The 57671-nt window shown below is 37.3% G+C and carries 57 protein-coding genes and 7 pseudogenes; 37 read left to right on the top strand and 27 right to left on the bottom strand.

Annotated elements, in window-relative coordinates; translation table 11 throughout:
- The 4 genes from ccsA to JOD17_RS15915 form a co-directional block, all read left to right on the top strand.
- Positions 1 to 221: cytochrome c biogenesis protein CcsA (gene ccsA, locus JOD17_RS15900; RefSeq protein WP_204698958.1), on the top strand; the 221-nt coding region annotated here is incomplete at its 5' end.
- A gap of 70 nt (positions 222 to 291) precedes the next feature.
- On the top strand, positions 292 to 846 hold the full coding sequence (gene resA / locus JOD17_RS15905; RefSeq protein WP_204698959.1) for a thiol-disulfide oxidoreductase ResA: 555 nt from the start codon (positions 292 to 294) through the stop codon (positions 844 to 846).
- Positions 847 to 1003: 157 nt separating this feature from the next.
- Positions 1004 to 1702, top strand: a complete 699-nt coding sequence (locus tag JOD17_RS15910) for a response regulator transcription factor (protein ID WP_169967328.1) — start codon at positions 1004 to 1006, stop codon at positions 1700 to 1702.
- A gap of 2 nt (positions 1703 to 1704) precedes the next feature.
- Positions 1705 to 3078, top strand: a complete 1374-nt coding sequence (locus JOD17_RS15915; RefSeq protein ID WP_169967327.1) for a sensor histidine kinase — start codon at positions 1705 to 1707, stop codon at positions 3076 to 3078.
- A 775-nt stretch (positions 3079 to 3853) separates the two neighbouring features.
- On the opposite strand, the pseudogene JOD17_RS15920 reads toward JOD17_RS15915, so the two are convergent.
- Positions 3854 to 4261 (bottom strand): annotated as a pseudogene (locus JOD17_RS15920) (transposase); the annotation flags it as partial.
- A 273-nt stretch (positions 4262 to 4534) separates the two neighbouring features.
- Here JOD17_RS15920 and JOD17_RS15925 point away from each other — a divergent pair.
- The 8 genes from JOD17_RS15925 to JOD17_RS15960 all read left to right on the top strand — a co-directional run bounded on the left by JOD17_RS15925 (position 4535) and on the right by JOD17_RS15960 (position 10898).
- Positions 4535 to 4684 (top strand): hypothetical protein, encoded by a 150-nt coding sequence (locus JOD17_RS15925; RefSeq protein WP_169967326.1) that lies wholly within the window; start codon positions 4535 to 4537, stop codon positions 4682 to 4684.
- Positions 4685 to 4835: 151 nt separating this feature from the next.
- Positions 4836 to 5228: a hypothetical protein gene (locus JOD17_RS15930; protein ID WP_204698960.1), complete on the top strand. Its 393-nt coding sequence runs from the start codon at positions 4836 to 4838 to the stop codon at positions 5226 to 5228.
- Between the two features lie 305 nt (positions 5229 to 5533).
- Positions 5534 to 5950 (top strand): type VII toxin-antitoxin system MntA family adenylyltransferase antitoxin, encoded by a 417-nt coding sequence (gene mntA, locus JOD17_RS15935; RefSeq protein WP_204698961.1) that lies wholly within the window; start codon positions 5534 to 5536, stop codon positions 5948 to 5950.
- Positions 5940 to 6344: a type VII toxin-antitoxin system HepT family RNase toxin gene (hepT, locus tag JOD17_RS15940; protein ID WP_204698962.1), complete on the top strand. Its 405-nt coding sequence runs from the start codon at positions 5940 to 5942 to the stop codon at positions 6342 to 6344. Before mntA ends, hepT begins: the two co-directional genes overlap by 11 nt.
- Positions 6345 to 6432: 88 nt before the next feature.
- Positions 6433 to 6810, top strand: coding sequence for an rRNA methyltransferase (locus JOD17_RS15945; protein ID WP_204698964.1), 378 nt, complete (start codon positions 6433 to 6435; stop codon positions 6808 to 6810).
- Between the two features lie 435 nt (positions 6811 to 7245).
- Positions 7246 to 8739: a spore germination protein gene (locus JOD17_RS15950; protein WP_204698966.1), complete on the top strand. Its 1494-nt coding sequence runs from the start codon at positions 7246 to 7248 to the stop codon at positions 8737 to 8739.
- Positions 8740 to 8751: 12 nt separating this feature from the next.
- The gene (locus JOD17_RS15955) at positions 8752 to 9810 is read left to right on the top strand and encodes a GerAB/ArcD/ProY family transporter (RefSeq protein ID WP_169967321.1); all 1059 of its coding nucleotides are present in this window, start codon (positions 8752 to 8754) and stop codon (positions 9808 to 9810) included.
- 20 nt (positions 9811 to 9830) lie between these two features.
- Positions 9831 to 10898 carry a Ger(x)C family spore germination protein gene (locus JOD17_RS15960; protein ID WP_338028817.1) on the top strand — a complete coding sequence of 356 codons (1068 nt, stop codon included), beginning with the start codon at positions 9831 to 9833 and terminating at the stop codon, positions 10896 to 10898.
- Positions 10899 to 11890: 992 nt separating this feature from the next.
- Here the strand turns inward: JOD17_RS15960 and bioB are convergent.
- Together bioB and JOD17_RS15970 are read right to left on the bottom strand one after the other, a co-directional pair.
- Positions 11891 to 12895 (bottom strand): biotin synthase BioB, encoded by a 1005-nt coding sequence (gene bioB / locus JOD17_RS15965; RefSeq protein WP_169967319.1) that lies wholly within the window; start codon positions 12893 to 12895, stop codon positions 11891 to 11893.
- Positions 12896 to 13172: 277 nt separating this feature from the next.
- Positions 13173 to 13757: a biotin transporter BioY gene (locus tag JOD17_RS15970; RefSeq protein WP_420827947.1), complete on the bottom strand. Its 585-nt coding sequence runs from the start codon at positions 13755 to 13757 to the stop codon at positions 13173 to 13175.
- A 526-nt stretch (positions 13758 to 14283) separates the two neighbouring features.
- Here JOD17_RS15970 and JOD17_RS15975 point away from each other — a divergent pair.
- A pseudogene (locus JOD17_RS15975) lies at positions 14284 to 14848 on the top strand (spore germination protein); the annotation flags it as partial.
- 13 nt (positions 14849 to 14861) lie between these two features.
- Positions 14862 to 15382: pseudogene (locus tag JOD17_RS21855) on the top strand (GerAB/ArcD/ProY family transporter).
- Positions 15383 to 15670: 288 nt separating this feature from the next.
- Here the strand turns inward: JOD17_RS21855 and JOD17_RS15990 are convergent.
- Positions 15671 to 16114, bottom strand: coding sequence for an STAS domain-containing protein (locus JOD17_RS15990; protein ID WP_204698972.1), 444 nt, complete (start codon positions 16112 to 16114; stop codon positions 15671 to 15673).
- Positions 16111 to 16497 (bottom strand): hypothetical protein, encoded by a 387-nt coding sequence (locus JOD17_RS15995; RefSeq protein ID WP_204698973.1) that lies wholly within the window; start codon positions 16495 to 16497, stop codon positions 16111 to 16113. Before JOD17_RS15995 ends, JOD17_RS15990 begins: the two co-directional genes overlap by 4 nt.
- A gap of 554 nt (positions 16498 to 17051) precedes the next feature.
- Between JOD17_RS15995 and JOD17_RS16000 the strand changes: the two genes are divergently transcribed.
- The 4 genes from JOD17_RS16000 (at position 17052) to JOD17_RS16015 (ending at position 19699) form a co-directional block, all read left to right on the top strand.
- Positions 17052 to 17633, top strand: a complete 582-nt coding sequence (locus JOD17_RS16000) for a MerR family transcriptional regulator (RefSeq protein WP_204698974.1) — start codon at positions 17052 to 17054, stop codon at positions 17631 to 17633.
- Positions 17634 to 17838: 205 nt separating this feature from the next.
- Positions 17839 to 18969: a ParM/StbA family protein gene (locus JOD17_RS16005; protein WP_204698975.1), complete on the top strand. Its 1131-nt coding sequence runs from the start codon at positions 17839 to 17841 to the stop codon at positions 18967 to 18969.
- Entirely contained in the window at positions 18969 to 19250 is a 282-nt protein-coding gene (locus JOD17_RS16010) for a ribbon-helix-helix domain-containing protein (protein ID WP_204698976.1), read from the top strand. Before JOD17_RS16005 ends, JOD17_RS16010 begins: the two co-directional genes overlap by 1 nt.
- A 185-nt stretch (positions 19251 to 19435) precedes the next feature.
- Positions 19436 to 19699: a hypothetical protein gene (locus JOD17_RS16015; RefSeq protein ID WP_204698977.1), complete on the top strand. Its 264-nt coding sequence runs from the start codon at positions 19436 to 19438 to the stop codon at positions 19697 to 19699.
- A gap of 841 nt (positions 19700 to 20540) precedes the next feature.
- Here the strand turns inward: JOD17_RS16015 and JOD17_RS16020 are convergent.
- From JOD17_RS16020 to JOD17_RS16045, 6 genes are all read right to left on the bottom strand, one after another.
- Positions 20541 to 21683 carry an ATP-dependent DNA helicase gene (locus tag JOD17_RS16020; protein WP_204698978.1) on the bottom strand — a complete coding sequence of 381 codons (1143 nt, stop codon included), beginning with the start codon at positions 21681 to 21683 and terminating at the stop codon, positions 20541 to 20543.
- 62 nt (positions 21684 to 21745) lie between these two features.
- Complete coding sequence (locus tag JOD17_RS16025; protein WP_204698979.1) at positions 21746 to 22789, bottom strand: hypothetical protein; 1044 nt, start codon at positions 22787 to 22789, stop codon at positions 21746 to 21748.
- A 334-nt stretch (positions 22790 to 23123) separates the two neighbouring features.
- Positions 23124 to 23801, bottom strand: coding sequence for a hypothetical protein (locus tag JOD17_RS16030; protein ID WP_204698981.1), 678 nt, complete (start codon positions 23799 to 23801; stop codon positions 23124 to 23126).
- Positions 23734 to 24105, bottom strand: a complete 372-nt coding sequence (locus JOD17_RS16035) for a hypothetical protein (RefSeq protein WP_204698983.1) — start codon at positions 24103 to 24105, stop codon at positions 23734 to 23736. Before JOD17_RS16035 ends, JOD17_RS16030 begins: the two co-directional genes overlap by 68 nt.
- On the bottom strand, positions 24105 to 24704 hold the full coding sequence (locus JOD17_RS16040) for a hypothetical protein (protein WP_204698984.1): 600 nt from the start codon (positions 24702 to 24704) through the stop codon (positions 24105 to 24107). The genes JOD17_RS16035 and JOD17_RS16040 overlap by 1 nt, the downstream gene beginning before the upstream one ends.
- A complete protein-coding gene (locus JOD17_RS16045; protein ID WP_204698985.1) occupies positions 24697 to 25050 on the bottom strand; it encodes a hypothetical protein in 354 nt (117 codons plus the stop codon). Before JOD17_RS16045 ends, JOD17_RS16040 begins: the two co-directional genes overlap by 8 nt.
- 1155 nt (positions 25051 to 26205) lie before the next feature.
- Here JOD17_RS16045 and JOD17_RS16050 point away from each other — a divergent pair.
- From JOD17_RS16050 to JOD17_RS16065, 4 genes and pseudogenes are all read left to right on the top strand, one after another.
- Entirely contained in the window at positions 26206 to 26979 is a 774-nt protein-coding gene (locus JOD17_RS16050; RefSeq protein WP_338028815.1) for a gluconate 2-dehydrogenase subunit 3 family protein, read from the top strand.
- A 33-nt stretch (positions 26980 to 27012) separates the two neighbouring features.
- A pseudogene (locus tag JOD17_RS16055) lies at positions 27013 to 28768 on the top strand (GMC family oxidoreductase).
- The gene (gene tatA / locus JOD17_RS16060) at positions 28755 to 28958 is read left to right on the top strand and encodes a twin-arginine translocase TatA/TatE family subunit (protein ID WP_204698986.1); all 204 of its coding nucleotides are present in this window, start codon (positions 28755 to 28757) and stop codon (positions 28956 to 28958) included. The pseudogene JOD17_RS16055 and the gene tatA overlap by 14 nt, the downstream one beginning before the upstream one ends.
- Positions 28959 to 29072: 114 nt before the next feature.
- On the top strand, positions 29073 to 29375 hold the full coding sequence (locus JOD17_RS16065; RefSeq protein WP_204698987.1) for a c-type cytochrome: 303 nt from the start codon (positions 29073 to 29075) through the stop codon (positions 29373 to 29375).
- A 1339-nt stretch (positions 29376 to 30714) separates the two neighbouring features.
- Here JOD17_RS16065 and JOD17_RS16070 read toward each other — a convergent pair.
- The 7 genes from JOD17_RS16070 to tnpA all read right to left on the bottom strand — a co-directional run bounded on the left by JOD17_RS16070 (position 30715) and on the right by tnpA (position 38215).
- Positions 30715 to 31824 (bottom strand): hypothetical protein, encoded by a 1110-nt coding sequence (locus tag JOD17_RS16070; RefSeq protein WP_204698988.1) that lies wholly within the window; start codon positions 31822 to 31824, stop codon positions 30715 to 30717.
- A 935-nt stretch (positions 31825 to 32759) separates the two neighbouring features.
- Positions 32760 to 34181 carry a hypothetical protein gene (locus JOD17_RS16075; RefSeq protein WP_204698989.1) on the bottom strand — a complete coding sequence of 474 codons (1422 nt, stop codon included), beginning with the start codon at positions 34179 to 34181 and terminating at the stop codon, positions 32760 to 32762.
- A 42-nt stretch (positions 34182 to 34223) separates the two neighbouring features.
- Positions 34224 to 34868: a hypothetical protein gene (locus tag JOD17_RS16080; RefSeq protein ID WP_204698990.1), complete on the bottom strand. Its 645-nt coding sequence runs from the start codon at positions 34866 to 34868 to the stop codon at positions 34224 to 34226.
- Between the two features lie 909 nt (positions 34869 to 35777).
- Entirely contained in the window at positions 35778 to 36296 is a 519-nt protein-coding gene (locus JOD17_RS16085) for a helix-turn-helix domain-containing protein (protein ID WP_169967479.1), read from the bottom strand.
- A 96-nt stretch (positions 36297 to 36392) separates the two neighbouring features.
- Positions 36393 to 36551 carry a hypothetical protein gene (locus JOD17_RS16090; RefSeq protein ID WP_169967478.1) on the bottom strand — a complete coding sequence of 53 codons (159 nt, stop codon included), beginning with the start codon at positions 36549 to 36551 and terminating at the stop codon, positions 36393 to 36395.
- A gap of 186 nt (positions 36552 to 36737) precedes the next feature.
- Positions 36738 to 37826 (bottom strand): RNA-guided endonuclease InsQ/TnpB family protein, encoded by a 1089-nt coding sequence (locus JOD17_RS16095; protein WP_204698991.1) that lies wholly within the window; start codon positions 37824 to 37826, stop codon positions 36738 to 36740.
- A 5-nt stretch (positions 37827 to 37831) separates the two neighbouring features.
- A complete protein-coding gene (gene tnpA, locus JOD17_RS16100) occupies positions 37832 to 38215 on the bottom strand; it encodes an IS200/IS605 family transposase (RefSeq protein WP_204698993.1) in 384 nt (127 codons plus the stop codon).
- 704 nt (positions 38216 to 38919) lie between these two features.
- Between tnpA and JOD17_RS16105 the strand changes: the two genes are divergently transcribed.
- From JOD17_RS16105 to JOD17_RS16140, 9 genes are all read left to right on the top strand, one after another.
- Positions 38920 to 39321, top strand: coding sequence for a hypothetical protein (locus tag JOD17_RS16105; RefSeq protein ID WP_169967476.1), 402 nt, complete (start codon positions 38920 to 38922; stop codon positions 39319 to 39321).
- A gap of 128 nt (positions 39322 to 39449) precedes the next feature.
- Positions 39450 to 39581, top strand: coding sequence for a hypothetical protein (locus JOD17_RS21575; protein ID WP_275581886.1), 132 nt, complete (start codon positions 39450 to 39452; stop codon positions 39579 to 39581).
- On the top strand, positions 39574 to 40074 hold the full coding sequence (locus JOD17_RS16110; RefSeq protein ID WP_169967475.1) for a JAB domain-containing protein: 501 nt from the start codon (positions 39574 to 39576) through the stop codon (positions 40072 to 40074). The genes JOD17_RS21575 and JOD17_RS16110 overlap by 8 nt, the downstream gene beginning before the upstream one ends.
- Before the next feature lie 413 nt (positions 40075 to 40487).
- A complete protein-coding gene (locus JOD17_RS16115) occupies positions 40488 to 41120 on the top strand; it encodes an ArdC-like ssDNA-binding domain-containing protein (RefSeq protein ID WP_169967474.1) in 633 nt (210 codons plus the stop codon).
- Positions 41121 to 41263: 143 nt separating this feature from the next.
- The gene (locus JOD17_RS16120) at positions 41264 to 41524 is read left to right on the top strand and encodes a hypothetical protein (protein WP_204698994.1); all 261 of its coding nucleotides are present in this window, start codon (positions 41264 to 41266) and stop codon (positions 41522 to 41524) included.
- Between the two features lie 407 nt (positions 41525 to 41931).
- Positions 41932 to 42171: an AbrB/MazE/SpoVT family DNA-binding domain-containing protein gene (locus tag JOD17_RS16125; protein WP_204698995.1), complete on the top strand. Its 240-nt coding sequence runs from the start codon at positions 41932 to 41934 to the stop codon at positions 42169 to 42171.
- Positions 42168 to 42674, top strand: a complete 507-nt coding sequence (locus tag JOD17_RS16130) for a type II toxin-antitoxin system death-on-curing family toxin (RefSeq protein ID WP_204698996.1) — start codon at positions 42168 to 42170, stop codon at positions 42672 to 42674. Before JOD17_RS16125 ends, JOD17_RS16130 begins: the two co-directional genes overlap by 4 nt.
- Before the next feature lie 208 nt (positions 42675 to 42882).
- Complete coding sequence (locus tag JOD17_RS16135) at positions 42883 to 43077, top strand: hypothetical protein (RefSeq protein ID WP_169967470.1); 195 nt, start codon at positions 42883 to 42885, stop codon at positions 43075 to 43077.
- On the top strand, positions 43070 to 44443 hold the full coding sequence (locus JOD17_RS16140) for an amidase (protein WP_169967469.1): 1374 nt from the start codon (positions 43070 to 43072) through the stop codon (positions 44441 to 44443). The genes JOD17_RS16135 and JOD17_RS16140 overlap by 8 nt, the downstream gene beginning before the upstream one ends.
- 136 nt (positions 44444 to 44579) lie before the next feature.
- On the opposite strand, the gene JOD17_RS16145 is transcribed toward JOD17_RS16140, so the two are convergent.
- Complete coding sequence (locus JOD17_RS16145) at positions 44580 to 45815, bottom strand: MFS transporter (protein WP_204698997.1); 1236 nt, start codon at positions 45813 to 45815, stop codon at positions 44580 to 44582.
- Positions 45816 to 45964: 149 nt separating this feature from the next.
- Here JOD17_RS16145 and JOD17_RS16150 point away from each other — a divergent pair.
- Positions 45965 to 47029 (top strand): annotated as a pseudogene (locus JOD17_RS16150) (transposase).
- 147 nt (positions 47030 to 47176) lie between these two features.
- On the opposite strand, the gene JOD17_RS16155 reads toward JOD17_RS16150, so the two are convergent.
- The 7 genes and pseudogenes from JOD17_RS16155 to JOD17_RS16180 form a co-directional block, all read right to left on the bottom strand.
- Positions 47177 to 47482 carry a hypothetical protein gene (locus JOD17_RS16155; RefSeq protein WP_204698998.1) on the bottom strand — a complete coding sequence of 102 codons (306 nt, stop codon included), beginning with the start codon at positions 47480 to 47482 and terminating at the stop codon, positions 47177 to 47179.
- 34 nt (positions 47483 to 47516) lie between these two features.
- Entirely contained in the window at positions 47517 to 48374 is an 858-nt protein-coding gene (locus JOD17_RS16160; RefSeq protein ID WP_169967509.1) for a manganese catalase, read from the bottom strand.
- Positions 48375 to 48783: 409 nt separating this feature from the next.
- Positions 48784 to 49916: pseudogene (locus tag JOD17_RS16165) on the bottom strand (zinc-dependent alcohol dehydrogenase).
- 115 nt (positions 49917 to 50031) lie between these two features.
- Positions 50032 to 50799, bottom strand: coding sequence for a DUF6944 family repetitive protein (locus tag JOD17_RS16170; protein ID WP_204698999.1), 768 nt, complete (start codon positions 50797 to 50799; stop codon positions 50032 to 50034).
- 14 nt (positions 50800 to 50813) lie between these two features.
- Positions 50814 to 51032 carry a hypothetical protein gene (locus tag JOD17_RS16175; RefSeq protein ID WP_169967464.1) on the bottom strand — a complete coding sequence of 73 codons (219 nt, stop codon included), beginning with the start codon at positions 51030 to 51032 and terminating at the stop codon, positions 50814 to 50816.
- An 18-nt stretch (positions 51033 to 51050) separates the two neighbouring features.
- Positions 51051 to 51176: a hypothetical protein gene (locus tag JOD17_RS21580; RefSeq protein ID WP_275581888.1), complete on the bottom strand. Its 126-nt coding sequence runs from the start codon at positions 51174 to 51176 to the stop codon at positions 51051 to 51053.
- Positions 51177 to 52084: 908 nt separating this feature from the next.
- Positions 52085 to 52369, bottom strand: a pseudogene (locus JOD17_RS16180) (chromate transporter); the annotation flags it as partial.
- Between the two features lie 198 nt (positions 52370 to 52567).
- Here JOD17_RS16180 and JOD17_RS16185 point away from each other — a divergent pair.
- The 5 genes from JOD17_RS16185 (at position 52568) to JOD17_RS16205 (ending at position 56565) form a co-directional block, all read left to right on the top strand.
- The gene (locus JOD17_RS16185; protein ID WP_169967455.1) at positions 52568 to 52987 is read left to right on the top strand and encodes a hypothetical protein; all 420 of its coding nucleotides are present in this window, start codon (positions 52568 to 52570) and stop codon (positions 52985 to 52987) included.
- A gap of 883 nt (positions 52988 to 53870) precedes the next feature.
- Positions 53871 to 54056, top strand: coding sequence for a hypothetical protein (locus tag JOD17_RS16190; RefSeq protein WP_169967454.1), 186 nt, complete (start codon positions 53871 to 53873; stop codon positions 54054 to 54056).
- Between the two features lie 377 nt (positions 54057 to 54433).
- Positions 54434 to 55195 (top strand): ArdC family protein, encoded by a 762-nt coding sequence (locus JOD17_RS21750; RefSeq protein ID WP_338028818.1) that lies wholly within the window; start codon positions 54434 to 54436, stop codon positions 55193 to 55195.
- Positions 55196 to 55513: 318 nt separating this feature from the next.
- Positions 55514 to 55888, top strand: a complete 375-nt coding sequence (locus JOD17_RS16200) for a hypothetical protein (protein ID WP_204699000.1) — start codon at positions 55514 to 55516, stop codon at positions 55886 to 55888.
- Between the two features lie 137 nt (positions 55889 to 56025).
- Positions 56026 to 56565 (top strand): hypothetical protein, encoded by a 540-nt coding sequence (locus JOD17_RS16205; RefSeq protein ID WP_204699002.1) that lies wholly within the window; start codon positions 56026 to 56028, stop codon positions 56563 to 56565.
- Positions 56566 to 56660: 95 nt separating this feature from the next.
- Here the strand turns inward: JOD17_RS16205 and JOD17_RS16210 are convergent, their stop codons facing one another.
- Positions 56661 to 57527 carry an IS30 family transposase gene (locus JOD17_RS16210; protein WP_239575632.1) on the bottom strand — a complete coding sequence of 289 codons (867 nt, stop codon included), beginning with the start codon at positions 57525 to 57527 and terminating at the stop codon, positions 56661 to 56663.
- Positions 57528 to 57671: the final 144 nt, after the last annotated feature.

The following is a 57671-nucleotide window of genomic DNA, read 5'->3' on the forward strand; positions in this document are numbered from 1 at the left end:
TATGGGCTCAAGTTGCATGGACAAGATTTTGGGGATGGGATCCCAAAGAAGTATGGGCACTGATTACATTTCTCTTCTATGCAGCATATTTGCATTTTAGGTTAAATCGCAGTTGGCAAGGTGAGCGATCTGGCTGGCTTGCGGTCATTGGTTTTGCCATTATCATGTTTAATTTGATCTTTGTAAATCTTGTGATTGCCGGGCTTCATTCGTATGCTTAGTAAAAATTACTCATTCTAGATTTCAAGTCATTAAAAACTTAATGCAAGAGCAAGTAGGGGAGCACATTTAATGGATCAACATACAAGGTATGAACGTAAAAAGCGTCGGCTATTCATGCGAATTATAATACTTTCAATTTTAATGATGACCATTGCCTATTTGTTTTATAATAACTTAATTCGTGAAGATGTTGCTTACGTTACAGAAGGAGATCAAGCACCCAATTTTGCATTAACCAATATGCATGGGGAACGTGTTGCACTTGAAGATTATCAGGGGCAAGGGGTATTTTTGAACTTTTGGGGGACTTATTGTCCCCCTTGTGAGGAAGAAATGCCTTATATGGAAGCAGAACATCAGAAATATATGGATAAGGATGTAGAAATTTTAGCCGTTAATGTTGGTGAATCCGAATTAATTATTAATCGCTTTGCTGAACGCCTTCAACTCACATTCCCGATACTTCAGGACCAAAACAGTAATGTGATGGATCGTTACGGGGTTAGGCAACTCCCTGCTACCTATTTGATTGATGAATCAGGGGAAGTGATCCACATACGAGTAGGGGGGATGAGCGAACAAAATGTAAGAGATTTTATGGAGATGATTGACCCAGAGGTATAGATCTTGCTGGAAAGACCTGAAATATGAATCAAGATGAGCCCTATAAGATGTTCCATATTCTTATAGGGTTTGTGTTGTTCTTCATGGAAATTCTTCATGGAAATCACATATTTTTTAAGTAAACTGTACATAAGAAGACATAGGGAGGTTAAGAACTTTGGCAGAACGTATACTCATTGTGGATGACGAACGAAATATGCGGGAATTAGTACGCCTCTATTTAAAAAATGAAGGCTATCGTCTAGATGAAGCAAATTCTGGACTAGAGGCCATTGAAATGATAAAGAATCAAAGCTATGAAACCATAATTTTAGATATTATGCTGCCTGACGCTGATGGGTGGGAAGTTTGTAAATACGTTCGTTCCATTCAAGCAGACACATCCATTCTTATGCTCACTGCAAAAACAGATGTAGAGGATCGAGTAAAAGGTTTGAATATTGGGGCGGATGATTATCTCGTTAAACCTTTTGCACCGGAAGAGCTCGTTGCTCGAGTTAAAGCTTTATTAAGGAGAAAGAGTTATTTCTCAAATGACAATCAGCATGTGGTAATGATTGAGGAGTTAAGGATTAATCGAGATTTACATGAAGTAAAAGTAGCAGGAAAAACCATTGAGCTCACATCAAAGGAATTTAACATCCTGTATTTGATGGCCAATAGAACTGAACGCATCTACACCAGGGAAAATATCATTGATCAAGTTTGGTCTATGAATGAAAGACAAGATCCTCGAACGATTGATACGCATATAAAAAATATTCGAACCAAGCTAAACGGTGCAGGCCTTTCATTCAATCCCATTAAAACCGTTTGGGGGGTTGGATATAAATTTAATTCAACGAAGGAACTATAATTATGAATGCGATATTTTATAAACTATCTGGTTCGATTTTAGTTTTGTTATTGATTGTTTTACTGCCATTAGGTTTCATGATGAATCAGATATTTATTAACTTTAACCATGCTCACTTGCAAGAGGAAACGGGTGAATTGGCTTCAAAGTATGCACAGCTACTAGGAGTATTTGAAGCATCGGATATAAGCTATTTTGTTAATTCCATGTCAAGTGAGACGGCGATGGAACTTGTCGTTTTCAATCAAGAGGGAGAAATTATAGGCAACTCTGGAATTAGTGGTTTTACACAGAGTGAAGAACCATCAACTCAAAGTGAACAGAGGGTTTACACGGATACGGAAACGGGAGTAGATTATTTTTATTCAGGAAGGCGGGTTGAGAATACATCAGCGGATACCGGTGAAGTTTATATTTTTTCTCCAACAAATTTAATGGGAAATTCCGCGGGACAGGTGCAGAACGCCCTAATTCTTTCAGGCATGGGTGCTCTTCTGCTTGCCTTTGGATTCACATTTATTGTCTCAAGACAACTCTCAACCCCACTACAAGAGATGGAAAAAGCTGCCCGTCAGATGGCCAGGGGAAATTTAGATGTTAAAGTGCCAGTGACAACACGAGATGAGTTAGGTTCACTTTCTCAATCTATGAATGAATTAGCACATGACTTAAAAAGGTATCGAATCAATAAACAGGAATTTTTTTCGAACGTTTCCCATGAGTTTCGAACGCCACTTTCTTATATACAGGGTTATAGTGATGCTTTAAAAAAGGGATTTTATAAGGACGATAAAGAACACCAACGTTTTATTGAGATTATTAACGATGAATCTCACCGAATGAACCGATTGATTAATGATTTATTTGAGTTATCTCGCATGGAAGAGGAACGGTTTCCATTGGAACTTGAATTGGTTGAGGTCGAAAATGCTGTCAATAGTGCGGTAGCCAAAATAGAAGCAACAGCAAAAGAGAAAGACATCAGACTAATCGTCAAATGTGATTCGGATATTCCTCATATTGCTGCAGATGCTTTTCGGTTAGAGCAAATATTCACGAACTTATTACAGAATGCAGTAAGATACACAGAAAAGGGACAAATCTTGGTCGAAGTTAACGCCGAGCATGGGAAAGTAAAAGCAATTGTTTCAGATACTGGCAAAGGTATTAATACAGAATATCTCCCTCACATTTTTGATCGTTTTTATCGAGTGGAGAAATCAAGAGCGCGTGATCACGGGGGGACAGGGCTGGGTCTCGCAATCGTTAAACAATTAACTGAACTTCAATATGGATCGATTGAGGTAGAAAGCCAGTTCGGAAAAGGAACAAAATTCATATTGAGTTTCCCAGAGGCGAAGGAGGGAGATGAATGAAAAGAAAGGATTGGCTGGTTCCTTCGATTTTGATCTTGCTTGGTATCCACTGTTTAGTAATGTCTGGAATTGTTTCCTCTACAACAAGTAATTCATATCTCAATCTCCTGATACAAATTTGTATTTGGATGAGTGTCCCGTTATTGATAGGTACACTTATTTATATCATTTTAAAAATAGTAAATAGAAAATCAAAGAGCCGCGATTTTTATTAGTCCGGCTTTTTCTTGAAATGAAGCTTTACCTAACCTTTTCCCCTGATCCATAGCCCCTTTCTATAGCTGATCTCTTTCTTTTTGCAGATGATTTGTTGATGACGGACAATAATTTCACTCAGCGTATGAAATTGTTGAATAGTTGGTGGTTCCCCTGGCGAGACCTATCAGAAGTGCTTTGTTGATTATAGTGCATAAAAATGGTAACCTTACACTATACTACAATAAGCTCATCAAAAGCCTTTTACATTGATGGGATCTTTAAAAAAACCCTAAAGTGCGTCAACACTCTAGGGTCACAGAACAAGTCCTGAAATGGATGAAAGTTCACTATGAAAGTGAAGTAATCACCCGTCTAATTTGCGGTCAGAGGTGGTTGCTTCTTTTTTGTGTTTGTACTTGTCACTGGTAAGCATACCATTTTAGATATAAGTTACAAAAAAGAAACAAGGCTGGGGCATAACTAGCCATTTATAATGAAAAATGTAAAAAAGTTTGACTCATCGATCCATGATGAGCCGAACTTTTTCTTTTTTGATGCGAGCGCCCCTGCTTTTTGTTTACTTGGGGCTCCTCGCTGTGTATTTTCGTATGTTCAAAGCGAGGAAGGCAAACCCCAATTCATTTCGAGCACGTGCATCGCCTCTAACAGACAATCGAGTGAAACCTAAATTAGCTTTCAGATTTCCAAAAACTGGTTCTGCATCAACCTTACGCTGACCGTAGAGTTCCCCAGTTTTTTCATCTGAAAGCAGTTGCCGAATCGTTTTCTTTTGGTCTTCCCAATTCCTATTTATATAGAGTTTACGAGGGCTTCCTGTCTTTGCTTTCGTACATTCTCTTTGGAACGGGCAGCTTGAACAATCTTCACTCTCATACACGTCGACCTTACGTGCAAAGCCATGACGATCTTTTCGGTGTGATTCATACTGAAACGTTAGTTCTTTTTCATTAGGGCACGTGAAGGTGTTGCGATCCGGGTTGTACCAGATGTTGAGAGTTTGTAAAATAAAATTGTTGTGTACACGAATATTTCTTACTTTAAAAATAAAGTTTATTAATGGACTCTCAAAAAACAGGAATATGGTTTAACTGATGAATATGTAAACTTATCTGTAATCTAATATTTATTCTACGATCCTAAAGTTTTTATAATTTTCTAAACAAATATAGGTACTTATTGTTTATACATGTACTATATGTTAAAGTTATGAAAATTTACCTTTAAGGAGTGTGGTGATTTGTTCTATAAGCGGAGAGAAGATCATTATATTATGATTATGCAAGCTTTGAATTATTACACTAAACATACTGGATTAAATACAGATGAAGAATTTCATATCATTCATGAGATGTTCTTAGCAGAAATGACTATGGACGAACGTTATTAAAGTCATATTTAAAGCTTCCTTTATCGTATGCAGGAAGCTTATTTTATATCGAAACTAAATTATAAAGAAAAACTTTTAAAATGTCTTTGAATATAAGCAATATCTAAAGGGGCTTATACAGTTAGTTGATTTTATAGAGGGGTGATTAGCTTTGCTGGAGAATATATTACAATATTTGAATGTAATTACTAATAATATTAATGAAAAAGGATACTCAGAAAAACAACCTGTTTTTGACAGCATGTCAATATGTGAAGAAATACTCTTTGATACGCAAAAATATCCAAATCATAAAATTTCAGGGGAAGTAAAAGCATATACAAATAGCACTTATCGTTTGTTACACGAACTAAAATTTTATATAGTTAATGAAAATTGGGTCAAAGCTTCTGAATTAATTGAAGAAGAACTTTATCTCACTGTAATTAAAAACTCTAAATGCATCGACAAATTAGTTAGTAAATTACCAAAATGGACTTCACTAGTTACATATTGTAGGAGTAAACATTCGTTACTAAATTCACCTCGAAACATTTCATTTTAGTTATGCCACATTATGTTGTCACTAAAACAGTGACTTTAACATCAATAAAAGTCGTTACATTAATTGTATTCCAAGAGGAGACAGCCTTAAGTATTTATTTAACCACATGTATAATTAATAAACAGACATCGTTTAGCTCATCAAACTTATGAAACTCTAGGTTTAATGAGCAAGCAACATATCTGTTTTCCCTCAGAGACTCATTTTTCTGACACCCCTGCGTTTCATAATTCGATGAAATTACTCTTACTTTATTATTGATGAATTGAAAATTTGTTATACTAGAAGTAAGAGGAGGGGTACTAATGGACATAAGGATCCAAGAAGAAGATATAAAAAAACATCTTATTGGGCAGCTTAACCCAGCCTATATAATATTATTTGGATCGTTTGCAAAAAATACTAATCATGAAGAAAGCGACATTGATTTGGCATTTTATCCAAAAGAAGGATCTGTTCCTCCAAAACCTTATGAATTGTTTACGATCGCTCAAGACCTTGCTTATATACTTAAATTTGAAGTAGATTTAGTGAACCTCAAATCAGCATCAACCGTTTTTAAAGCACAGATATATTCTACGGGTTACCTCATATACGCAGAAGACCGTTTTATGTTTGAAAAACATCAGATGACTGCATTAAGCATGTACGCTAAATTAAATGAAGAGCGCAAAAGCATTTTAGAAAGAATTGATGAAAGTGGGACTATTTATGAAAAGTGACGTGGTATTAAATAAAGTGGCCACAATAGAACGTTGCATCCAACGAATAGAAGAGGTATATGATGGGAATCGCGACAATTTAAATGACTACACAAAACAGGATTCTATTATACTGAATATCCAACGTGCGTGCGAAGCCTCTATTGATTTAGCCATGCATATTGTATCTGTTAAAAGGCTTGGTCTTCCACAAACAAGTCGTGATGCCTTTGATTTGTTACAAGAACACAGTTATATTGATGCCGATAATGCGAAGAAGTTAAAGGCTATGGTTGGATTTAGAAATATTGCAGTGCATGATTATCAATCTTTAAATTTAGATATTATGGAGGAAATTGTAACAAACCACCTGAAAGATTTCACCAATTATACTAAACAGATAATAAAAAAGTAATTCTTGTAATATCAATTTGATAATATTAATTAAATAGATTTACAGAACTTATGGACATTCGAAAGTCTACAAGTAAAGGGGCTAAAAAATGTGGATTAAAGGGCATGGAAGACTAATCCATACAACTGATGCATCGCGAGTGAAATTTAGAACAAATATCAGTCAGTCGACTCTTAATCAATTAAATACTCTAGCTACTAGATATGATACATATCAAAATTATCTACTTGAGTCAGGGTTACAAACTGTTTTAGAGCAAGGCGTCATTACCTTCGACAAAGAGTCTCGTCCAAACGATCGAGTTCAATATAAGACGACTTATGATAAAGATTTGTTGCAAAAGGTAATGGATTTTGCAAAAGAACAGAAACTATATGTCAATGATGTATTAGAGTATAGCGTTCAATATATTGACTATAATTCTCTAAAGAATAAAGGCCATAAACACCGAGTAGAAAAATTATAGTCTTCAAAAATCCCATTCTGGCAGTGTTAATAAGAACGCCCCGAACATAATGTATCTTATCGGAAGTTAATATTATTGAGAATAATTTCTCTATTAGCTTTAAATCATTGAAAGTTTGTATTCTATAGAATACAAACTTTCTTATAATTAAAAACTTAAATAACATAATTCCACCAATTTAGACATGTTGTACTGTAATTAAAAAAATTACTAAAATGATTTAATAGCTTATTATGTTTCTTCACTCCACACCAAACCCCTACTTCTAAAATGAACAAGGAGAATTCTCCGGCTGTTCTTCCACTTAGATTATTTAGATTAAATAGTTAAAAGACCTTACCACACCAATCTTTCTAGTTATCCAATCCAATTAAGGTATAAATTCATATGAAATAGTAAAGCGTAAGTGTATTGATGTTAACCACGGGTGATCTAATGTTCAAAAAACATGTATATAAAAAACTCAATTTGAAAAAAGGAAAAACATTGGAAGATCTTATTCAGGCATGCCAAAAATCTTTTGACTTTGTATCTTATCAGGCAACAGAAAAAGCCCCATTTCATCTCCACTATATAAAATCTTTAGTTGATGAAAAACAGATCGACTCTCATATCAGTTCCTATACGAAAAATCCTGAGCTACCAACTCTTATTGATCTTGAGCAATCGATTCCTATAGAGGGAACCAAAATCATTCAAAAAATTGAAGAGATCGAACAAAGCTTGTTGAGTGGGCACGTGATTATCCAAGTCACGAAACATGATAATGAGGTTCTTGCCGTACCCGTCCAACAGAAAGAACAACGATCTGTGGACATACCAGAAAATGAATTTACAGTAATTGGTCCTAAGGAAGCTTTTATCGAATCCCTTGATGTAAACCTTAACTTGATTCGCAAACGTCTTCCAGTTCCTGAGTTAGTGATTAAAGAATTTATCGTTGGTAGCATAAGCAAAAGTAGGGTGGCCGTTCTTCATATGGATGGCATCACGAACACTCAATTGGTCCAAACTTTAACTGAGCGTATTAATGAAGTTGATTATGATGAAATCGTTGATAGCTCCCAGATTACGCAATTGATCTCAGACAATCCGTATTCCTACTTCCCACAATTGCTTGAGACGGAACGCCCAGAGAGAGTAGCATCTGCTTTAGTTGAAGGAAAAGTGGTTTTCACCATGGAAGGATCTCCTCAAGCGATGATTGGACCCACCAACCTGTTAGAGTTCTTCTCTTCTCCAGATGACCATTACATGATGTGGCCTCTCTCTATGTTTTTTCGGATCATCCGGTTATTAGCGGTTTTATTCTCAGTTTTAGCCACTTCTGTATATATTGCAGTGACCACATACCATCATGAGGTGATTCCTGATGTTTTGTTAAACACAATGGTTGCTTCGAGGTTAGAGGTACCCTATCCCCCAATCATAGAAGTGATCCTACTTGAACTTACTGTTGAACTATTAAGAGAAGCAGGAGCTCGACTTCCAAGTCGCATCGGTCAAACCATTGGGATTGTAGGCGGTATTGTCATAGGAACAGCTGTTGTTGAAGCTTCCCTCGCCAGCAGCGTATTGCTTATCTTAATCGGACTTACAGCGCTCTCTTCCTTTACCACACCAATTTACCAAATGGGAAATACGATTCGCATTCTTCGGTTTCCTTTTATTATATTTGCTCAATGGTTCGGCTTTTTTGGTATGGCTATATGTTTGGCTATCCATCTTCTTCACTTAATTAAGCTAACATCCCTAGGATATCCTTACTTGTCTCCGCTTTATCCGTTTAGGGTCAGAGACTTTAGAGACGAAATTTTGAAGTTGCCAATTCAAAAACTAGAGAATCAGCCTGAGGTGTTACGCTCCCAAAAGAAAAAGCGATTTATTTCCAAATATAGGAAACATCCGCCTAAAGATATTGAAGAATAAGGAGGCGAGGAGATGCACCCTGAAGCGAAAGTCACAAAGCAGGTATCACCATTTTTTGCCTTTTTTATCGTGACCGTTATGCAAGTTGGTGTAGGTATTTTCACCCTTCCACGCACAATGATAGTAGATGCTGGTCATGATGGTTGGATAGCAATCGTATTCTCTGCAGTTTTAGTTAGCATAATCATAAGGATCATTTACGCAATGCTGAACAAGGGAGATACTATCATTACTATTCAAAATAAGGTATTTGGAAAAACTCTAGGTTCATTTATCAGCTTGTTTTGGGTTTTTTATTATAGTCTGTTTGTGCTAATTACCCTTGTTGCATATGTCGAAATTCTTAATGTATGGATTTTCCCTGAAGTCTCACTTTGGGTTTTATATCTTATTTGTATGTTGCTAGCGTATAACTACACTACTTCAGGGTTTCGAGCGATTATCGGGGGTAGCTTATTGGCTGTTCTCTTTGTCCTCCCCTTCCTTTTTTTCAGCCACTTACCTCAGGGTCAATTGCACTTTGGAAGTTTATTTCCTATATTCGATCATTCGCTCCACGAAATGTGGTTATCGACGAAAACGATGACTTTTCAGTTTTTAGGATTTGAGATCCTTTTAATGGCTTATCCCTTTATTAAGCAAGCTCCACGCTCACATAAATGGGCACAAATTGGGTTGGTTTTTAGTATGATCATTTATCTAATAGCCTTTATTCTTCCTGTTATTTACTTTCACGAACGTCATCTTTTGACTATTATATGGCCAACTTTAACACTTTGGAAAATGGAATATATCGGAATGTCCATATGGCTTCTCGTGTTATTACCAAACATGGCTTTTGGTTTATGGTCCGCAAGCCGTGTCGTTAAGCAGACATTTAATCTCTCTCAACGTCATTCCTTACGAGGAGTAACCCTTGTTATATTCGGATGTGCTCTTCTATTTACGACTCGAATAGAGATTCAGTCTCTTTCTGCCTTTACAAATCGTTTAGGATTTTACACGATTTTCATTTACATCCCTATTTTATTTCTCTTGCAAGCGTTGATTATTAAAAGGAGGCGTCTATAATTATTAAAAACTTACGTGTCATCGTTTACCTTGCTATCTCCTTATTGGTTACAGGTTGTAGTCCGCAAAGTCATTATATTGAAGATATCCAATATCTTCAGGCAATGGGATTTGATTATATTGATGGGGAGGTCCAGGCAAACGGAACTACCACCATCTTTATGCCTGTTGCAGAATCGCTGCCACAAAGTGAAACCATTAACGTTTCGAGAGAAGACCTAGAAGACCTCTATTCACATATGCAAGCAGAGTCTTCTCGTTACGTGGATACTAGTCGAAGTCGCGTGCATTTGTTTCACCAAGATTTAGCAGCCAATGAAGGAATATTTGGGGTTATAGACACTATTCAAAGGAATCCTATGATCAATCAAAACTTAAAGATTGCGATGACCAGAGGCCCAACTAAGGATATTTTAAATGAGGAATATCCGTTTCACCTAACTGTCCACGAATATTTAGTAGAATTAATTGAACTTAACCAAGCCGAACAACTGCCTATAGTAGATTTCCAAGATTTTTTATATCAATATTATGCTGAGGGTGCAGATCCATTTCTCCCGCTATTGGAAAAAGCCCAAAATCGTGTGGATGTAGTTGGAATAGCTTTATTCAAAGAAGATAAATATATTGAAGAGTTAAGCTTAGACAAAACCCATGTTTTCAGAAAGCTGATAGATGAAACTGAGGAAGGGACTATTAATATCGATATTGATGAAAGTCGCGGATTTGCCCTTCATCACCTTTCTTCCAGCCCAGATTGGACAATTAAACAGGACGCTGATGGAATTTATGTCAAAGTGAATGTAAATATACAAGGACCTCTTCGAGAAGCGAGAAATATTAATGTATCAAAACCTGCAACCATTCAACAATTGGAGGAGCTGGCTGCAAGAGATTTCGAAAAGCAAATGGAAGAGATTGTACATTTTTTTCAAGAGAATGAAATTGATCCCATCGGTATTGGAGAACGGATAGGACAAAAGGTGAGAAATTTCGATATTAAAAGATGGGAAAAAGAAGAGTATCCAAACTTGAACGTAGATATAAACGTTAACTTTACAATTGAAAACACTGGTGCAGTTGTCTAGGAATGTGCAAATATATGCTAACTCAGTCAAACAGCAAGAACAGCTTTTTTAGTAGAACTAAAAGTCTCTAAACTTTTCTATAATTCTTCTTATACATTTTTGTGATTTAAGATCTTATAACGATCCCTATCATAAAGGGTTAATGCCTTTTGATCAGAAACACTATTAGACTCTGATATTGGCTACCTCCTCGAAGACGGTAACGATCGCGTCAGTGATATGGTTCCTGAACAAACGGAATCAGCAAACCTCACCATCGGCTCTACCTTGAACTCATTAGGCGTTTCTTATGAAGTTGGTGTTCTTGTCAGTGGCAAGCACACCATTCCAGAATAATAGACCCGACACAAAAAGCGCATTGTCAAATTAGACGTATGCGCTTTTTTATTTCATTACCCTCATCGTTTTCTACACCATCTTCCACAAGTTAATATAATAACGGAAATAACACCCCCTACCTCCACACGATCAAAGCTCTTATAAAGGCAAAATATTAGGTCGTTATTATGGAACTTCATAAAAATCTGTTATAAGACCAATTAGAATACTGAAAATAGCTCAAATTAAAAAAACTTAACTAATTTCTCCTGTTTCAGTCCATTCAATGATCTTTAAATCTAGACGGCTATTTATTCTTTTCTTGCCACCGGTCATTTATCTCTCTTGTAGTTTCTGCCATAAAAAAACACCTCATCAGAATGTGAAACTAGTGAATATTGTATAATACTGTTTAGGGAGAAGGGATTTTATCCCCTTCAGAAAATGTTAAGATTTTTTGCTTTTTGAGCCAGATTGAGCGTTGAGAGCTCTCCCGGCTCTTCGCATTTTTCACCAAGCCCCCTTAGTGATTAAGCATCGTTAAACAAAGAACAGCTACCGTTTTTTGTTTAACATTTTCCGAAAGAAGTCTCCCTCTTCAAGCGTAGCCGTAGCTCGATGGTAAGGGGGAGATGAATTTCAGAATCTAGGCTAATTGCTAGTTTATTTCATAATCATTTTTGGGATAACAAAGTCTTCATTTCTTCAACCGATTCTATTTCAAATCCTAAGTCGATTAACATTTGATAATCATCCGATGTTTCCTGACCATCTGTGGTCAAGTAATCTCCAATAAAAATCGAATTTGCTGCATAAAGACCAAGGGGTTGTAGCGACCTTAAATTGACTTCTCTTCCACCTGAGATTCGTATTTCTTTCGTAGGGTTTATAAATCTAAGTAGTGCCAATACCTTTAAACAGTATAGTGGGTTTAACTCATTAACACCCTGTAAAGGGGTTCCATCAATAGCGTGTAAAAAGTTCACAGGTATAGAGTCGGCATCGAGTTTGCGCAGACTATTCGCTACATTTATCAATTCTTGTTTTGTTTCTTTCATTCCTACGATTACTCCCGAACATGGTGAGATTCCTGATTCTTTAGCGACGTTAACTGTAGCCACGCGGTCGTTATACGTATGAGATGTTGTAATAGCATCATGATTTGTTTCTGCAGTGTTAAGGTTATGGTTATAACGATCTACACCGGCCTCTTTTAATTGTTGTGCCTGCTCTAGATTAAGAATTCCTAAGCAAGCACAGATTTTCATACCGTATGTATCTTTGATCTCTTTTACAGCTTCGACAACGATATCCATCTCGCGCTTCAAGGGTCCTCTACCACTAGCCACAATGCAATACGTACCAACGTTTAAGTCATAAGCTCTCTTTGCCCCTGCAACGAGCACGTCCTTATTAACCATTTTATAAGAATTAATAGGTGTTTTTGCTATAGATGACTGAGCGCAATAACCACAATTCTCGGGGCAACGGCCAGATTTTGCATTAATAATCATATTCAATTTAACTTTTTTTCCGAAATAATGCTTTCGAATTTTAAATGCTGAATGCGATAGATCTAATATCTCGTCATCGGGACTTTCTAGAATTGCTAATGCCTCTGTATTTGTAAGCTCGTTACCTTCTAATACATAATTTGCAAGTTTCATCCATTTGCTCATATTTATCCTCCTATCATCTTAGTGAACAAAGAAAGATTAAAGTAATAAAATACATATTTATTTAGATGAATTGTTAACTTAAATAAATAAAAGGTTAACAATATATGACATCATGTTATCAAAGCAACAAATAGTGGAGTTGTTAAGGGGATTGAATAAAATATAGAGTTCTAGCGCAATCGAAACCAAAACGATAGTATTTACAATAAAAATAATACCTTTAACCTTCACGTTTTCTGTGATTTATATTGTAAGATCTTCATAAATAGGGGCGTGACTATTTTTGAGAACTTAAAAAGCTGATACCAAATTTATGAATTCGGAATGCTAAAGCTGCTGCACAAATTGATAGAATTATATCTTTTGGTAATGGGACTAACATCCACAACCACACTAACTTATAAGTCAACTCTTCTGGTGCTTCAAACCAGAATATGTAAGCAGCATACATCCAATTTGTTCCTACAATATAATTTATGGACATACCTATGAGTGCAGCAGTAATATACATTGATAAACTCTGATTTCTCTCAACAAGTTTCCCTGCAACGTAAGCCAAAAGAATAAAAGATAGAATAAAACCAAATGTAGGTGACAATATGACAGAGGCTCCTCCTTTGAATTGAGCAAATATTGGGGCACCTACCAACCCAAGCATCATATAGACAGACATGGAGAGTGCCCCGAGTCGACTACCTAGAACAATACCTGACATAACAGCAAAAAAGGTCTGTAAAGTAATTGGTACACCACCAATTACCATAAATGGCGCAATTGAGGTGATGTTAGCACCGATAGCTGTCAATGCAACAAACGCACTAGCAGTGGTGACATTGAGTGCTGACAATTTTGATTTTGTTATAATAACCCCCCTTTTTATTGTAAACCAAAAAATAGTATTGGTTTACAATTAACTCTAGATTATCATAGTTATTAAGCGAAAGCTACATACTGAGCGATTAGATGCAGAGATAAAGTGGCAAGCATACGGTTCTAGAATAATCGTCAAGACAAAAAAGAGACACACGCCATAATTACGACGCGTGCCCTTTTTTGTCTTCAATAGCAACTCTTTAACTTTCTATAACCTAAAATTAAGAGGTCTCTCATATTGAGTTTCTGCCTTCTACAATAAAATCTTCTACATGTTCATTTTGACCGTCGTCTTCCCAGGACACAAACACAGAATATGAGCCTTGAAGTTCTATATCATTGTAGCTAAAAACCGACGGTGTTGCAGAACTCCCTACACTAGAACTTTTTTATTTTTCCTGACACCCCCATAATTAGTAGATTTATAAAAATGGAACTCTAGAATATTCATGTCACTTATTAAACAATCGTGAGTACAATGACAAAAGTATTACGCGAGGAGGATCTATAAAACTTCAATCTATATTTCACTTATCGCTTTTCATTTTGAGATTATTCCTCAGCCTTTGATCATCTCAGTTAAAAGCTCACTACAAAACATTCCATACCCTCCCATTATAGAAGCATTAATTATGGAGTTTACAATTGAGTTAATTAGAGAAGCCGGGATAAGTTACCCGCACCAATCGGTCAAACCATAGGAATTGTTGGGGGGGGCTGGTTATAGGAGAAGCCGTTGTGAACGCTGGGCTTATCTCAAATATTATGATAATTGTAGTGGCAATAACGGCTGTGTCATCATTTGTTATTCCAAATCCTGAGATGAGCAATGTAATACGCCTCTTAAGATTTCCGCTAATGCTTGCAGCAGCAACATTTGGATTAATTGGAGTTGTATTGTGCACTTTTATCATCGTGATGCATCTGATCAAACTAGAATCCTTTGGAACACCTTATTTAAGTCCTGTCGCTCCATTAGATCGCAAAAAATTAAAAGACACATTTATTCGTTTCCCAATGTGGGTGTTAGAAAGAAACACGCTTTTAACCTCAAATAAACACAAATCTAAGAAAAGGTAATAGGAGGATCATAGTGAATAATTCAACTCTTTTGGGCAAGACTCAATTATTCTGGTTTTTTGTACATGCACAAATCGGTGTTGGATTATTCTCCTTATCAAATAGTATATACACTTACGCTAAAACAGATGGTTGGCTATCTTTACTCATCGCTGCTTTGTTCGTCCAAGCTGTTCTTTACTGCTTATACGATTAAACAAACACTTTCCTGATGACACTTTATATACGATTATTGAAAAGGTCTTAGGAAAGTTCATAAGTAAATTTGTACTAGTAGGTTTGATTGTCCACTTTATCGTCATCGCTTCTTTTGTCCTAAAGGGATTTACTCAATTAATAGCTATATGGATTTTAAACTTGACACCGGAGCCGGTATTTTTACTATTATTTTTGTTTACTTGCCTAACTATGTTAATGGCTCCACTCACCTTAATGGGAAGAGTACTCGTCCTTACTGCCCCAATTATCCTTTTGATCCCTTTGTTGGAAGTTATGCTGTTTACTTTTAATATTCCACTTAAGTTAATCAAATGAGATATAAAAAGATATTATCAAGCATCTCTAAATTCATTAGACTTTTCTTTTAAAGCCTCTGCTAAATTGCTTATTTCTTTAAATTCATTAATCGCTTCAAAATATGGTCTAAAGTTAAATTGAATTGCTGTTTTGATAAGTTTGTCGAATTAATACCTCGTTCAACTTCTAAACTGATAGCTTGTACCAGCTCTTCTACATTCTCAATTCACTTTTTAAGGTTTCTAGCCAAGCTTCGAACCTCATCTGCGATTACAGCAAAACACTTGCAAAATTTATCAAAAGTAGCTAATTAAGTTTTTCTAGAGCTGTCTTTACATCACGGTATACCTCAAGATGTATAAGTTTAACGCCTAATTGTACCGTGGTTTGTGCCATTTCGGGTCTAACTCCCGTAATAATTGTACGAATACCTAATAGATTTAATGTTTCTGTAATAGTGAATATCCGTGAAGCTGCATACGTATCGAGCAAATGGATGCCAGAGAAATCAATGATCAATACTTCAGCGTTTTTATTTGCAATTTCCGGCACAACTTGATTCAGGATGTGTGTTGCTCTTTCATCACTCATAACACCCACAATTGGAAGAACGAAGATATGCTCTTTAATAGGAACAATCGGAGCCGACAGTTCTAACAATTCCTCTTCTAATTTTAGTAAGCGTAATTTATGTTGGCTGTTATGATATTCTGTTGAGTTTGCAATTACTTGATCAAAAATCTCAGTCATTCTGTAGATAAAAGGAAATATATATTCAGTTTGATCATACGTTCAATGTCAACAAACGATCGTCGCAGTTCATGTTCAACCTCTTGTAATGCAAGAACACGAAATTTAGCCAACACCGTTATAATATAGTCAAGGTCATGCCCTTGTTTTGCAAGAACATCGGTTGGATCATAATCTAAATTAACGTCTTCGACTGTCTCTTGTATGATTAATTCTTTTTTAACTTTTTGAAGCAGACGATGCAGAAGCTTCTGATGTAATTCCTTCTCATTACTGGTCATGGACTGATTCATAGATTGTGATGTTTGTTGTACGATTCGTCCCACAATAGATTGTAATTGTTCAAAATAACGTTGATACAAAATGTTGCTACGATCCGACATCCTTCTTATCCCCTCTTTCTTTATAATTGAAAACTAATTTCCACTTTCTATATTCCTGTTATATATCTTAGATTGTACTATATTTACAGTATTTAGTTATCGTAATACCTCTAATCCTTCTCAGTAACAACAGCACTCTTTTTGTTAACCATTCAAAAAAACCTCAAATATGTATGAAGCCAGCCCTTCTTCAATAAATTTAAGTACTTCTGCCCCCTTGTATTAATTAATTATAATTCATTTCAGGTTTTGAACTTTCTTTTCATTAACCATAATTACACACTTCTTTTCATTTAACTTTAACTATCTTTGACTATTATAGAGAAATTAATGAAAATGAAGCTACATTTCCCGTTTTTTAAGTCGGACGAATAAAACGGCGGACGGACGGTTTAATGTAAATGGATGGACGGACGGCGGTCGACCACAAACGATCAATGATTTTTATTGGACGAGTGGTCAAACCCTGTTATAATAGGGTAAACATTGATTAATACTAGTGTCGGACGGTTAAGACGTCGGACGGTTTATAAAAAGTTGGAAGGTGAATTAATTTGGACGATAAACTATTATATCGAATGAAAGACATTGTCGATGAGATGAATCTACCACGAAGTACAGTCACTGACTGGTTAAGCGATTTTCATATGTTTATACCTGTACAACATAATGGATCAAGGAAACTTTATAAGCGAGAAACAATAGACGTACTTAAAGCAATACATGAATATCGAACATTGGAAATTGACAAACAAGAAATTATGTACAAGCTCAAAGAACGTTTCCCAATTGTGGTGCAAGATGATGACGATAGAGAGGCTGTAATAAAACAATTAGAGCATATCCATTCAACGAATCAGGCTAATCCAGACTTGATGAATTTTATGCGTTTACAAGCGACAACAGTTAGAGACCTTCAAAAAGACCAAATAAAACTAACAGAAGCTCTAGAAGAACAAGACAAAACAATAGCTATATTAGCTGAAGATAATGAGAAATATACTGCTAATTTGAATGCTTTAGAAAGACGCATTAACGATATGGAAAGCAAGCATAGCGAAGAATATCAGAAAATAAAGGAAGAACTTGAAGCAGAGAAAAACAAATCTTGGTTTCAAAAACTTCTACGTAAATAAATAACCTTATTTTATCCTTTTTATGTCCTTAAAAGGGATAAAATAAAGCTAATGATCATTAAACATTCAAATGTTCTATTGATTATTATCCTGATTTTGTCCTTTATAGGGATTAATTGGAGATAAAATAAGGATTTATGCTTGAGTGGAAAGGTAAATTATGGCATCATTAAGAATATCAAATCATTAATTGGAGGTTGACGGCATGGCCACAACTAAAAATGATACGAAAAGAAGTTCAAAAGGGGTTAGACCTAAATACAATCGTGTGATCGGCATCGATATAGGTAACGGTTTGCTGAATATACGATCGGTTACAAATGAAGGGCGCGATTACTCACTTACGTTGCCAAGTGCATTTGCTTTTTACAAAGATGTCGGTGCAGCTGTATCTAGTAAGGAATTAGATGTTAGCAAATTTGAAATAGAAGGTTCTGAGTATGCTTGGGGAGAAGAAATCAAAAAGATCTCGAAATTACAATATAGTTACGGCCATGAAAATCGCTATCGTACAGATGCTTACAGTGTTATGGTCAAGATTGCGTTGGCCCGAGCATATATGGATTTAGGAGTTAAGCAAAACGATAAAGTATTAATTGTAACAGGTGTTCCATCTGGAGAAACTGGAACAATGCGTGAACAGGAAATCGAAGCAGCATTTCTTGGTACAAATGTAGACGATCCAGAATCGAAACCCGTAATACATGATGTCGTTGTTGATGGCAATCAAATGTATTTTAAAGTTGATGCTGTTAAAGTCTTACCACAAGCGTTAAGTACCGTGCTTGGACGTTATTTAGATTTAGAAGGAATGGTTGAAGATGACGATTACGAGGAAATGAAAGTTGCTGTCATCGATATAGGTGGCGGTACAACGGATCTGGACATCGTAGACAACCTTAGACGCCTGAATGAGTACCAAAGTATCCCAAGAGGGTTTAGAGACGTATATAACGCAATACGTGAACAGATTACTAATGATTTACCTGGACACCAAGTATCCGACTATAAATTACTCGATGTGCTCGAAGAGGGGAAAGAACAAAAAGAATACATTTATCGACCATCAAAACGAGTTGATGGCGTTAACTTTACAAATACATTCAACCGTACAGTTCGTGAGATCTCAATGGAAATTCAGGAATTGGTAACTTCCACGTGGAAAGATCACAGCGACATCGACGAAGTTCTCTTGGTCGGTGGCGGGGCCCATCATTTTGAACAACACATTACGAGGATTATTACGGGTATTACCATCCCAGATAATAACGGTAGCTCCAATGTAGAAGGCTACTATCGTTACGGAATTTATAAGATCAGCGAGGATGATGAATAATGGTTAATTTTCGTTTGCCACTTGATGATAAAATGGACAAAGACATCATTGAATGGCTTGACGGAATCTCTAAAGGACGCAAAGCCGAGATTGTAAGACAGGCCTTACGTACTTACATTCAAGAAAGTAATGCAGCCAACAGTTACTACATTAATCGTTTTCAAAGTGGTCCGAGTGATACGCCAAGTACAATTAAAGAAAATAATACTATTCAGCAACCCACAAAGCAAAATGAACCAGAACAATCTAAAAAACGGAAGAAACCAAAGTTAAATTTCTAACACAAGCCTCTTTTTAGGGGCTTTTTCTTTGTCCAAAAATGAATATATTCAAAAACCATTTCATACAGTTCACTATGAACTCATTTCACGATTTCACCGTTTCATCATTTCACAAGATCATCATTTCACCAGTAAATCGTGAAACCATTTCCGGGGATAAACCACAATATCAGGAGGTTTTGTCGTTGAAAAAGGTAAAAGTAGAAGTAGCTAGGAAAGAACGCTCCGATAAAAAAACTCGGGTCAATGCTGCACTCAATCAAGATACTCATGAAAAACTGAAGAAATTAGCTATTAGTTGTGATATGCCAAAAACAATTCTTGCTGCACATATGATTGAATTTGTTGTAAATCATCCTGATTTAATTAAGTTTTATCAAGATCAATTCAATACCGATGATCAGTATCGTATCCGTCCCATTAACCAGGGTGGAAAAATTTATTATTAATGAACCCAGTACTCCTTTGCAGTCTTACCGATCTTTCGAAATTGTTTATAACAAGGTATACAAAGTTTAAGTGTTGATTTTGATGCATCTTTATTTCCACAACGTGCACATTTCATATTGATCCCTCCCAGTTATTTAAGATCATTATTGACCAACACACAGTTAAATATTCAATCATCGATAAATTCATATAATTATTTTTTCTTAACAACTGTGTTTTTGCTTGATTAACAAGGCTAGATGCATAGAAATTGTTATGTATAAGCAAAGGTATAAGATCATCTAATTTCTTGAAAAAGGGGATACCTTGATGATGTATCCAATGCTTTTAGAGAGTGCAATAAAAGTTAGTCTAACTTGCCGCACCTCTGTATTATTGCTAATGTTAACGTATGTACTAATAAAGCCTGACAGCGGTTCCACACTGCCAGGCAATATCAGTAGAGGTGCAGATACGACCTACTGAAATGGCAGTTTGCTTCTTAGAACGTTGTTCTCTTTCTAAGAGTAGCTAACCACTTTTACGGGGCGGCAGCTACTTTTTTTGTGCTTTATTTTTGCCTGCGTTACTTTGGTCATTACTTTGATTGCTCGCTTTAGATGTTCTGATAACTCTCACCCTTAAAGGAGCAGGCTTTCTCGTTTATAAAAACTGTAACATCAACCACACGAAAGCAAGAACGTAAGTCCTTATTTTTGTGTGGTTCTTAATGTAATAACATAGAAAGGAAGGAAAACCCCGGAAAGTAGTCCTTCTGGGGTTTTTGTTTTAAGTTTAATTATCTAAGTACAAAAGGTGACTAGTACATCGGTTATCGCACTAATCAGTTAGCACACAAAATTAAAAAACAAGAATTAATTGTTTTGTTGTTCGTGTTATCCCTGAATACAGGCTTTTTCGATTTTTTGTTTTACACATTCCAATAGATGAATAATGAAAACAAACATTGGACCATTCAGATCCTTGCGCTTTCATATCTGTGATCGCATAACCGTAGCGAAATTCATTTAAAGCGTTTTTTGTATGTTGTTTTTTAGCTTCATAAAAGTCTTGTGTAGCCGTAGATACATTCTTAAATAGCTTGCCTGGTGTGAAGTCTGGCTCGAAGTCAAACGTGCTCAATCCGTTTTTATTTTTAATTGTTCGTACATAGCCAGATAACCCATTAATCAAAGATAGGGAAGTACCAGGTAGTGTCACCGACCAATTGTTTTGATTGCAGATGACCTTATCATTAATTGCGGGATCTTTAGATAGGTATCGTCTGTACTCCCGCACTTTAGCATTAATTTGTTTTCGTAATTTATTGGATCGCACAATCACTTGATCCGCATTAGAATAAATAGAGCCATCTAGAACGCGCTTATGATCTTTGGGTAATACAAAGACGTTATGGCCAAGACGCCCATATCCAATCTTATCACCACTACGAACTTTTAGTGCAAGCTGATTAATTGGACACTCTTTGGCTTGTCGATGTTGATCAACTAGGAAAACATCTGGTGTTTTGAGTAAGGTATGATTTTCACCAACCGCTTCTAGTTGCTCATCATCACCCAACGCTATAATTGGAATGCCATAATACAACGCATCGATCAGCAGCTCCTTGTTCACTGTTCCAACTTCATCAATCACTAGTAGCTCGTACCCGTAATATTTGAGGGTACTTGGCTCTCGCTTCTTCAGAAGAGGTCGACCGTTTTCATCGCTTGCTACTTCATATAACAACCGGTGGAGTGTAAATGCCGGCAATTCCTTTTCGCGCAATTTTAAAGCTGCCTTTCCCGTGAACGTACCAAAAAGAACCTTGTTCATTGGAATGCCTAGTTCTTCGATCATCGCATTCACCACGGTTGTTTTCCCTGTCCCGGCATATCCTGCAATGACAAAAGGGTAAGGAGGCCGACCTTTTTGACAGTCTTCAAACCATCTCTTTGCTGATTGGATCGCATCTTTTTGTTCTTGCGTGAGTGTAATAGTCATCGTTGATTGTTCGCTCCTACGAGAAGGAGAGAAGCCTCTAAGAAGCTTCTCTTTCGATTGTTTTAGTAGTAATCTCGTTGGTTTTCTGAATGGTACACAATCACATCGTTAATTTTGCTATCTTTTTTATTCAACACATATCGTTGGACATTTTTTGGATTAAGTTGCTCGTGTAAAATCAACTTGTTTAACGAACTCTGACTGGCTGATAGAAAGACTTTAATCCGATCAAAGCCTTCTTCTTGGATCAATCCTTCAATATCAATCTTTGCCTTACCAGGATTGATTCGAAGCATCGCATAGTCCGTAGTGATTTTCTTAAAACCTTGTTCTTCCATCAATCGTAAGATTTTAATTCGAAACCCATCATACTGTTCTTGGATCAGAACTTTCTTTTTGCTTAATTTCACATAGGTATCAATTAACGTCTCTGTACGAGAGATGTGGTCAAAGCTTTGGTAGTAATTATCTAAACGTGCTTTTACGAGCCTTCTTGGATGAACGCCTAAATGCGGCGTATAACAATACAGGTGAGAAAGATCACGACCTGTGACTGCATGATACGCAAGGTCATCAAAAAGTAGTGCTTCATTGGTCAATCGTAACTCGCGTAAATCCTGAACTAATGCCAGGTTCGACCTCTCATAGTCACGGTTGTGAAAATCCTGAACATAGTAATCTCCTGATTGAAGATAATGGTTTCCTGACTTTCGTAACCGCTCTATCAATGTTGACTTTAGTATTTCTAGATCCTTAGAAATTCGTTTATATTCAATAAAGATCGAAGCTTCGAAAAAGCGAGTGATTTCTTGCTTTAACTTATTTTCTGTTTGACGATGCTGCTCAAAAGCGAGGTACATCGTATGGAGAGCGACATCTTCACTTTCTGAATATGCTAACGTTCGTTTGAGCTGCATTTTAAACTCCGTACTCTTACGGTGGTGCAATATGATGTTATCCCCGACGACTGCCCGAATACGTGCAGGAGTAGGGTAGTCACGCCAACGTATTGCAATCTTGCCATCTTCCTCATCAAGCTTTAGCCCTTGTCTCCCGATGTATGGGAAGTTCTCGAACAAAGAAAATTTAATTGATTGTACGTTCATCGGATCACCAAGTCTACGACAAACATATTGATAAACGCTAAGACCGCTAGCACAAGAATCCATAGTTCGTGAGTCGTTAATTTATTTCTCCGTTTAAAACTCTTATTTTTTCTCATGTTTTCTCCCTTCCACAAACCCACGCCCGAAGCGGCACAAGGGTTCGTGCCGCCTCATTGACCTGAGCGGGAAGGTTTATTTTATTTTCTGCATTTATTTGTATCGATAGATATATCTCATTACCGAATCATGATAGAGGTATTTTCGCTCATTCCTTCGTTTTCCGTCTGACCGTTTGTATGATCCTGTTCGTTTATGATTCACCTACAGGCAATGACTACTGCTGTAAGCGTCCTACTTGTTTATAATGCCGAATGAGGAGAACGGCCACTAAGGTGTGTTCATTCTCACTTTGGTAATCCTGTAGCAAGCTCTTTACTGAAGCCCGAGCTTCAATAGCCCATGATTTCTTTGTAATTTCGATGTGAAGGTATTCGTGGATAACCTCACTATAGAGATTTGGAACCTCACTGGACTCAACTTGCGCGTAGATTGCCGACATCATATCAAGGTTAAGAACATGGCCAAGTAGAATCTTACTGAGTAACAAACGCTTTTGGCCCAAACAGTAGTCATCCCATTCCTTTTCGATTTGAGTAAATTGTTGTTTAAACGCTTCATAATCCACTTTTAAATGTCGTTTCTCGATCTTTTCTAATTGTTTTGGTGATAATTTTTCAGCTTTGCGAAGTTTTCGCTTCGTGTATTTTTTTCGAACTTCTTCGTATGGTTTATTTGATAAATGAGCCTCTAGATCGTATACATAGCCACTTGCATTGCATAACCAACACCTAAACACATGCATCTCGGCATTAATAGAGAATTTGTATTTGCGACGTTTATTCGCGTCCCCATGGCAAAACGGACATTTGGCTTCAACCTGTATTTTATTCGCTGTACGCGGGTTGATCTCCAGGTTGTACTCGCTGACGATTGTCATAATGTCCGGCTGCATGGTCCAACAACTCCTCCAAAAATAAAAGATCCGTATCTCGCACGTCTTGATACGCACGAAGAACTGACTGATACGTATGTGACTTGCGATAAAGGGTCAAGGCTTGCTTCACGCAATTACACTGCACGTGTTTCGGGTAGTCACAACAATAGTGAGTAACTAAAACGTCGTCCGTCGATCCAAGGCGCTTGATCTCTACTAAACGAGAAACCGAAACTATGTCTTGCTTCTTCGGTGAGATAAGGGCAAACCGTTTGAGTTTAATGACGACATGATCTGAGAATTCATAAACGGTAGATTCCATTACATCACCGCCCGTGCATTCGTAAGACTCACCAGGTGGTGTTTGCATTTCACGATGTCCGCTAGAAATTGACCATTCACATGCAATTGATCGAAGAAATCCACCCAGGCATCACTAACAACGCCTCGGTATTCAATACCTTCTGCATCTGTAAAAACCAGTGATCCATATGTGCGGTATTGATCGTATCCTCGATGTAGTTCAAATTCATTCAGCACATAAATCGGGGCATCTGCGTTCTCATTCATGATCCCCCATGATTTCATGCGTTCGATGGCTTTCGCTAATTGTTTGTACGTTAATGTTTCAATGGTGTTCTCGTGTTGACCGTGTAATTGACGAAATAACTCTTCTTCGTCGATTCCTTTCTCAAGGAGGGTGTCAACCAAGGATTGGTATTCGTTAAGGAACGTCACTTTTTCTTCCGCTTTTTTCAGAATCGCTTCGAGTGTACTCATCACCGTCGCTTCTTGTTCGCTTTGTATATATGCGAATGAAGGAATTTGGCATAGCTTACTAAGCACATCCTCTGTCGCACTCGGTTGCAATGTAATAATGTTTTCAACTAAGTCGTAAATTCTCTCCATTGCATTAGGCATATTGCTCACCGCCTTGAACCGCAAAGCTGTATGCTTGCTTACTTCCGTTACGTTCCACCACACCTGAAGGAACCAATAAATCGGTGCGTGAATCATCGGCATACATTGCTGTCATGGCTGAAACAATATAACGAATACCAGGAATCATCGGTGGCAAAGGTGCGCTTCCGTATACGACTCGCTTCGTCTTTACCGGTTGATTATGCATCCATTCGTCCGTAAACGTTTCGCTTATCGTGCAGCGGGCTACATATCCAGACGGTTTGATGATGATTTGTTCACGATGACTCCCGACAAGGTGAACATGATGGCTTGTTAAATTGATTAATGAACTTGTGGCTTTCATTTTGTGAAATCTCCTTTGAACGCAAAAAGGCACGACAGCAAGGAACATTTCCTTTTTGTCGTGCCTTTTCCGAATGTTTTTAGCGTTTCGCTTTTGGTTTCATGATCGAACAATCTCTTTATATATATAAAAAAAAGGCAGAATAAAAAAGACCGTAACGGTTGCTTTTTCATTCTGCCTTTGAATTTTTATTGTATAACCAATAGATTGTTAAATTTTTAATGATGCACTATTCGACGTAACCGTAGTTAGTGTCGTTTCCATTTCATCCCTGTGCCTAAAAAGGGGGGATGAAAAGCAAGGTAGGTAAAGATCTTTGAATAGTGAAATATTACCCAACCTTAGTTAAAAAGTCAACTTCATTGTATGAATTTCGTATTACTAACAGGGGAGGTTGAAATTTACGAAAGAAAAGTGTATACCCTATAAATTATGATTGCACGATACTTAAAATAAACAAAACACAACATGTTGTATATGTTGGATGAACTTACAGGGTGATTCATGGTAAAATAGATGTGTGAAGTAGTTGGTATTAAACTATGAACTCATAAATAATTACTAATAGATTGCATATAAATCTGTGAAATTTGCCCATCAGTGTTCCTAAACTGATGGGTTTTTTAGTATTTACTAATATTTTAGCAAATATTCAGGGCAATATATAACTTTCAGTTTCTAATGAAAAAGCCATTGTTATGATCCCTACTTACGTTCTTAATCTTTTAAGTTATGACATGGGATCGACGGTGATTGAATGATAGCAATAAGACCTTTACTTTTAGGATACTTTTTCATTAAATTAAATGGCCATAATTAATGTTGAATCATAACGACCAAAATTGAGACATATTACGTGTCGGGTCTTGTAAATCTAAAAAATCGTTGTTGCTATTACTCTTTTAAAGCTACAAATAATAGTTTAAAAACTCTGCTAATTCACGTTATTATTAGTGAGGACTAAATTTATTCATAGAGGTAACAGTGTTTCCATTTGCAAAAAAACCATCTATTAGTAACAAGTTATGTATCCGAAGAAATGCTAAGTTTAAAGTAAGCGGTTTCTATTCGCTTAACGCGTAATGTACCAAGACTTACAATTATTAAGTAATCACGCGTTTCCTAATTTGACTACATAATAGTGAGGTGTTGAATGTGACAGACAAAAAAACCGGGAAGCCGGGAAACCATCAACAGGAGGGAATCACCCGACGTACTTTCATTAAGAATACAGGCTTGATTACCGGTGGTTTAGTTGGGGGTGGTTTGCTTGGGGGTCTTCTCGGCAACCAGTTGGGGACGGGAACGGAGACGTCAACGGAAGAACACGGACACGGCGCTACCCATAGGTATGAAGAAGCGCGAATGTTTTTTAAACGGCAGGGAGATTTCCGCGTGTTAGAGATGGTGACCGAAACCATCTTTCCTGAAGATGGCAACGGTCCAGGGGCAATCGCTTTAGGTGTACCTTATTTTATTGACCGCCAACTCGCGGGCAATTGGGGCAGTAATACACGGGACTATATGCAGGGACCGTTTGAGGAAGGGACAGACACGCAAGGTTATCAATCGTCGCTTACCCGTGGGGAAATTTTTCTCCAAGGCATTCGGCTGATTAATCAAATCAGTACTTCAGATTATGATGAAGCTTTTGTTGATTTAGAGGAACAAGACCGCGTCGCTATATTGACGGAATTTTCAGAAGGTAATGCGGAAATGCGCGGAGTTTCATCTTCTCGGTTTTTCAGTTTGTTGCGGCAGGCTGTCCTGGAAGGTGCATATTGTGACCCACTGTACGGTGGAAATCGAGAGATGGCTGGCTGGCGGATGAAAGGACACCCAGGTTCTGTGATGTCCTATTTAGACGTGATTCAAGAAGAAGATTTTGTTGAAATGGATCCCGTCGCACTGAAAGATCACAATCACTAAAGATAAAAATGCTTACGATTAGGGGGAGATGGCGTGGTACAACAACTAGATAAAGTGGATGTCGTAACGGTAGGAGTCGGCTGGACCGGAGGAATTATTGCAGCTGAGTTAGCGAAGGCTGGCTATAACGTTGTCGGTTTGGAGCGGGGCGCTGAACAGAAAACGGAGGATTTTCTGCAGACGAAAGACGAGCTTCGTTTTGATTCAAGATATGAACTGCTTCAAAACTTATCCAATGAGACGGTTACGTTCCGCAATACGCCGGACATGACCGCTCTGCCGATGCGGGAATACGGCGCTTTTCAGCTCGGGACAGGCCTTGGGGGAGATGGAGTTCATTGGAGCGGGGTCACGTGGAGATTTCTTCCTTACGACTTTGAAATCCAATCGCAGACCGTGGAGAAATACGGCGAAGATAAAATCCCGGAAGATATGGCACTCCAAGACTGGGGCATTACATATGAAGAACTGGAGCCTTACTATGATACTTTCGAAAAAACAGCAGGCATTTCCGGGGAAGAAAACCCCTTTGGCGGCTTTCGTTCCGATGATTACCCCACGCCGCCGATGAAAGAGACGCCGGCCCTTCGGCTGTTTAAAGAAACGACGACGGAGATGGGGTATCAGCCGTTCATGGCTCCTTCGGCCAACCCGTCGGAAACATATACGAATCCTGATGGAAAAAGGATTAATCAATGCCAATATTGCTCGTATTGCTCCCGATACGGGTGTGATTTCGGCGCCAAGTCCGATCCAATCGTTACCGTCATTCCAACGGCTTTGGAGACAAACAACTTTGAGCTGCGCACGTACTCCAATGTTACGGAAGTTCTGCATGAAGACGGGGTCGCCACAGGGGTCCGTTACACAGACTTGACGACGGGCGTAGAGTACGAACAGCCGGCGGACGTCGTCGTCTTAACGAGTTACGTGTTAAACAACGCTCGATTGCTCCTACAGTCGGAGCTTGGACAACCGTATGACCCGGAAACGCAAACCGGCAGCGTCGGCAAAAATTATTGTTATCAATTGGAGTTCAGTGGGCAGGGCTTTTTTGAGAAACAGTACAACATGCACATGGGCGCCGGGGATGGCCATTGATGACTTCAACGGCGATAACTTCGACCACAGTGATCTGGACTTCCTTCACGGTGGGTGGATTTCGCTACGGCAGGGCGGTCGGACTCCCATCAGCTCCAATGCGGTTCCGGCAGGCACGCCGAGTTTCGGCAGGGAATTTAAAGAACAATCCATCTATCAATTCTTCAGAATGTTATCAGTGGGGACTCAAGGGGCATCACTTCCTAACGTGAATAACTATTTAGATCTCGATCCTACGTATACAGATAAATTGGGCAACCCGCTACTGCGGATGACGTTTGATTTTCATGAGCAGGATCAAAATTTAGCCAGGTATCTGGCAGAGCAGATTGAAGACATTTTGACGGAAATGGGTGCGAGTGACATTGCGGTCAATAAAGACCTCGGCAATTTTGACATTGAACCCTACCAGTCCACGCACAATACAGGTGGCGTCATTATGGGGGATGACCCGGAAACATCAGCAGTGAACAGCTACCTGCAGATGTGGGACCACGACAACGTATTTGTGGTTGGAGCTTCTGCGTTTCCTCACAACGGCGGCTACAACCCAACTGGGACGGTTGGCGCCTTAGCATACCGGGCTGCTGAAGGCATTGAAGAATATTTAAAGAATGGTGGCGGACAACTGGTAAAATGGAACCTAAATAACAATGAGGGAAGGCGGACTTCAGATGAGCCCATTTAATATCGGTGTGCCGAGCTTAATTCTCATTTTATTATTGGCTTTGTTGATTTTCGGACCGAAAAAGTTGCCGGAAATAGGCAGTGCGTTCGGGGAGACCATTCAGTCTTTTAAAAAATCAACCCACGATCTTCTTGAGGATGAAAAAGTTCAAGAGGAGCAAAAGGTCAGCCATAATAAAAAGGGCGCTTAATCTTCAGCGCTTGTAAAAACATAATGTGTACACAAGACTTCACCCGGAATAGGTAAACGGCAAATGAACCTTTCCGAAAGGTACAAAAAAAGAGACAGGGATGTGAGACACAACATGAAGAAATTATTGATGGCAATTGCAGGTTCAGCTCTACTGCTCACGGCATGCGGCGGGGAAGAAGAAGCTGGGGAATCAGGTGAGACAGTAGATACAGCCGCTGGAGAAGAAGTATACACGGCCAGCTGCCTCAGCTGTCACGGTGACAACATGGAAGGGGCTTCCGGACCTGCGTTGGAAGGATACACTGCCGATGAAGTACTCTCAGCGATTGAAGAAGGACCAGGCGCCATGCCGGCCAACATCGTTGAGGGCGAAGATGCTCAAATCGTGGCTGCATACGTAGAAGACGAAAGCTAATGATTAGAAGTGGGTGACTAACCCACGTTCTTTCAACCACTAAACGTAAGGCTGCGTACTTGGTGGTTATAGTTAAGTCTAACAAAGAAACAAGCTTTTAAACCCTCGGTCTTTTCAATAATTAAAAGACCAAGGGTTTTTTTGTATGCGAATCAAAGACCATAAGGTAGTGCACTTATTCGCATTATATAGTTGAATGAAGGATACATAGGAATATTCGTTGAAAAACTGTGAACGAAATGCTTCTCCAGAGATTTAAAAACGTGCGGTCTAGTGATCGTACGTCAGTAACCGCGTTAAGATTCCTTTTACCAAGGTTGCGGATCGGATGTTAGTTCTTCGGTAATCTTGAACATTTACCGCCTACATTGCCATTTCTGGTAGCCTTAGAAGACTATACAAACAACGGATTAGAGATTTATCAAGCAGCGGGATTTTGTTGCGTAAAAGCTGGAAAGGGGGCTCTGTACGCCGCATAAGCATCTCTTTAGAGAAAATAGAGACGAATGCTTGTTGTCAAATGAGTTTGTTTGATAGTAATCGTATTGTCACAAGGGAGAAATTAGCAAAGCCATTGATTATGTTAAAGATCGATACGGTTTGTCATCAATTATCAAGGCTTCATCTCTTACAAGTGCAGGACTTGCTAATGACAAAGCTTCCAAAATCGGTAGTTATTATAAATAGTTCTGTATTATTGGTGTTCAGTTTCAGGTAATACAATTATAAATCACGAATTATAACAAGAATTACTACAAAGATTATTTCATTAGTTAAAGCATAAATTAAAACATAGATTGGCAAAATATAAAACGCTTGAATCCGTTGTTACATTAGGGATACAGAGGATGTCCAGTTATAAAAAATAAGATTGTCTATGATTAGAAGCTCTTTAGGATGATTTTTCGCATCACTAAGGAGCTTTTTTTCTATATTGCTTTTACTATTGAATGTTTGTTTATGATTTAAAAATTCTTGTCTATGTAATTTCTTTAGTGGTGTATGAACTATTATTAATGGTTATGAAAAAATCTGTATGTGGATAAAAAAATAAGTAAAAAGCTGATTAATTTTCGTATAAAACATCAATTCTAATATAAAATCATCATCTTTATGATTTATTTCCTAATGTGGATAAAAAATTGAATACAACTTGGTTAGTGTTGTGATTAATCCATAGTTATACACCGTTAATAAGACTACGAATACACTTTGGCATAAATAAAATCTATAGCTCATTCATAGACAACTATGTACTGTTATTAAATACTTCAGTTTGAACACGACAAATAAGCCCACTAACCGTAGGCAAACATTCAGTATTATGTTAATCGTTTCTTTAAGAAGCAAGTGATTGAGTATGCAATATGCGAATCTGAGTACGAATATAGCCCCCAGGGTTAACAATGGAAACCCCACTTCCAATCGCTTGATCCATAATGTTTAAGGCTTTTGATACTTCGTATGGTGAGTACTCAAAACAAAATTGCACATATGTATTGATTTCTTGTTCTGTCGCTTTATAATGTTGCATTTGTTTATCAAGTACAAGTGATAAGCCAGTCTTAAACTCTTTTTCTCGCTGTTTCTTGACTAGTTGTCCATCAAAGTCTTGATTAACAGAAACATAAACATGTCCCTCAATGTAGGAGGTATCAAATGCTGATGTCTCAACTTGTGTAATTTCCGTTAGTTTACGATGGAAATGAGTATATTTTGGTAGCATTAACTTTAAGTCATTCTTAGTTATGCGAGAAGGCTCGACAGGCTGAGTAGGATTGTATCGTTCTTTAGCTTTGGCATTATCTGTTACAAGATAGTAACGGATATGTGCTCTCAATGAGTTTACATTCAAACCTACTAATTCTTTAAAACCGATCCAAGGCATCCAAAAATAGCCCCCTTGACTATGATATTTTTGGTAGTCAGGAAGGAGAACATTAATATATCCTTTGCCACAATTAGATACGTAGATTAAACCCATGTCAGAAAGACGTTTATTACTGTATTCAACTGTCTTAATCGAACATTTAAGTTTAGCTGCAACTTCTTTTACGTTAACCTTTTCAACAACGCCATCTTCTCCCATTTGATGAACAGGTAAAAAATGATACATAAGGTATGTAAGGATGGCGTATTTAGGTAAGCGGTAATTGACTTGAATCATTTCAGAAGAATCTTCTTCTGAAAAGGCTGCCATATAATAATTTAATGAACGATTATGGTTAATATTCTGTTGGATACGTTGCATTTCTGCTAATAACTGTTTTTCAGATACACGTAACTTTGACCCACTATCGATATTACGAGGGGTATTGGACATAGATGCTCCAGGAAACTCAATAACATTTGTATTAATGGAACGTGATGAATGAACATACGTCTCCGCTTGCTCATAGAGGTTTCGTAATACTCCTTTACCAATCTTTCCTAGTTCGCGTACTTGCATTTATGTCACCACCGTAGTTTGTCTGAAAGTAGGATTATTTCAGGTTATAAGTCAAATATTGAAATTAGTATAGCAACATCTTCCAAGCGTGTAAAAAGGACGCAAAACTTCGCCCAAGTAGCTGAAACCCTTGATATATCTATGTTCAAAAAGGAACGCAAAATATCGCCCAAGTTATAGAATCCCTTTAAATAAGGGGGTTGAACAATTTCCTTATTCATAAATCACCAATTTAGTATAGAAAGGAACGCAAAACTTCGCCCAAGTTACTAAAAAGGGACGTAAAATATCGCCCAAGGTCATAAAAGAACGCAAAACTTCGCCCAAGATACAATAAAAGAACGCAAAACTTCGCCCAAGGTATCAAAAAGGAACGCAAAACTTCGCCCAAGTTGAGCAAAAAAAAATTTCTTTTTTTATAGATTCATAAAGAATTGCTCATTTTTGCCAATAAGAACGCAAAATATCGCCCAACATACTTAAAAGGAACGCAAGACTTCGCCCAAGTTCATAAAAGGACGCAAAATATCGCCCAAGCTTATGTGAGAAATTATAGAAAGATTAAAGTATAAGGGCGTAAGTAATATTAAACTTTATTAAGGAGTAGGTTAGTGGCATAGGGCTTGAGGATTGAGAGCTGAGGTTTAATAGTTTTGATATTTTATAAAGTAAAGCATATTAATATTAAGAACTTTTTATTCTGAAATCATTTAGAAGGGTTATCTCTGATACAAGAATTCATTCGAATTAATAAAGGTGCGAATGTGGATTCAGTTATAAATAAGGAAGGCAATTTTAAAACACTATTCATTCATCCTCATCAACTAAAATCATTAGCACTTAATATTGAAATACAAAAAGAAGCTATCAGTTTACCTAGCTTCTTTTTGTATTTCAATATTATATTAGTGTAAAGATTGTACAAGAGGATTTCTCTAATGCAATTTTATTGGTCCTAAATCGGCTAACTCTGTATCGGTGATTGGTAAGAACTTTACGTAAAATACATCCTGTACTCTTCTGTAATCCTTAATACATATATTGTTACTCATAATTTCTTGCATAGCCAATTCAATTATATCCATATTTGAATTCTGATTACGTGTGTTAAATGTAATTCGTCGGTTAAAGAACCCGTAATCGTATTGTTGCTCTTCGTCTAAAGCGATACTCTCTTGACTATATTCAGCGAAACGCTCTTTTTGTAAGATAAACACAATGCTTCTTGAAATATTGTTAGACAAGCCTTGCAGCATCTCACTGTATATCTTGGTCGTTTGTCGTTCGACGAATTGTTGATGCACGTAGCTGTTAATTGTAATCTCCGCAATTTCAGTGCTATCTTCATCGTAATACTGAACTTTATCTAGAAAGCCGAAAACAGCAGTTTCTTTCCCTTCTTGAACTAAACGAAAAGTCAAAGAGCGAAGTTTTGCTAATCGGTTTCGCATACCCTGATAATATTTACTGCTTTTACGTGGTCCATGGACGTCCCGTACAAGCTCACCTAACTTAACAGTGATAATCCTAGTTTTGAGGAAGTTAGCTGATCGATGATTAATAATTGCACCAAATACTTCCCGGTCAATAGGGTCCATAGCACGTTGAGCGTCAAGTTCGAGTGAACCTTGAGAGCCAAACAAAACTTGGAATGACTCATTTTGTTCAAAGTCCTTCTCAGTGAGCAACTCCATTTGTTCACCATCTTGATCAACAAGTGTTTGAGAGCGTTTATATGTAATTTTCTTAGGAGTGCTTACTGGATTAGTGATATAAGCATCTGGTTCTTCAGATATAAGGCCTTTTATGCCCCCAGGATATGAAGTTAAAATTTCCGTAATTTCAACGATAAGATCTGATTCCAGTACCGCTTTTATTTGATAATCATGTTTTTCACGAATGTATCTATAGTCCGACATTTTCTTTGAAGGGTCTTTTGCCCAAGCTTCGATTTCTTCAAGAATATCACTTGTTGCTTCTTCGACTGTTACGGCTTGAAAGTGTCTTTGAAATGCACTGCTGCCAAAACGTTGCATGTACAAATTCATATTATCAATATCCGCTAGAATTTCAGTCCGTTTAGTCGTAGGATTCTTGATTTGATTTCTTATAGTCGACAACCAACGACGTTTTTTCTTCTGACGACTATTGTTTATGACTTTAGATTTTAATTCTTTTGCGTATTTATCAGTCATCGTAGGGTTTTGATGGACGGTGAAGTTTTCTTGAATAATGCGCTCAATATAAGTGGTTAGAGACATTTGATAATACTCATGAAAAAGTGTAATAAATTCTTCTCCTAATTGCTGAGGAATTGTCTCTTTAATAAATTTTTCTGGAATAATTAGTTCTCCCATAAGCTCACCACCTTGTCATTTATTATATCAAACGTTTAGTTATCATTCATCCTCCGACCAATCATTTAAGTACGCATCGACCGCTTCTGCAAGCGAATTCGTTTTAGATCGAAACTTAGCGATGATGGAATCGAGTAAATTCAAAAATGAAAACTGTACTGCTTCTGGATTACACTCATGAATGAACCGTAAGACCTCTTTTAATTGTTGTCTACGATTATAATCTAGTGTGTCCATGATACTTTGCTCAATATGACGTTGTAAGAGCGGTGTTTCTTGACAAGCCACTCTAATGATTTCCCCTGCGGTAGAAGTCGGAGTCTTACCGATCGCATAAGCGAACGATTCCAACTGATTATAGATATGTTTTGTGAGTCTCATGTTCAATTTAGTTTTTGGATGTGGAACTCGTATAACTTTGCCTGAGTAGTCATTTTGTACGGCATGGCCAACATACATCTTGTTGCCGATCCACAAGTCACGCATCAATTCAGGTGCAAAATATTCGATTACTAAGTCGCTTTGGAAGCTTTCTTCTAATAGCGATTCAGCTACAGACTTAATTGGCTGCATCGTAATATATGAAACTCGATCCAGTGTTTCATAAAGAGCAGCGGGAACGGTTGGTTTACAATCTCGTTTCTTATCGGAACGCTCTTTTCTCGGAGCAATAATCTTCTCCCCCATGTTAAATCACCTTCTCTTTTAGAAATATCTCATGGAATGATTCTCTGATTCCCAAGTTTTTTAACTATATGAGAGTAGGGCAGAAGGTATGTTTAACATTGCTTATTTTTGGTGACACTGTTAAAAAAAGCAATGGGGAAGGTGGCTGATCAGCATGGGATTAAAGAAAGATAAGAAGAAAGCACAACAAGAAGCAAAAGAAATGATTGCTAGAGCTGAAAAACATTATATCTATTTAAGAAAGACCGAGAAGAATAGTTAGACTTATCAGTAAGTTTATTCCAATCTTTGCTTTTGTTAGAGCTTTTTTTTAGTGTGAATTTATAATTTCGAAAGGAGTTATAAATTATCATAGTCAGGATAGTCTTTCTATTATTTAGTTAAAGAATTTTTTAAGTATAAGTTCTTACTTCTTTATACTCAATGGCTGAGTAGGGGGTATATTCAACCATTGAGTAGTATGATTAACCTAAAAAATGGAAAATAAGCAAGTTTCACCTGTGGATTATGTGGATAAGTATACTACGCATTTATTGAGTAGTATAATACTCAACCATTGCGTAGTATTACGCATTCACTGAGTGGGGTACTACGCATTTATTGAATAGTATTACTCATCCATTGAGTAGACCGTATTTAAGATAAAAAGAACCCATTAATGGGTTCTTTCTACTAAGAAATTTTCTATCAATATTACATCAAATTGAGTTGATCTATGAAATTCTTCTAGATCGTCTCTTTCTTTAAACAAATTAATATAGCTCTGCTTCACAAATTCTTTTATATATTCTGAAGGGCAAATGATTTTCCAATGAGTGTCAGTAACCTTTATAAATATAATTTGTGAAGCAATTAGATCATATGAAGGTTTTGATATAATGGATTGAAGTTTATTCTTAATCTTATTTGTTAGGTTCTTTTCATCCATAGTGAGGTTTCAAATACATATTTATAGTCGCTTTTAACATTTTCTTGATCAAGAAGCCGTCTTCGCTTCATTTGTCCAACCAATAAGCTTTTATGATTTTCTACAATATTTACTGAAGTTGAATCGAATTTGGTGTGTGTATTCAAGATTTCAGTGCTTGTCTTATTTTGAAGGTCTGTCCCTTTATGTAAAACCTGTAAAAACTTATCATGTTCATTCTTTATTTTGTCTGGTAATTTCATAAAATCCTCGCTGCTAATGAAAGGGATATAGCGACGTACTTTTATTAAAGGCGATGTAGCTTTATTTTCACTATGTTTATCAAACCTATGGAAAACCATAATAAAAGAGTGATCTTCTAAAATTGTTAAATATTTACGTATTGTATTCGCTGATTTACCGAATTTCTGTACTAGGCTTTGTATGCTCACGTAACAATAATCTTTTTGAAATGCATATCTTCTAAGTAAAATATAGAGACTCACAGCTTCTTGCGTCAAGATAGGGGTCCAGAAGTCTAGCAAATAATTCGATACAATAGTAAATTGAAATGTATCTTGTTGCGGAAGACGATGTCCAATAGCATCAAGGTCAATTTATGCAATTTCTTTAAATGGAATGATACGGTTCTCAGTGTCAGGCCGTAAGTTCCCCTTTGAATGATGGATAAATCCACCCGTTTTAATAATCTTAGTATGAGTGTAGCGATTGTTGTCGTAATCTTTATATGGGTCGTATTCTTCAAAATGATCCACAAAAAAACCTCTTTTCATTTTTACCCGAAGGTACGACGAAATAGAGGTTTGACACTCCCACAGCTAAAGCAGTGGGATTCTTGAGTACAAAACCGTTCGCAGTCCATTTCTGGTTTGAACTCGCCTCAAGTTAGGGGCTGTGTCATCAGCCCGTCTTAGGTCAGAGGTTATACCTACCTAAGCTGCCTAGCTATTACCACCAGACACAGGTGCAAAACGAATGTTTTTGGCACCGACTACATCCCTATGGTCTTTGTATTGACATTGTTTACAGTAAAAAGATCTTGTTATTGTCTTGTTTCGTTCTCCGCATGCAGGACAAGATTGGGACGTATATTTTGGATCGACATGTTGGACTTTGATCCCGACTAAGGCTGCTTTATATTCAATACATTGAATTAGACGATAAAATGACCACGCATGCAACGATCGGTTGTTTTTGCGACTTGTTCTTGTCGTCTTTCGAATGTTTGCTAATTTCTCAACATGAATTACGCCTACGTCCATGCGTACCGCAAAGTCGACAATTTGACGACTGATCTTATGATCTTGGTTCTGCATGTAGCGTTGCTCTTTGTGTTTTGATGCACGAATCGCGTCTATTTTTTTCTGTTTACCAAGACGCTTTCTGCGACAATAGTGGTAACGCCTAACATATTTATTCTGTCTTCCTTTTCCAAAAAATCGAACTTCGTCAACGTCAGTGACACAAACAGCCGGGACTTTGACACCTAAATCAACGCCCATAACCTTCCGAGACGACGAGGGTGAAGAGATCTTCTCAATCGCAATCTGAGCGACCCAATCTTCCCCTTTCTTTGTGATCCGCAGAGAACCCACCTTTGAAGCGTCTTGCAAAAGCTCCCACTCCCTCTCGTTAACAATCGCTTTAATAAACATTCGTGTGGACTTCCCGTCAACCATAAGTGGAAAGCTTATACCCTCTTGTGTTGTTGAGAAGTTCTGATTGTTAAATGTGATGACTGGTTTTTTGAGAATAGATATGACTGAAAATTTCATTTTCTTAGCTTTTTGGAACACTGACTTTGCGTCTCGAATTGCCTGATTTTTTACAGCGCTGTTTAACTCAACATCCACATGTTTAGAGGTTTTCTTTGTAATCGCCTTAGACTCAACCATTTCGGAAACAAGACGATTTATTGTGGCGATATAAAGTGTGGAGGATCGCTTTAGCAAGTCATTTTGGGAAGGATTTGGCTTTAACCTTATCTTAATCGTTAAGGCTTGGGTTACGATCTCCGTTTTTTCCGACATTACAATCACCTCTTCCTTTGGTTTTCAACGTAGCGCTTGATCGTTTCACTTGAGACATTACCCGCAGTGGACACAGAATAGCTTCTTGTCCAAAGAGATGGCAGGTGCTTGATGTCAGGGAATTCCTCACGGGGTATCTTCGACGTTTTACCTTTTACCTTAGCCATAATGTCTGAGGGACTGAGAAACGGAGAAGCGTTGATAAACAAATGAACGTGATCTTTATCTGTTTCCATCGAGACAACCTCTAGTCCATATTCAGAACAGGTTTCCTTGACTAGTTCCTTAAAGCGTAGATCCAATGATTCGTTGTTAAAGATTTTCCGGCGGTACCTTGGACAAAACACAAAATGATAGTTGATGAGGTGGACAGTTGTTTTCGCTTTCATCCCACGCCTAAAGGCGAGGGCTTTCCCGCTCACTGAATCTGTAATGATTGACGTTAGAAATTTTCTTTGATATGATTAGCACATCAATTTAATAAAGCTAAACCTTAGTTTCATATCAATTGACGAATGTCAATCAGGTTCACCTGTATTTCTAATCGCTCTGATCTAAATGTCGACCAAACATTTACGTAGATCAGGGCGATTTGTCGTTTACCTGGATATTTGATTTGTTTAACTGTATCATAGGCTACTAGATTCTGACAAGATAGCCAATGTACCGACAACCCCTAAAGGCTGATACGACACAGTTTTTTCAACGTTTAGTAAAAAACCCTTGCTAATAAATCAGGAAATTTGTTAAGATGAATGTGTTAAAAATGATCTTTACCTACGTCCCTTTTCGTCCCCCCTTTTTAGGTGCAGGGAAGAAATGAAAAAGTATGCAGAAAGCGTACTAATTCCGCTACACTAAAACTTAAGCAAGAAATTATCAAAATACAAGAGCGTACGAAAAAAACATTCCTTGGAGTGCTATTTTTCGTACGCTTTTTTTATGCCTATAGATAGCAAAATGAAAGGAGAAGAAGAGAAGAAAGACTAAAAGAGAATAAGAAACACGTATCAAAAAACATAGAGATGCAACAACAAGAGAGCAATGATTATTGTTCTCTTTTTTTGTTGCAATAAAAAAGAGTGTAAGACAAATGATTACAGATGTAGGTCCAACAATAACGTATCATGCATCGTTCATGAATGTTTATATCCCGAAGGTTACGTATCATTACGCATCAATGAACATGATTATTTCAATTATTGATGCCATCAGTCAATTAACTGAAGAAAATGTACCTGGCGTTTCTGCAATTGAAGTGGAAGTGTATTCCAAAAGCCTAGATGAGTATGAAGTTAAAGTGTTATGGGATATTGCATGTAAAGATTTATTAGGCGCGAGTTGGGTGATGTTGCAGCGACTATTCATTGGAAGTGAAGCATCATGCATTTACTTCGTTTCGCTGCTAGAAACGATTGAATACACGGATATTGAACGCAGATACAAGAACAAGAAAACACTATTCGAGCTATTAAAAAGTAGTGCAGATGATTAAAAGTGAATAAGAGCTGTTGCGAAATCGTTCTATTGAATAAGCATAAGGCATACGTAGGTCAACTTCTTAAAGAGGATCAGAAAGCCATTAACAACGCCTTGTAAAAACGCTGTTCGAGTCGGGATTGCGTGGAGAGGAATTTAAAACAAGCGGTTCAAGATGGAATGGATTCAAGAGTATGTGACTTAGTAGATACGATCGATGTAGATGTAGATGTAGATGTAGATGTAGAAAAAGTAAAGGATGATAAAAATGAATAAAGTCTATGAAATACTGAAAATTAAGCAATTTGTAAAAGAAGTTGAATATAACTTTGATATTCTTAATAATCCAGAAACCGCTGCTAAAATTGCAACGATGACGATTGGTGATTCAGATCGTGAAGAGCTATTAGTTTTGTGTTTAAACACAAAAAATAAAGTTGTGGCAATCCATTCCGTATCAGTTGGAATAATTAATCAAAGTATTGCACACCCCGCAACTATTTTTAAAACAGCAATTCTAAATAATGCTGCATCAATTATTTTGGCCCATAACCACCCAAGTTATGATGTAACGCCATCTGAAGAGGATATAGACTTTACAGATCGTGTAGTAGAAGCCGGAAAGCTAATCGGTATTCCTGTTTTAGATCACATTATTGTGAATGGTGTAGGTGGTTATTACAGCATTAAGGAAGGTCTAACACAATCGACGTATATCGATCCAAAAGAAGAAGTGAAGTTTAATTTAATCGTAGCGGAATCATTCTAAATAAGCCTCCCCACTGGCAGTTGAGCGGCGCATCATTGGCCGTTCAGGTTATGATGTGGAAAGGATCAAACGTATGAAAAAAAGTGAGCAGCCTGTAATGTTGGTGAATGACTTTTCCGATCATTATCTCATTCAGTCTATTTCGGCCAATCCATTACACGTAAAGTCAGAAATCAAGACGGAATCCTTGAGGAAGAACGATGCAAGGAATACTTTATTAACAGAAGGAAAGACAACGTCTGTGTATGGAAATTCGTGGCGAAAGATTTCGATGAAGTCATTCCAAAAGTAAAAGAACATTTCAACTTAAAGTACATTTGGGAAATTAAAAACTAGCCTTCCCCTCTGGCGTAAACGAGGCGGCACATTCTAAATGCCGCTTCGGTGGTTAGAGTGTGGAAAGGAAAAAATAGATGAAAAAGAAACGAACAACAACGACGGAAATTGTACATTCTCTAGTCGAGATTATCTTAGAACGATTAAAAGAGGGAGACATACCTTGGCGTAAACCTTGGACAGTTCCCGATGCCTACAATCGCATCTCGATGAAGCGTTATCTTGGCTTCAACCAGTTGCTTCTTGGGGGTGGTGAGTGGGCGACGTTCAAGCAGATTAAAGACGAAGGTGGCACAATCAAAAAAGGGTCAAAAGCCATGAAAACCCTCATTTACAAGCCGATTACAATTACAGATGATGAGAGTCAACAAGACGAAAGTGAAGAAAAAAATAAAAAGCAGATCCCAATGGTAAAGACCGCGAATGTATTTAACATTGAACATCAGGTCGAAGGGTTGGAACCTAAGCGAGTGGTCGTTCATCGACATGATAATGCCATTGATGCTTGCGAACAGTTGTTGAACGCTTATTCGGATTGTCCAGAAGTGATCAGCGGTATACAAGCGGCCTATAGCAGTCAACAGGATATCGTAATGATGCCTGATATTGGTCGATTTCATAATGCCGAAGGATATTATGCCACGCTGTTTCATGAGATGGTACATTCCACAGGTCATATCAGTCGACTCAATGGAAGTGAGACAATATAATCATCTTTTTTTCTTTATATTAGTAGAAAAAGAAATAAGACAGCGGGCACACAGAGAGGTTATCATAAGACATTATTTGCATGATTTTAAGAGATACAGGATCATTAAATAATGTGATACAATCGATAAAATGGAGGGGTAGGATGGATGGTCAGAAAATTCTAGACGCTATATTTGAACTGAAGAATGACGTTAATAAAAGGTTTGAGAGTATAGATAAAAGGTTTGATATGGTCGATTCTCAATTTGGAGAGGTTCTAAACCGTCTTGATCGAATTGAGCAAGCGCAACAAGAAGAAGTTGTCGCGTTCTTAAAGAACGTAAATAAGAAGATAAACCATCAAATAGATATATATAATGAATTAAAAATTGATACAGAGCTGTATTATAATAAATTTAAATGACATGGAACGAAGGCTAGACAGATTAGAAAGAAAAGCTATGTGCATTAATCACTGATTGGAAAATTGGAAAACAAAAGGCGGCCGTTAAAGGTTGTCTTTTGTTTTTTAGCAATATTAATTTCACATACCGAACTTTTATTTAAAAAAAGAAAAGCTCGAAACAACAATAAATTGTTGTTTTTCATCGCTAAACTAGCAAAGAGTAGTCTTTGCAGCTATGATGGAGCACAAGCTTCTCTCTATTGTCTACAAAATCTGGTTTCTTGGTTAGATTGACATCTTTTTGATTATACCATTCATATACTAATGTATATACTTTTGAATATATAAATTTTATATGAGGTGATATAATCATGAAAAATCAAGGAGGTAAAAGAGATAAATCTGTACAAGGGAGGAAAAAATCGATGACTACAAAGATGCACCCGTATGGTGGAAGTCATGCCCTCACGGTCCCTGCTTATGTAAAAAAAGCACTTAACATTGATGAGAGTACAGAATTGGAAATCGAATTAAAAGATGGAGGTTTTTTCGTTAAACCAATTAATAAACAAGAAACAGGTGTAGATCAAGAGTTTCTAGATTTTCTAGAGCAATCGGGTGAAACGTATGGTGATGCTACAAGGAGATTAGTCGATCGAAAATGAATAATGTTTCGGAAATAGAAGTGAAGCGCATCAATGCATACATCATAACCAAGTACTCACCTGGAGAAGAAATTGGAATTAAAGAATATGGAAATCTCGATTCAGCATTAAACCGTCCTAAAACGGATGTTTTTGGGTATGAGGCTTATCCTACATTATATCTAAAATGTTCGTCACTTTTTTATTCGTTGATTAATAATCATGCATTTCACAATGCGAACAAACTTACAGCATTTTGGTTTTTATTGGGTATGTTGCAATTGAATAATATAACGTTAACAGCCTCTAATGATGAGGTTGTTAATTTCACAGTTGAAATCGCAGAAAATGATGATAAAACTGTCGATATGGAAAAGCATATCCTTTATATTGCAGAGGGATTAAGGTGCATTCTAGACAAGATGATTAATAATTGTCATCTTGTCTTTTTCATTATATCTAGAACAAGAACTAAGATAGCAAGAACACAGAGGAGTTATCATAACGAAGGTTATACAGATTAGAAAGAAAGGGATAATGTTCATAGGGTGTCTTGATCATAGAGAATAATATATAAACGAAAAGCACTACAAAACCAAAATTAAGGTTTTATAGTGCTTTTTTGTTTGAATGGGTATGGATTTCAAAGTTCCCAGTTTCAAGTGCTGTTATTGCATATTGTAAGGTTAGTTTCATAATATATTAAGAGTCTAATCGAATGGAGTGAATGTCTTGAATAGTTGGAATTGTTATGTTCAGCAAAGTTTACTGTTGTCAAAAACTTACATAACCCCTGTAGATATCCCTTATGTTGAAAGTATTCTTCATACCATTAATCAAGCCCAAACACCTCTTAAAAACTTCCCGAATTTGAATCAAGCAATACCAATTACAGTTGTTGACCCAGAGTTGATTCAAAATGACTGATTTAAATTCTTTAACGGTTAATGAACTCGCTCCATTGTTAGAAGCAAAGCAGTTATCTCCAGTAGAACTAACAGAATCTTTGTTATCAAGAATCGATGACATTGACCCAGCTGTTAATGCATTTATAACACCTCTTCATAAATCTGCTCTTAATCAAGCTCGGATTGCAGAAGATGAAATAATGAAAGGGAGATACAAGGGCTTCCTCCACGGTATTCCAATTGGAATAAAGGATAATTTTTATACAAAAGGTATTAAAACGACTGGAGGATCTAAGTTGCTGTTAGACTTTATTCCTAATGAAAATGCGACAGTCGTTGAAAAATTGATTGATGCTGGTAGCATTATATTGGGTAAACTAAACATGCATGAATTTGGTGGTGGGTTAACAAATACTAATCCGTTCTTCGGAAATAGCCGTAACCCTTGGGATTTAAATTATATGACTGGGGGCTCAAGTGGTGGAAGTGGAGGTGCTTTAGGGGCTGGGCTAATCCCATTAGCAACTGGAACCGATACTTTTGGATCTATTCGAGTCCCAGCTTCGATGTGTGGCGTGTACGGTCTAAAACCCACGTATGGTCTCGTCAGCACTTATGGTATCTTACCTTTATCATGGACCTTAGATCACGCTGGACCAATGGCTCGTTCGGTTGAAGACCTTGCTCTAATGTTAAACGTTATAGCTGGTTATGATTCTAAGCAACCTGGTAGCATTAAATCCCCAAAAATAGATTATAGAAATAGTTTAAATCAGAGTGTAAATGGTCTGAAAATAGGAATACCAACTTATTTCTTAAAGGAACTAGACCAAGAAGTATTATTACTTTTTCATCATGCCTTAAAGAAACTACAGTCAATGGGAGCTGAGGTTGAAGAAATCGATATTCCTGAACTAACGATGGCTCCTTATGCAGGCTATGTCATTATGACAGGAGAAGCTGCAACATCTCAATCAAAGTGGTTAACCACGCAGGGAAATGATTACGCTCAAGATGTCCGAAGCTTATTTAAGACCGGATTCTTAACAACCGCATTACAATACGTTAGAGCACAACAGGTAAGACGTTTATTGACACAAGCGTTTAGCAAAACTTTTGAAAAAATCGACATAATAGTTGGTCCGGTTGTTCCGCACGCTACTCAACGTTTTCATACTAATTTTGTTAATCAAAATTTAGACATCATCAAAAGATGTATGCCGTTTACCTCTCCAGCAAATTTAACAGGAACTCCATCTCTTTCTGTTCCTATAGGATTTGATTCACATGGCTTACCAGCAGGCATGCAATTTATAGCAAATCATCTTTCAGAAGATATATTAATAAAACTTGGTAATGCGTGGGAAAGACAAGATAACCTATAAAGAAATAATTAATAAATGGGTTATTGATTTAATTTTACAAACCTTTGATCCTTGTAAAGAACATTTATTACGATTCTTTGACATTATAATGTAACTAATGAGAGTTAGAGCGCTAATTTTTGAACAAAGATTAGTATTATAAAGTGTTAAGGGCCTTTTTCTTTGTTTTTTCACTGTTTATAAATTTAATGACTATGATTAAGTTTACTATAATTAATAAGCTGACTACACCAAACGTAATTGTTACGTGATTTAATAATATTGCCATTAACGGAGGACCAGCAGCTACACCAGTAAAACGTGCTGAACTATAAAAAGAAGTAATTAAACCACGTGACTCTTTTTCAATATTCTCTGTAATGAATGCATCAAGAGCTGGCAAAATAGCTCCAATCGAAACACCTATTATACTCACAGTTGTAAGCAACCAAAATAATGATTCTTTAACGAATCCGACAAGAGGAGAAGATAACAGTATAATGCTGAGCGATAAAACCATCATCCATTTCATTCTTTTGAGGTCTCCATTAATTAGGCGGCCACTAAAAAAGGATGCGCCACACAGAAAAAGAAGAGGGATCGCTAGCAGTAATCCTTTCCTTATATTTTGTACTGCAAAAGTTTTTTCTAAATGATCAGAGAGAAAGAACTGCAGAGCAAATAATAAAAGCATTGTAAATCCTCCAGTAAAAAATACAGTGAATAGCCAGTTTCTATTTTTGTTAAATACTGTTTTCGTGCTTTGTAGGAATCTAGATCTTGGGGGATTTTGCTTTTGAAAGTCAATATTTTTATTAGGAGGGTGTAAAGTTAAAATAACCAGTGTCACTGCGATTATAGCCAATAATGCAGCTACATAAAAAGGAATGAACCACACAATTGTAGCTAGCCCAGCTCCTAATATTGGGCTAATTACTTTACCGAAGGTATTTGACGTTTCGATAAGGCCGAGCGTTGAACTTGCATGATCATCATCATTTTGGAAGATATCCCCGACAAGGGGAATAACAATAGGGAGTGCACCAGCTGCACCGGCTCCTTGAATAACTCGACCAATGATAATAAGCAGGTAGGAATTTGATAACGTAGTTGCGCTAATAGCTGCTATTAAACTACCGATAATTGTAATTAGAAGGCTGGGGACGATGACTTTTTTTCTGCCTAAACGGTCTGATAAATATCCAGCTATTGGGATCAGGAAGACGGAAGAAACCGAGAAGCTAGTAATTATCATGCTTGATTGGAGTGGTGTAATTCCAAGCTCACGTTCAAAAGTAGGCAAAATAGGGATGAGCATAGAGTTACTGAGAGTCATGACAAGTGGGATCGTGGCAAGAGAAATTATACACCATAAACTAACCTTTCTTTTCATTACTGTTCACCCCAAACTTCATTATTACATTTAGCTTTTACATGAAATGCATTTTTATCCAAGGTAATTTTAGGAAGATGATTTATATATTGAGTAAGTTAACTAGCTAATCAAATATGATTAATGAAACTGGTTGGTGGGCATGGGTCTTGTTACATCGGCAAACGGATAAACAAATTGAACTAGAAATGATCTCTATTGATTAATAAATCAATAGAGATCATTTACTACGAAAAATTGATGAACATGTAGACTTCAATTTCATTTATGACAACGTTGAACCCTATTATTCAACCACAAACGGTCGCCCACCGAATGATCGGGTGATGCTCTTTAAGATGATGTTTTGGAGTATCTGTATGGCATTCGTTCGTAACACCAATTGGAACGAGACATTCAAACGAACATTGGTATCGCTGGTTTCTTGGATTAGGACTCACGGAAAAAGTCCCTCATCATTCGACTATCAGTTTTATTTGCCATAGACGGTTTCAAGGAACGACGGCCTTTTGAGACATTTTTTATGACGTGGTTGTGAAAGCCATGGAACAAGGCATGGTGAGTGGTCGGGTATTAGTCAGTGATTCTACACACTTAGATCGCCAGCACTTCACACGCAAAACGGTCAAAATCGAAACACAGTCTAACTTCGACGAATTGGATGAGGCGGTTACGCAAGATCGGGAGGAACACGGAGAAAAGCCGTTAGCCAAAAAGGAAAAGGAGGAATGGAAAACCGTCCGTAAAAGGACGCATCCCAAAGTGGAAGTATACGTATGATCCAAAAGCCAATACGTACACATGTCCAAAACTTTGACGTATTCCACCACACATCGAGAAGGGTATCGTCAGTGCCATTCCAATCCGGAAGATTGTAAAACGTATCCACTTCTTTCAAACTGTAAACAGTCACAAAATCACAAGAAAGTGCTGACTCGACATGTGTGGGAAGAAAGCAAAGAACGTGTGCGAATGAATCGACTTTCGAAGGAAGGGAAAGCGATCTATCGTAGCGAAGATATAAAATTGAGCGAAGCTTTTCGATTCAAAACAACTCCACGGGCTTCGCAATTTTCGTTTGCGCCGTTTGGAAGGGGCCTCGGAACAAGGCACTCATGACGGCAACGGTGCAGAACATCAAGAAGATTGCGATGCACCTCTCCAGACAGCAGGAGAGGCTTTTTTCATGTTCACCTTTAAAAATCGTGATTTAAATATATTAATTGACCACAAGAGAAATCCTTGGTTCACGGAACCAAGGATTTCTCGACAACCTGAAGGTATAGCTCATGAAGTGCTATACCTTTTTGAATTATTTATTGCTTACCTAAATACTTGGGGACTTTCATTATTGTTTCATATTAGATTAGCTTCAAGATTTCTTTTTCTACATATCTTAAATTTTTTATCTTTTCTTCTGCTAGTTCTCTGCATGGAATTTCTTGAGTTAACAAATGCAATGTTAAATTGATTTCTTTTAAATATTGTTCGTACTTTACCTTATGTTCAGAGTTTTTACAACAAGAAAAAGCTTGATTCATTTCTGTAGTTGCTACTATGTAGAGTTTTTGTATATTTTGATTTTTGTTTTTCTCCTGATGGATAAACTTTATTTGAAATAATGTATCTAAATATTCAATTAAACTAACCATATAATATTGTGTCAATACCTCATTAAAATTTCTATAGCACAAATCCAAATTAAGATTCTCTTTTCGTCATAGCGTTATTGTTATTAGTACGAGGTGTATTGTAAATTTTAGGAGGTGCTGGTTTTAAAATTGGTTCTTCTCCGTAAATAACTGGATCATTTTTATAATGAAATGATCCTCTTCCATCAGGCGCTTTTCCACGTGCCCAGGGACCAGTTGAACTTTCTTCTCCCTCAGAAAAATTATAGAAATCATAAGCAACTGCTTCCAATTCATTTTCTCTCGGAAAAGTAGTTGGTACTACAATATCTCTTTCTTTCTCTTCTAATTCTTGAATTGCTGCTAACCATTGATTTTGATGTCCAGTATCACGTGCCAATAAAAATGAAAGCATATCTTTTACTCCAGGGTCATCTGTCATTTCATAAACACGGGCTACTTGCAATCTGCCCTGTGATTCAGCATTTAAATTTGCTCGAAAATCAGCAAGAAGATTTCCACTAGCAATAATGTACTTGGATACCCACGGGTATCCATTACTATCTGCAGGTAGTGCCCCTAAACCACTTACAATAGCATGTTGAGGGTTGGAGCCACCCATAATTGCTGCTACTGCAGGGTCGCTATTATATACTTTTTCTTGTTCATCGAATGGTGCATCATCTAAAAGTCGAGCAATCATCGTAGCGATCATCTCTACATGACCAATTTCCTCTGTACCTATATCAAGTACTAAATCACGATATTTGGCATCTGCTCGACTGTTGAAACCTTGCCAAAGGTACTGCATCATTACACTGATTTCACCATATTGTCCACCTAAGATTTCTTGGAGCTTCCTTGCATATGCAGGGTCTGGTTTTGAAGGCTTTGCTGGATATTGAAGCTCTTTGAAGTGATAGAAGATATAAATCCCTCCTTAACATAAGTATGCTGCTACATTATAATTATTCGTTGATTATAGATATATGCTTGATACAGAGGAATACATGCTCTTTGTCTCTATAATAGAAACGTTTAAAAAGAAATTTTAGCTTTTTAGATCCAAATCAGCTGAAACTTATTGCAGAATAAAAGACGAAATTTCTGTCATGACTACTGAGCAGAGATTTCAATAACAGCAAACAAAGAAAGCAAGGTGTTGTGCCAAGCATTCTTTGTTGTGTTGTGGAATAAGACTAGAGAAGCATATTTGGCTGGTGCAATGCAGCATTACATGAGGTTGAGTTTGCGTAATGCAGAAGTTGAGTTTGTTAAAGTTAGTTTATAGACACATTTTTAGTGAGTCATGATAAAGATAGTCATTAAATAACAAATTAAGGTTTCAAGACAACTTTAATACAATTGTCTTTTTTCTTGTTAAAAAGATCGTAACCGATTGCTGCATCATGTAATGGCATTTGATGTGTAATAATCTTGGTAGGATCGATTTCTTTACGAATAATTTTATTATACAAAAGATCCATATAAGAACGTGCAGGAGCTTGTCCCATTTTTAGCGTCACATTTCTTGTGAAAATGGACCAAGAGGGAACATATTGTAAAGTCCACCGTAAACACCCGTAATCTGAACCGTCCCAGCTTTTTTTACAGCTTTTGTTGCAATTTGTATAGGTCCGAGGGTTCCACCTTGTAATTTTAATTTTTGTTCCACAAACTCTAGTGGAGATTTTTTACCGTCCATTCCGACACAGTCAATTACGACGTCAGCCCCCCCTTTCGTCATTTCTTTAAGTGTCTCTCCTGTGTCCTTATCCTTCGTAAAATCAAAAATTTCTACTTGGTTTTGTTTCTTTGCGTGTTGAAGGCGGTAATCCATGTAATCCACAGCAATCACACGTTCCGCCCCTTTTTGCCAGGCAAACTGTTGAACCATAATACCGATTGGCCCACTACCTAATACGATGACGGTATCCCCTTTTTTTACGCCGGCATTTTCGACACTCCAATAGGCTGTTGGAAGGACATCTGATAAAAATAGTAAGTGATCATCTTCAAGTTCACAGTCTTCTGGAATTAGAAACGGCGTGTAGTTGCCAAAAGGAACACGTAGGTACTCCGCTTGACCTCCAGGATAGTCTCCGAATTTCTCTGAGTACCCTAGGTATCCCCCTGAATCATAGTGAGGGTTTGCCTGATCACATTGACTTTCTAAATGATCATTGCAATATTGGCATTGACCACAAGCCATTGTAAATGGGATTACAACACGATCTCCCTTTTTTACTTTCGTTACATCAGGCCCCACTTCTTCCACAATTCCCATTGGCTCATGCCCAATCACATATCCAATTGGTAAGGGGAAATTTCCTTGGTACAAGTGAAGGTCGGAGCCGCAAATTGCAGTAGACGTGACCTTAATAATTACATCCTCACGATCTTGAATTTTTGGGTACTCAATTTTCTTAACAGCGATTGAACTTTTTCCTTGATAAGTTACAGCTCTCAAAATATCACTCCTCTTGGTTAACACTTAGGATGTACGATTTTAAGAGTTCCAATACTAGCTAGGCACGGTTAAGAGGAACAATGTGAATTAGTCCCTTCTTATCAGGAAAGCAACGTTAATCTACATACTTACCGTGATCTGGTATGGAAGCCTGATCAAAGTTAACGACGAGTTGATGTAAACCATTCGTAAGTTCTGCTCCTGACATAAACATACCATGCCCTGTTACGGCGAGAGCTGGTTGAAGGTTGTAGAGCTTTTCTATTGAATGTTTTGCAGTCTCCCAATCAATGGTTAAATACCGAGGAGGACCATAAACGCCTTTCTTTTGAGTTAAAACCGCATAAAGCTCATCTTGTTTAACTGTAATAAAGGCATCTCCCACGATAGATCCTACGGCTTGCGCAATTGCTCCAAATTCAAATAATTCCTCAGCCAGGATGCCGTTAAGTTCCTTAACACCTGCGATGGCCTCAGAAATATTTCCAATTATTACAGTGAATACACCGATGAACCCCACTTTGTTAAATATAGACTCATGTAAAGTCTCTTCAACCCCTATTAAAGTATAAGCTTCGCCTGAGGCCTGGATAAGGTTTCCTTTAATATCAAGTTCAGTTGTTTGAGACTCGTCAAAATCGCTTAAAGCGGCGTACAGAACGGTGAGCGTACCGACGCCTTGTAAACTAGTACCAATGGTTTCCTCATTAACTTCGTCAATACTATCAATAATTAAGCCTATGCCAATTGCTTCAATCGTTAACCCAATAATGCTATATGAATTTCGAATATCCTCTGCTATATCTATTCTTTGTGACGCACCAACTGCTTGAAGGATATTTCCAATTGCGACGAGCCAGGCTCCAACCCTCTCAAGTTGCATTAGGCTGTCTTTAATCATTGATAATTGATGGATTCTAGATCATTCCAAGATTCATTTATTTGGAGTTGCTTTCCTATTTTCACAAGCATGGGTCCTAAAGTTTTATAATCATAATCCATCGTTTTTCCTAGTTTCATTTTAATCAATTGATTGGAGGCTGTGTCAGTTAAAATTTTACATAACATTAGAAGTTCACGTTCACTTAGTTGAATGTTTTTAACTTTACTATCCATAGATAAGCTCCTTTATAATTAGACTAAAAACACGATGTCACTGTTCTCTGTATCCTCATCATCCCTCGAATATCCTGAACTGAATAAAGAATAAATAACAAATACAATAATTAGCAAAAAGTTTGATTGATCTTTCAGCTCCATATGTGGTGGCCTCCTTGGATTTTTACCTATAATATTCAAACGAAAAATTAATGTTACGGTCTTAAAGTACTTTAGCCTGTTTGTAAAAGTTATGTGACCGAGTATATGTTACAAACAAAACAAACGTCACTTACAAAGTGTAGTTTGTTAAGTAATACTTACACAATAGTGTTTGGGATATTAATTCGAAGGAAGTGGTAAAAGGTAGAAACTTCGGTTAATGTTGGGCGTCTACTGACTACAAATACTGCTTTAAAGCAAAAGGTGGAAGATTAGATCAAACGATTCGATGGTTCGCTTTGAATGGTCATCGTTGTATCAAAGAAATTTGTCTGAGTGTTAGTATTATAGAAAACGTAGAGGAATTCAAAGATTGTGGTTTTTTAGATGAGAATTAACGACCTATGGTAACGAAAAAGGGGGAACGTTTCAAAATTACTTCAAAGGATTATGTGATTTGGCTTATCACTGGAAGGTTTTAAAAGCTTGTGTTTTCAGAGCACCGATTACTAGACAACGGTTATTCATGATTCAGCTAGAAGTATGTTGACTAGAATAAGTCTTATATTAAGAAAGTTCGTCCTAAATGTGGATCATCCATCCTTAAAACAAGACAATGGCGACTTTACAAGACTATTATCACCCGTGAGAAGGGTGTGTGGCGGTTTAAGTTAAATATTATAGAAGAGGCTTGGTAAAGCCGAATAATGCTCGTTACTCAATACGAGAAAATAATAAAAACCGAACTAACTTGAAGCCCTAAATTAGAGTTTCAAATAGTAGTTCGGTTTTTTAATTGGCTGAAAACCTTTTGTCTCAGCCTCTTTACTTAATTAGATGATTAGAAGAACAATCATTTGATAGAGTGTAATAAAGGTGTTGAAGTAATAATAACATTCTATCCCTTTTTAAAATATCGCTATTAAAGCCCCTCCGATCGCACCTGTTAAAACGATGAACCATGGAGGGAGCTTCCAGTATACGAGCATGAAAAATAGCAATGCTGCCAAGGTAAAGTCGATTGGTGTTAAGATCGCACTTGTCCATATTGGTTGGTAAAATGCAGAGATTAGAATCCCTACAACAGCAGCATTAACCCCCATAAAAGCCCCCTTAATTTTGCGATTTTCTCTTAAGGAATGCCAAAATGGTAATGCTCCTAATATAAGGAGGAATGCTGGTAGAAATAGACTGAACATTGACTATTGAGCGAACATTGGATGAATTCGAACTTGATCATGATCATGACTCGGATAGTCATCAAGTCATGGACACTAGTTCACTATCAGTTAACGACTCACAAACTCTTTTTACTGTTTATTGCCATAATCGTTGATATGAATATGTGTAATCAATTAAGATAAAAGTCAAAATAAAAAAGGAGTGTTAATTTGAAGAAAATTCTGTTTTTTATCCCTTTATTAATATTGTCAGGATGCGGTTTATTTGGAAGTAGTGGCACAGTATTTCATACTTTTGAAGGTTTAACGAATGCGGAATTTTATAGCTTTGAAAAGTATGGGGGTTCTGGAGCAAATACGGAAGTAGCTATTCTAACCGAACAGAATGAATTAGATGCCTTGAAAAGTGTTTTAGATTCTGCCTCAGATGGGGTACGAGCAAATTCAGAGGAACTTGTGCCAGCTTATGATTTATTAGTTGATCATGACGCAGGAGATACTATTTTACATCTAATTCTTGGTGATGCAGGAGAGGAAAGTAGAATTATGTATGCTGGTTATGAAAATGAACATTTTATAATACCGGAAGAAGGTACAGCAACATTGATTGAACTAATTGATATTGATTGAGACTGTACCCTTGAGTCAAGTATAGATTTATTTAAGGAGGAATTTGTTGCACTATTTCAACGCCTCTAATATCGGATCATTATGTGTTAGTGTATATTCTGCTGTTCTTTACTACTTTATTAGATCAACTAGCTCGACTATCGTCTAATGTTGCTTTTGTCTTTTGCTTACTCTTATCTGTTTGTTGGAGGCATCGTTTTGTCTATGTTTTCTTTGATTAAGAAGCAAGATGATCTTGTAAAATTAAATCAAAATATAATAACTTTGTTATTAAGTATTCTATTGCTTTTATTTACATTTTTCATCTTTGGTTCAACAGATTGATATATTCATATAAAAGATTGGGGTAAATGGAGTAAACGATGACCTACTTGTCAATCCAATTTGAATATCGAGATAATTAACTAATGAGCCAATGACTTTAAATTTCATAAGGAGTAGCTTTCAATAAGTAATCAAGTAGCTCGGCCTAACAGGTCGAGCTTACTTACAGAGGCTGCTCTAAAGAAAGTAGGTTAATGCATTGAAGAACTTCATAATAGGAATTCTCGGGTTTGGATTGATTGTAAGTGTGACCTTGAATTTAATCCTTAACAACAAGGAACAGGATAGAGAGGTTGGGTTTACTCATTATGTATCATTTTTACATAATCAAGTTAGTTATACAGAGTCTGCAGCTCAGTTTCACTTAAGAGAACAAACAGAGGATTCATACCAACAATTGTTTGTGCGCAAATGCACCTTCTGACACTGCGAACATATTTAATATGCGATACGTAAGTGTGTATCGCAGTGAGGAGGTTGTCTTGGCGAATTTGCGAATGACAGAGAATCAGTAGTTGTAGGTCGATAGATACTAATTAGCAGTTAAAGAGGGAAGGGTTTGAGAAGACGTATTTCAGCATTTCAACAGAAGAAATTAAATGAGCTTGCAAATTTTTTGGATCGCAATGCGTATATGGTAAGGCTAATAATTTTCATAAGTAATCAATACGGGGACCGTGTCCTCCCTAAAGTAAAAGTCATCAATCATCGATTGGAAGATTGGAAAACAAAAGGCGGCCGTTAATGGTTGTGTATTGTTTTTTAACGAAATTAATTTCACATAAAAAAATTTTATTAAAAAAAGAAAAGCTTGAAACAACAATAAATTGTTGTTTTTCATCGCTAAACAAGCAAAGAGTAGACTTTGCAACTACGAGACAGGAGCAGAAGCTTCTTACTACTAAACACGGGAAAAGGTGTCGTATTTATGATCAAAGTAAGGGATACGAAGCTTTCAAACAAAGGTGTAAAACAGAAGATTCTTAAACGATCTGAACTGTCTAAAGATGATGTACCAGTAGACATTAGTATATATATTTTCCGAAAATTAAAAAATATGTTAGAGACTAAAATCAATAAATTGGTTCTTAATATCCTTTAGGATCCTGTGCCAATAATCGCATCTCGATGGAGCGTTATCGTGGTTTTAATCAATTGATTCTTGGGGGCGGTGAGTGGGCGACGTTTAAGCAGATCAAAGATGAAGGTGGCACCATCATAAAAGGGTCAAAAGCAATGAAAATTCTCATCTACAAGCCAATTACGATCAAAGAAGATGACAGTCAACAAGACGAAAGAGAAGAAAATAACGAAAAGATAATCCCATTGGTCAAGGCAGCGAATGTATTTAACATCGAACATCAAGTTGAAGGATTGGAACCTAAGCGTGTGATCGTTCATCAACATCATAGCTCCATTAATGCTTGCGAACAGTTGTTAAACGCTTATTCGGATCGTCCCGAGGTGATCAACGGTGTACAAGCAGCCTATAGTAGTCAATTAGATGTCGTTATGATGCCTGATAGCGGAAAATTCAATACCGCTGAAGGATACTATGCCACGCTGTTCCATGAGTTGACGCATTCCACAGGGCATGTTAATCGACTCAATCGCAATTTGCAAAATAAGTTTGGAAGTACGGCATATGCGTATGAAGAACTTATCGCGGAGATGGGTGCAGCACTACTGTGTCGAACCGCACAAATCGATCATAAAACGATTGAGAATACATCTGCGTACATTCAGTCCTGGTTGCAAAAGCTTCAGGGTGATCCCCAAATGTTGGTTCGTGCTGCTAGTTTAGCGGAAAAAGCCTATGACTATATGAATGCGGATAGCCAATTGGAAGTAACGATGGAAGACGAGGTGGCGACACATGCGTAAAGGTACACAAAAGGTGTGAAAGATTATGCACTTGTTGATGGTGTCCATCTGCTAACAGAAAACAAGTAATGGAATGACTTCACTAACCTGTTGCATCGAAAATCGAATGATGAGCCGTCTTATCACGAGTGATTTTACTAACGTCTTTGCAGAACCGCTTCTTGCAGAAAGTGACCAAGAAGCCCGAGCGATAATTAACTATATCATCATCCCTGCTTATTCAGATGTAGGCTACGAGCTTAACTAACAAATAAAACTACGCCTTCCCCTCTAGCTACGAGGCAGTAAACTCTATTGCTGCTTCGGTGGTTAGAGTTTGTGGAAAGGATCAATCATATGAATAAAGAAGATGCAATGTCTATCATTGAGCGGTTACAGGAAGAGAAGAAAGCGCACGTTGCTATTGACCGAATGACGTTAATTGCAAAGGAAATTCAGCAGAAAGGCTTTGGTGAGTTTGTAACTGACGTTGGGTTCATATTAAAAGATCCAAAAAAACCGTTCTTATGGTTATGTTGCAAGAACGGATCAATGGTTTATTTTGAGGATAGGTTTTTTTTATTGCATGCAACATCGATGGCAATTCAAATCAAAAGAGAGCAAGTGAAGGTTTATTGGTCTAATGGTGATCAATTATTCAAAGAAGTTGACCCATTTAAAGGATTTGTACGTGTGACTTGGAATTCTAACTAGATCAAGAAGTAAGGGCGTATTATTAAATCCGCTAATATGGAAGTGAGACAAATATAATCATCTTTTTTTCTTTATATTAGTAGAATAAGAAATAAGACAGCGGTCACACAGAGAGGTTATCATAAGACATTATTTGCATGATTTTAAGAGATACAGGGTCATTAAATAATGTGATACAATCGATAAAATGGAGGGGTCAGGATGTTGAAGCTTCCTCTGTTGAAGAGGATACTATTAATGAAACCGTGTATCTTTACTACTCAGAAGACATAAAAGAAGTCGATTCTAGATTTAAAGAGAATACCACGATTTATGCTGCTGAAGAAGATGAGTTGTATTGGGCTGCCATTCATACTTGGGCAAGCGACCCTGATCATGGAGTGGGAGATATTCTTGTTTCTCTAGGAGTTGAAGTTGAGTACGTGCAGGAGAACGATGATGGAGTCGCTGTTGTTTCTTTTTCTGAAGAATTGTATGATATCGACTATCATTTACCATTTAATGATGCGTTTCAAGAGCAAGTAGGACTTATTATGATGGAATTTGGTTATGAATCCACGCAAATACTTGTCAATGGGGAAGAAATTGATGCTCCGTTGTTCGTAGGAGATAAAATAACAGATCGTCCATTCAAGCTTCATGAAGATCGGAAAGAAGAATACGAAGAACGGAATTAATCTTGATATAGTGCAACTATTGCGATTAATAAACGCTGTTAATGGTGAAGTAGTAAACCCTCACATTAGTGGGGGTTTTTTTACGTGACGGTTTGTCAATCTAAGTGCAACAGTTCATGTTGAAAAGCCTCGTGCGCCGTTTTCCAATTTAAACATTTGCGTGGGCGTCTATTAATTAAACGAAGAGCATTCTCATTACTCCCACGTTGCCAAGACGAATAAGCATCTGCGAAATAGATGCGTGGGAGATCGGCTTCGATCCTTGAATAGCACGCAAATTCTTTTCCTCGGTCCACGGTCGCTGTTTTCAACGCTCCGGACGGCAGTAACGTATGCAAGCTTTTAATGGCTGACTCCATAGAAGCTGCCGTACGATTCGGCATCTTAAAGACGATATACCAACGTGTCTTGCGCTCAATAAACGTAGCCATACAACCTTTACTTTTCCACGGCTCGAAACGACCGTATCGAGTTCCCAATGACCAAATGTTTCGCGTTTTCGAATCTTTCGGTCGCTTTTGAATGGTAGTACCGATGTTAAAACGCCCACGTGTTTCTTTTGGTTTCTGACGTTTCCCCTTGTGGCGCAGGACGTGAACATTACGTTCGAGAAACCCTTGATAAAGCCATCTGTACAAGGTCTTGAAAGATAACGTTTCAAAAAATAGACGATTTACAATCTGCTCTGGAGACCACGTTTGATCTAGCTTTTCTTGTATAATCCGAGCGAGCTCAGGACTCCACTTCCCATCAGGGCGACAGGCCAGGCGCCGCTTATGAGCGATGTCTTGTGCGATCTCAGAACGGTATTCTTGAGTAACGACAGTATTGCGACGAAGCTCCCTTGATATCGTGGAAGGACTTCTTCTTAGTTCATCGGAGATTTTCCGCATGGAATATCCTATTTTCTGTAGCGTTTCAATACGCGCTCGTTCAAATGTGGTAAGATGTTGATAGCTCATGACAAAGCCTCCGTAGGTGTATTTGTGTGGTTACAATCCATCTTACACAAGGCTGTCATGAGCTGTCTTTATTTTTAGGTGTTGCACTTGATTTTACAATTCGTCACGTAAAAAAGGCGCACTCAGGTGAATGCGCAAAAAAGA

It is taken from the genome of Geomicrobium sediminis, assembly GCF_016908595.1.
GTDB classification, from domain to species: Bacteria; Bacillota; Bacilli; order Bacillales; family Marinococcaceae; genus Geomicrobium_A; species Geomicrobium_A sediminis.

What these genes read in the sequence shown, in the direction of transcription:
- resA (WP_204698959.1), top strand. Translation starts at nt 292, where the DNA reads ATGGATCAACATACAAGGTATGAACGTAAAAAGCGTCGGCTATTCATG.
- JOD17_RS15915 (WP_169967327.1), top strand. Translation starts at nt 1,705, where the DNA reads ATGAATGCGATATTTTATAAACTATCTGGTTCGATTTTAGTTTTGTTA.
- mntA (WP_204698961.1), top strand. Translation starts at nt 5,534, where the DNA reads ATGGACATAAGGATCCAAGAAGAAGATATAAAAAAACATCTTATTGGG.
- hepT (WP_204698962.1), top strand. Translation starts at nt 5,940, where the DNA reads ATGAAAAGTGACGTGGTATTAAATAAAGTGGCCACAATAGAACGTTGC.
- JOD17_RS15945 (WP_204698964.1), top strand. Translation starts at nt 6,433, where the DNA reads ATGTGGATTAAAGGGCATGGAAGACTAATCCATACAACTGATGCATCG.
- JOD17_RS15950 (WP_204698966.1), top strand. Translation starts at nt 7,246, where the DNA reads ATGTTCAAAAAACATGTATATAAAAAACTCAATTTGAAAAAAGGAAAA.
- JOD17_RS15955 (WP_169967321.1), top strand. Translation starts at nt 8,752, where the DNA reads ATGCACCCTGAAGCGAAAGTCACAAAGCAGGTATCACCATTTTTTGCC.
- bioB (WP_169967319.1), bottom strand. Translation starts at nt 12,895, where the DNA reads ATGAGCAAATGGATGAAACTTGCAAATTATGTATTAGAAGGTAACGAG.
- JOD17_RS15990 (WP_204698972.1), bottom strand. Translation starts at nt 16,114, where the DNA reads ATGACTGAGATTTTTGATCAAGTAATTGCAAACTCAACAGAATATCAT.
- JOD17_RS15995 (WP_204698973.1), bottom strand. Translation starts at nt 16,497, where the DNA reads ATGTCGGATCGTAGCAACATTTTGTATCAACGTTATTTTGAACAATTA.
- JOD17_RS16005 (WP_204698975.1), top strand. Translation starts at nt 17,839, where the DNA reads ATGGCCACAACTAAAAATGATACGAAAAGAAGTTCAAAAGGGGTTAGA.
- JOD17_RS16010 (WP_204698976.1), top strand. Translation starts at nt 18,969, where the DNA reads ATGGTTAATTTTCGTTTGCCACTTGATGATAAAATGGACAAAGACATC.
- JOD17_RS16020 (WP_204698978.1), bottom strand. Translation starts at nt 21,683, where the DNA reads ATGACTATTACACTCACGCAAGAACAAAAAGATGCGATCCAATCAGCA.
- JOD17_RS16025 (WP_204698979.1), bottom strand. Translation starts at nt 22,789, where the DNA reads ATGAACGTACAATCAATTAAATTTTCTTTGTTCGAGAACTTCCCATAC.
- JOD17_RS16030 (WP_204698981.1), bottom strand. Translation starts at nt 23,801, where the DNA reads ATGCAGCCGGACATTATGACAATCGTCAGCGAGTACAACCTGGAGATC.
- JOD17_RS16035 (WP_204698983.1), bottom strand. Translation starts at nt 24,105, where the DNA reads ATGGAATCTACCGTTTATGAATTCTCAGATCATGTCGTCATTAAACTC.
- JOD17_RS16040 (WP_204698984.1), bottom strand. Translation starts at nt 24,704, where the DNA reads ATGCCTAATGCAATGGAGAGAATTTACGACTTAGTTGAAAACATTATT.
- JOD17_RS16045 (WP_204698985.1), bottom strand. Translation starts at nt 25,050, where the DNA reads ATGAAAGCCACAAGTTCATTAATCAATTTAACAAGCCATCATGTTCAC.
- tatA (WP_204698986.1), top strand. Translation starts at nt 28,755, where the DNA reads ATGAGCCCATTTAATATCGGTGTGCCGAGCTTAATTCTCATTTTATTA.
- JOD17_RS16065 (WP_204698987.1), top strand. Translation starts at nt 29,073, where the DNA reads ATGAAGAAATTATTGATGGCAATTGCAGGTTCAGCTCTACTGCTCACG.
- JOD17_RS16070 (WP_204698988.1), bottom strand. Translation starts at nt 31,824, where the DNA reads ATGCAAGTACGCGAACTAGGAAAGATTGGTAAAGGAGTATTACGAAAC.
- JOD17_RS16075 (WP_204698989.1), bottom strand. Translation starts at nt 34,181, where the DNA reads ATGGGAGAACTAATTATTCCAGAAAAATTTATTAAAGAGACAATTCCT.
- JOD17_RS16080 (WP_204698990.1), bottom strand. Translation starts at nt 34,868, where the DNA reads ATGGGGGAGAAGATTATTGCTCCGAGAAAAGAGCGTTCCGATAAGAAA.
- JOD17_RS16095 (WP_204698991.1), bottom strand. Translation starts at nt 37,826, where the DNA reads ATGTCGGAAAAAACGGAGATCGTAACCCAAGCCTTAACGATTAAGATA.
- tnpA (WP_204698993.1), bottom strand. Translation starts at nt 38,215, where the DNA reads ATGAAAGCGAAAACAACTGTCCACCTCATCAACTATCATTTTGTGTTT.
- JOD17_RS16105 (WP_169967476.1), top strand. Translation starts at nt 38,920, where the DNA reads ATGATTACAGATGTAGGTCCAACAATAACGTATCATGCATCGTTCATG.
- JOD17_RS16110 (WP_169967475.1), top strand. Translation starts at nt 39,574, where the DNA reads ATGAATAAAGTCTATGAAATACTGAAAATTAAGCAATTTGTAAAAGAA.
- JOD17_RS16115 (WP_169967474.1), top strand. Translation starts at nt 40,488, where the DNA reads ATGAAAAAGAAACGAACAACAACGACGGAAATTGTACATTCTCTAGTC.
- JOD17_RS16120 (WP_204698994.1), top strand. Translation starts at nt 41,264, where the DNA reads ATGGATGGTCAGAAAATTCTAGACGCTATATTTGAACTGAAGAATGAC.
- JOD17_RS16125 (WP_204698995.1), top strand. Translation starts at nt 41,932, where the DNA reads ATGACTACAAAGATGCACCCGTATGGTGGAAGTCATGCCCTCACGGTC.
- JOD17_RS16130 (WP_204698996.1), top strand. Translation starts at nt 42,168, where the DNA reads ATGAATAATGTTTCGGAAATAGAAGTGAAGCGCATCAATGCATACATC.
- JOD17_RS16140 (WP_169967469.1), top strand. Translation starts at nt 43,070, where the DNA reads ATGACTGATTTAAATTCTTTAACGGTTAATGAACTCGCTCCATTGTTA.
- JOD17_RS16145 (WP_204698997.1), bottom strand. Translation starts at nt 45,815, where the DNA reads ATGAAAAGAAAGGTTAGTTTATGGTGTATAATTTCTCTTGCCACGATC.
- JOD17_RS16170 (WP_204698999.1), bottom strand. Translation starts at nt 50,799, where the DNA reads ATGCAACTTGAGAGGGTTGGAGCCTGGCTCGTCGCAATTGGAAATATC.
- JOD17_RS16175 (WP_169967464.1), bottom strand. Translation starts at nt 51,032, where the DNA reads ATGGATAGTAAAGTTAAAAACATTCAACTAAGTGAACGTGAACTTCTA.
- JOD17_RS21580 (WP_275581888.1), bottom strand. Translation starts at nt 51,176, where the DNA reads ATGGAGCTGAAAGATCAATCAAACTTTTTGCTAATTATTGTATTTGTT.
- JOD17_RS16205 (WP_204699002.1), top strand. Translation starts at nt 56,026, where the DNA reads ATGATTTTAAGAGATACAGGGTCATTAAATAATGTGATACAATCGATA.
- JOD17_RS16210 (WP_239575632.1), bottom strand. Translation starts at nt 57,527, where the DNA reads ATGAGCTATCAACATCTTACCACATTTGAACGAGCGCGTATTGAAACG.